Genomic DNA, 55364 nt, shown 5'->3' with positions numbered 1-55364 from the left:
ATCCGGCGAGACCGACGGCGCTCACCAGGGAGAGGGCGGCGAGGGAGCGGGGGCCGAGGCGGATGGCCTTCGCTTGTGGCTGTGGCTGTGGCTGTGGCTGTGGCCGTGACGGGGGCTGCTTGCGGGGGCGGGCTTTGGGCGCGGTCATGAGAGTGCGTCCCTGATCTGGGCGACCGTGAGCCACGGCTGTGGCGCCAGCACCTTCGTGACTTGCGGGGCGAAGGACGGGGACGCGACGACCACCTCGGCCGTGGGACCGTCGGCGACGATCTCACCGTCCGCGAGGACGACGACGCGGTGCGCGAGCTCGGCGGCGAGTTCCACGTCGTGGGTGGCCAGGAGGATGGCGTGGCCCCCGGCGGCCAGGCCGCGCAGGATCATGATCAGGCGGGCCTTCGCCGCGTAGTCGAGGCCGCGGGTCGGCTCGTCGAGGAGCAGGAGCGGGGGGCGGGCCGTCAGGACGACGGCCAGCGCGAGCGCCAGCCGCTGGCCTTCCGAGAGGTCCCGGGGGTGGGTGCCGTCGGCGATGTCCGGCAGCAGCTCGGACACCAGGGCCCGACACGTGCCGGGCTCGGCGCCCGCGTCGACGTCGGCCGCCCCGCATTCGGCGGCCACCGTGTCGGCGTACAGGAGATCCCGTGGTTCCTGGGGTACGAGGCCCACGCGCCGTACGAGGTCGTGGGGCGGTGTCCGGCGCGGGATCACACCGCTGACCCGGACCGAGCCGGCCGCCGGTTCGACCAGCCCGACCAGCGTTCCGAGAAGGGTGGACTTCCCGGCGCCGTTGCGGCCCATCAGCGCGATGATCTCGCCGGGGGTGGCGGTGAGGTCGACGCGCCGGAGTGCTTCGACGTGGCCGTGGCGGACGGCGAGGGCGTCGACCGCGGCCGGTTGCGCGGGGGGTGCCGGGCGCGTCGCTGCGGCGGTGCGCTTGCGGAGGAGACGGGGGCGGCGGGGGAGGGACGACGGGGGAGGCAGGGGAGGCAGGGGAGGCAGGGGAGGCAGGGGTGGCTGGGGAGGCGGGGGAGGTTCGACGCCGGGCGCCGGGGGCGTCCTCTCCGGTACGAGGTTCGCGAGTCGCTCCCGCAGGGTCCCCGCCCTGCGTCGTGCGTCGCGCACCGTGAGGGGGAGCGGGGACCAGTCGGCCAGCCGGCCCAGGTCCACCACCGGCGGGTACACCGGGGAGACGGCCATGATCTCGGACGGGGTGCCGAGGAGCGGGGCGGCGCCCGGGGAGGGGAGGAGGGCGACCTGGTCGGCGTACTGGATGACGCGTTCGAGGCGGTGCTCGGCCATCAGGACGGTGGTGCCGAGGTCGTGGACGAGTCGTTGCAGGACGGCGAGGACCTCTTCGGCGGCGGCAGGGTCCAGGGCAGACGTGGGCTCGTCGAGGACCAGGACCCTCGGGTGCGGGGTGAGGACCGAGCCGATGGCCACGCGTTGCTGCTGGCCGCCGGAGAGCGTGGCGATCGGGCGCTCGCGCAGGTCCGCCAGGCCCAGCAGGTCCAGAGTCTCCTCGACGCGACGGCGCATCACGGCCGGGGCCAGACCCAACGACTCCATGCCGTACGCGAGTTCGTCCTCGACCGTGTCCGTCACGAAGTGGGACAGCGGGTCCTGGCCCACCGTTCCGACGACGTCCGCGAGTTCGCGGGGCTTGTGGGTACGGGTGTCCCGTCCCGCGACCGTGACCCGGCCGCGCAGGGTGCCGCCCGTGAAGTGGGGGACGAGGCCGCTGACCGCGCCGAGAACGGTGGACTTGCCGACGCCGGAGGGCCCGACGAGCAGGACCAGTTCGCCTTCGGGGACCTCGAAGTCCACGCCCCGGACGGTGGGTTCGGCTGCTCCGTCGTACGTCACGGAGACATCCTCGAAGCGGATCATGAGGGTTCCTGGGGAGTGGAGGGGTCTTTGGGGAGCGGGGCTGTGAAGGCGGGGAGGAGGCCGAGCAGGATCGCCGCCGCCGGCCAGAGGGGGAGAGCGGGGGCCACGAGGGGGACGACGCCGGGGCGCAGGGCCGTGGGATCGTACGCGGCGGAGACGATCAGCCCGGCCGCGACGGTGGCGCCGGAACCCGCCACCAGCCAGGCCCGTACGCCCCACACCTCCGGGCGGTAGCGCGTGCGGGGTGAGCGGCGGCCGCCCAGCCGGAGGCCACCGAGCGTCGCGGTCAGTCCGGCGAGCAGCACGGGCAGGCCGTAGCTGCCGCCCTCGGCGGTCAGTACTCCGTACGTGCCCGCGCAGACGCCCAGCAGGCCGCCCAGCGTCAGGACGGTGTTCGCACGGCGGACCATGGGCGCAACCTCGGCGGTCCGCCCGTAGCCGCGGGCGTCCATCGCCGCCGCGAGGGCGACCGAGCGCTCCAACGCGCCCTCCAGGACCGGGAGTCCCACGTGCAGCAGACCGCGCAGGCCCCGGTCGGGGCGGCCCCGCAGGCGGCGGGCGGCGCGGAGCCGTTGTACGTCCGCGATCAGATTCGGCGCGAACGTCAGCGCGACGACCACCGCCACGCCCGCCTCGTACAGGGCGCCGGGGAGTGACTTCAGCAGCCGCGCGGGGTTGGCCAGGGCGTTCGCCGCGCCTACGCAGATGAGGAGCGTGGCCAGTTTCAGGCCGTCGTACAGCGCGAAGAGCAGGCCCTCGGCGGTGACCCGGCCGCCGATGCGGATGCCTTGGGCCCAGTGGGGGAGGGGGACCTCGGGGAGCGTGACGAGGAGGTGGCTGCCGGGGATGGGGGAGCCGAGGAGGACGGCGAAGGCGAGGCGGATGGTGAGGACGGCGAGCCCGAGCTTGATGAACGCGGTGTAGGAGTGGGCCCAGGGCGCGTCGGTTCGGTGGGTGGCCACCACGTAGCCGGCTACGCCTATGAGGAGGGTGAGGAGGAGGGGGTTGGTGGTGCGGGAGGCGGCTGTTCCCAGGCCAAGGGCCCAGATCCACCAGGTGGCTGGGGGGAGGGTGTTGGCGCGGGTCGCTCTGGGGGCGCGGGTACGACGGTGCGGTGGGCGCCGGCTTTGAACGGCAGCGGCAGCGGCAGCCTGTGCGGTGGGCGTAGTCGCCCCTGTTGGGGTCGCGTCCTCTGTTGTCATTGGCTTCACCCCCGATGTCATTGCTTTCACCCCCGCTTCAGGACCGGCGGCGGCGTGTCTGCCAGATGGCCGCACCGCCCAGCACGGCCACCGTGGCGATTCCTGCCAGGAGGCCCACCGACGGACCGTGAGGGGTGGGTTCGGCCTTGGCCGGCTCGGAACTCGGGGTGTGTGAGGTCGTGACCTGGTCGCCGCAGCCCGTTCGGGGGTAGCCCGCGATGGCGCACAGGAGGGCGTTGGTGTCGTAGCGGAGGGGCGTGGCGACCGTGGCGAGGGCCTCGGCGGTTGTCGCGTCGGTGGGGACGCGGGCGCAGGCCGTGCGCGGCGTCGGCGGAATCTCGCCGGACGGCGCGTCCGCGGTGGTGCCGGAGTCGATGACCAGGGCCACCCGCTTCCGGCCGGACCGGGCGGGCGTCTTGGCGCAGATGGACGCGAAGTCGGCGTTTCCGCGCGGCTTCGAGGCGTCCTGCGAGTCCGCGCTCACCGCGAAACGGAACCCCTCGACGTCGCCGTCGGACGGCCGTGCGGTCGACGGCCCTTGCGTCGCGTACGTCCACTTCCCGCCGGTCAGGTCCCAGAAGGACCAGTAGCGGTAGCCGACGGCCTGGGCCTGCCCCGCCGCCGTGCCGAGCACGAGGAGGAGCAGGGCCAGGACCCACGCCGCCCTGCCGCGCCGCCTCACGGCTGCGGCTGCTTCTTGCGGGCGCTGATCAGGAAGCCGATGCCGATACCGGCGACGAGACAGACGCCGACGGTCCACCAGACGCCGAATCCCTTGCCGTCTCCCTTGCCGTCTCCCTTGTCGTCTGCCTTGTCGTCGTTCTTGTGCCGCTCGGGCGTGGTGGCCGTGTAGGTGTACGACCGCACCGCCGGGCCCGTCGCGTTGAGCTGCTTGACCAGGTCCGCGCCGCCGAAGTCACGCGGGTCCGTGCCGGTGGCGCGGGCGGCGAAGATGAGCTGGGCGTATGCGGCCGGGCCGGCCTGCGCCGCCCAGGCGCCGGAGTTCTTCTCCAGCCAGGCCAGGGGCCTCTTCGTGTACTTGCCGTAGCCCCCGGCGGCGAGCGCGACGACCGCGTCCGCGGTGTTGCCGTAGTCGGGCTGGTCCTTGGCGCCGGGCATCGCCGACTTCAGGTAGGGCACCTTGAGCAGGGCGTTGTAGAGATAGGACGCGCCATTGCGCGCCGCCAGGTCCGGGGTGAGTTTCCCCTCGTTCGCGCAGATGTGGCCGTACGACTGCGGCTTCGCGGCCGTCGTCACGAACCCCTTGCCGAGGGAGCCCAGCACCGCCGCGGCCGTCGCGTCCGCGTTCGCCGCGAGTTTCCCCCGCTTGTCGGGCTGGTAGGCGAAGCCGCCCGCGTCGTCGGTCTTGGTGTCGCACGCGATCGACAGCTTCACCAGCACGTCGTACGGGGACTTGCCCTCGCCGGACTTCACGTTCCCGGACTTCACGTTCCCGGGCTTCTCGCCCGCCGCGGCCAGCGCCCCGATCACCACGGACGTGGAGTTCGCGTCGCTCGCCCCGCCCGCCGTGTAGCCCCAGCCGCCGTCCTTGTTCTGCACGGACTTCAGCCAGCTGACGGCCCTGCCCGTCGCGTCGTCGTGCCCGCCGAGCGCGGTGAGGGCCTGTACGGCCGCCGCGGTGTTGTTGGTGTCGACCATCGTCTTGGCGTCGCACTTCGCCGTCGCGTCGGCGCGGTACGCGGGGAAGGCGCCGGTCGCGCACTGCTGCCCGGCCAGCCAGTCGACGGCCTTGGCCGCGGGCTTCACGCCGACGGTGTGCTGGGCGAGCAGCGCGAGGGACTGCCGCCAGACGCCGTCGTAGGTGGGGTCGGTGGTGCCGTAGAGGCCGGAGGGTATTGATGGGGAGGGTGAAGGCGAGACGCCTTCGGCGACGGCGGCCGGGGCCAGGGCCGTACCGATCGCTACGGTGGCGGCCAGTACCGCGGCGCTGCGGCGAACAATCATGACTCTCCCTGCGGGGAGCCGGGCAGCACCGGGCACGGCTTGGCCCGAGCGGCTCCGGCCCCGTATACCTCGACGGTGCCGGCCACCGACGGGCTGCCGATGGCACGAGCCGGTCACGTCCCGGACGAGGCGATCCGGCTTACCACCCGACAGGGCGTGGGCGGTTCACGGTTGCGGGTCAGCGCCGGAATCGCACCGGCTTCTCCGCGTACGGGGGCGATGACGACCTGCTTACTGTACTCGCCCGTAGGAATCGCCTGAGGGGTCGGCAACCGCTCGCCGAGGTCGGCGCACGGGATGGCGTACGAGGAGGGGCTCGACTACGCGGCCGGGGGTGACTGACGGGGTTCGACGACGGGGGTGGGTCCGCCGAACGGCAGGAACAGGGTGCGGGACGCGAGCAGCCAGGTGTCGCCGACCTTGCGGAAGGTGTCTTCGATGGGGGTCCCCCCGCTCGAGCGAAGCCGAGAGTGGGGGAGGCCGATCTGAACGGGAGGTCCGGCCGGGACCATGCCGCCGGTGTGGCCGTCGACGCGGTAGGTGGTGAAGTACGAGGTGGCACTTGCCTGGGTCGGTGAGGCCACGGTGACCAGGATGTTCGTCATGACGCGCCGCGAGAGCCGGTCGGCGGGGCGGGAGGCGAAGTACGCGCGCAGGGCCGCACGCCCCTCGACGAGCCGGTCGCCCTCCGGCCACTGCCAGACGCCGTCCTCGGTGAACAGCTCGGCGACCGTGCTCGGTTCACCCAGGTCCAGTCGGCGCACGAGGTCGAGGACGAGCCGCTCGCAGGCGCGCTCGGCGAGAAGTTCTTCCATGGGGATCATGGGACCGTTGCTATCAGCTCGGGGCCGCCGCCACCAACGGATTACCAGCCCACGTACGTCCACGTGCTACAGCGCCACGTACGTCACCGGATCGCTGCCCGCCACCGACTCCGCGCGCCCCATCTTCACCAGGCGGCGCACATGGGCCTCGGCCTCCGAGACCGCGATGTTCCTTGAGATGAAGGGGATCTGCTCCCAGGGGCGGTTCCACTCCATGCGCTCGGCGAGCTGCCAGGCGGTGAGAGGGGTGGAGAGGAGGGAGAGGAGATCGGCGAGGCGCTCCTCGTGGTGCGCGAGCAACTCCCGTACGCGGCCCGGCGCGTCGGTGAAGGCGTGCTGGTGGGCCGGGAGCACCTCGGCCGGGTTCAGCCGGCCGACGCGCTCCAGGGCGTCGAGGTAGTCGCCGAGGGGGTCGGCGACGGTGGCGTCGTCCGGATCCTCGTACAGACCGATGTGCGGAGTGATCCGCGGAAGCAGATGGTCGCCGGAGAAGAGGCGGCCGTGGCCGGGGAGCCCGGCCGGGTGGGTCTCCTCCAGGTGGAGGCAGACGTGGCCCGGCGTGTGGCCGGGGGTCCAGATCGCGCGCAGGCGCCGGCCCGCCAGGTCGAGGAGTTCGCCGGGGACGATCTCGCGGTCGGGGAGCGCGGGGGCGAAGGCGGGCAGGCCGGTGGAGAGCCGTGTCGTGCGCGCCTCGCGCAGGAGCGCCACGTGCTCCTCGGGTGCGCCCGAGGCCACCAGCTTGTCCATCATGAAGGCGAACCAGCGCTCGGGCCGGTTCTCCCGCGTCCGCCGTACGATCGCGGTGTCCAGCGCGTGCATCGCGATCCACGCCCCGGAGGCCTCCCGCACCTTGCCCGACAGACCGTGGTGGTCGGGGTGGTGGTGGGTGATGACCACGCCGTGCACCTCGGCGACGGCGATGCCGCAGGCGGTGAGCCCGGCGGTGAGGGTGTCCCAGGAGGTCGGGTCGTCCCAGCCGGTGTCGATCAGCACAGGGCCCCGGTCGGTGTCGACGAGGTGGACCAGCGTGGTTCCCAGGGGGTTGTCGGGGATGGGGACCTTGATGGACCGTACGCCCCCGCCGTGATCGGTCACCTGCGTCATCGGTTCCCACCTATCGCCGTGTACCGGCCACTATAACTAGAACCCATTCCAATGGGTGCCCAAAACAACCGTTGGGGCTCACCTCGCACCCGTGGACTCCGTCGGCGGGACCTGGTATCAGTTCTCCTATCTGATGAAGCGTCAGATGAAGCGGCGGATGACGTGTCGGGGAAGCCCGTCGGGGAGGCGGTCGGTCATGACCGAGCTCGTGGAACACGGACAGCTGTTCATCGGCGGGGAGTTGACGGACCCCCTGGGCAAGGACGTCATCGAGGTGATCTCGCCGCACACCGAAGAGGTCATCGGACGCGTCCCGCACGCCTCCACCGGCGACGTCGACCGGGCGGTCGCCGCCGCGCGCAAGGCCTTCGACGAGGGGCCCTGGCCGCGGATGAGCCTCGACGAGCGGATCGAGGTCGTCGCCCGGATCAAGGACGCGATCGCCGTCCGGCACGAGGAGATCGCCCGTGTCATCTCCTCCGAGAACGGCTCCCCGTACTCCTGGAGCGTCCTCGCGCAGGCCCTGGGCGCGATGATGGTGTGGGACGCGGCGCTCACGGTCGCCCGCGGCTTCACATACGAGGAGGCACGCGACGGAGTGCTCGGGCGCATCCTCGTCCGGCGCGAGCCGGTGGGCGTGGTCGCGGCCGTGGTCCCCTGGAACGTGCCGCAGTTCGTGGCGGCCGCCAAGCTCGCGCCCGCGCTGCTGACCGGCTGCACCGTCGTACTGAAGCCGTCGCCCGAATCCCCCCTGGACGCTTACCTCTTGGGTGAGATCGCCAAGGAGGCCGGGCTGCCGGAGGGCGTCCTGTCGATCCTTCCGGCGGACCGCGAGGTGAGCGAGTACCTGGTCGGGCATCCCGGCGTCGACAAGGTCTCCTTCACCGGGTCGGTCGCGGCCGGCAAGCGCGTGATGGAGGTGGCCTCGCGCAACCTCACGCGCGTGACGCTGGAGCTGGGCGGGAAGTCGGCGGCCGTGGTGCTGCCCGACGCGGACCTCGCCACCGCCGTCCCCGGGATCGTCTCGGCGGCCTGGATGAACAACGGCCAGGCGTGCGTCGCGCAGACCCGCATCCTGCTGCCGCGCTCGCGCTACGACGAGTTCGCGGACGCCTTCGCCGCCGCGGCGAGCGCCCTGGTGGTCGGCGACCCGCTGGACCCGGCGACCCAGGTCGGCCCGCTGGTCGCGAGGCGGCAGCAGCAGCGCAGTCTCGACTACATCCGCATCGGCCAGGAGGAAGGCGCCAAGATCCTCACCGGCGGCGGCCGCCCGCCCGGCCTCGACCGCGGCTGGTACGTGGAGCCGACCCTCTTCGGCGACGTCGACAACTCCATGCGGATCGCCCGCGAGGAGATCTTCGGACCGGTGATCTGTCTGCTCCCCTATGGAGACGAGAGCGAGGCCGTGAAGATCGCCAACGACTCCGACTACGGGCTGAGCGGAAGCGTCTGGACGGCGGACGTCGCGCACGGCATCGAGGTCGCGCGCCAGGTCCGTACCGGCACGTACTCCGTGAACACCTTCAGCCTCGACATGCTCGGGCCCTTCGGCGGCTACAAGAACTCCGGGCTGGGGCGGGAATTCGGGCCCGAGGGGTACGGCGAGTTCCTGGAGCACAAGATGATCCACCTGCCGGCCGGCTGGGAGGCCTGAGAATGGGCGACCGCTGGGGGGTCGAGGTCGACCGCTCCGTCTGTATCGGCTCCGCCCAGTGCGTCCACCGGGCCCCGGACGCCTTCCGCCTCGACTCCGCCATGCAGTCCCACCCGGCCGAGGCGGAGACCGACGCCAACGAGAAGATCCTCGCGGCGGCGGAGGGCTGTCCGGTGGAGGCCATCATGATCACGCTGCTGGGGAGCGGGGAGCCGGTGTTCCCGCCGGAGGACTGATGCCGGGCGTGGCCTTCGGTCGGGTGGCGGGCGGGGCCCTCAGCCGGGCGTCGCCCTCTGCCGGGAGAATCCGGAGAATCCGGAGAATCGAAAAAATCCGGAGAATCGAAAAAAAGTCCCTCTTTGGGGGGTTCCATCCGGCGGTGGGCGTTCTATCCTAGAAGTGGCCTACGGGGCGAGTGAGGGAGTCCAACCGGAGTAGCCGACTTTGGCGAGAGGCAGCAACTTCCGCCGGGGCCGACGTCGACGGTCGGGCTGAGAGGCCGGAAGGTAGCGGTTGGACCGGATGGCGACCCCCATTACCTGATCCGGATCATACCGGCGAAGGGAACCCGTCTCGTAGGTTCTTCGTGTGCGCGGGGGTCTTTCGTGTGCGCGGGCGTGGCCCAGGGCCTGCCTTCCGGGCAGGCCCTGGCGCTGTTTCCCTAGCGCTGTTCGCCCGGGTCCGTCAGGTCGATCAGACGGCACACCGTCTCGATGTCGATCTTGACCTGGGCGATGGAGGCGCGGCCCGAGAGCCAGGTGATCAGGGCCGAGTGCCAGGTGTGCTCGATGACGCGGACCGCGGACAACTGGGCGGGGCTCGGGTCGTCCAGGCCCATCGCGTCCAGGATGATCACGGTGGTCTGCCGGGACACCTGGTCGACCTCGGGGCTCACGCTGCGGTCCGCGAAGGTCAGCGCGCGGACCATGGCGTCGGCGAGGTGCGGCTCGCGCTGCAGGGCGCGGAACGCCCGCATCAGCGTCTCCGCCACCCGCTCCGCAGCCGTGTCCCCGGTCGGCGGCTTCTTGCGCAGGGTGCCGTGCATGTGCTCCAGCTGGTCCTGCATGGTGGCGACCAGCAGATGGACCTTCGAGGGGAAGTAGCGGTAGAGCGTGCCGAGGGCGACCTGCGACGACTCCGCGACCTCGCGCATCTGCACCGCGTCGAAACCGCCCCGGCTGGCCAGCTGCGCGCTCGCGCGCAGAATCCGGCGGCGGCGGGCCTCCTGACGCTCGGTGAGCGGGGGAGAGGCGGGCTGCGCGGCGGGCCGAGCGGGCTTGGGTTCCACCTTGACTTCCGCAGGCATGGGTCCCGTTCCGTGGGTTCAGCTGGAGGAGCGACGAGACAGCATGGCAGACACTTCCGTAGGTCAGAACACATCCGTCCCGACGCTTCCGTCGTGGCGCGGATCACCTGATCCACTGCTCACGGAGGCGCTACCTGCCGGTAGATTCAGTGCTCCTCGAACGATCAAGTCTGAAACTTGTTCTAGATTAGCGTCCCGGCGTAATCTCGCGGGAAAGTGCAGGGAGAAGGGGGCCGTAAGTGACCGCTGAGGCCATGGAGGCGGGCCCCTGGGCGGGCGCGGCCACCAACGGTGACGGACCGTTGCGCATCGCGCTCCTGACGTACAAGGGGAACCCGTTCTGCGGCGGTCAGGGCGTGTACGTACGGCATCTCTCGCGCGAGCTCGCCCGCCTCGGCCACCGGGTCGAGGTCATCGGATCCCAGCCGTACCCCGTGCTGGACGAAGACCTCCCCGAGCTCAGCCACCACCTCAGCCTCACCGAGCTGTCCAGCCTCGACCTGTACCGCCAGCCGGACCCCTTTCGCACCCCGAAGCGCGAGGAGTTCCGCGACTGGATCGACGCGCTCGAGGTCGGCACGATGTGGACCGGCGGCTTCCCCGAACCCCTGACCTTCTCCCTCCGCGCCCGCCGCCATCTGCGCGCCCGGCGCGGGGACTTCGACGTCGTGCACGACAACCAGACCCTCGGCTACGGGCTGCTGGGTGACGTGGGCGCGCCGCTGGTCACCACCATCCATCACCCCATCACCGTCGACCGGCAGTTGGAGCTGGACGCCGCCGAGGGGCGCCGCCGGCGTGCGTCCGTGCGCCGCTGGTACGCCTTCACGCGCATGCAGAAGCGCGTCGCGCGCCGCCTGCCGTCCGTGCTCACCGTCTCCGGCACCTCGCAGCAGGAGATCGTCGACCACCTGGGCGTCGCCCGGGACCGTATCCACGTGGTGCACATCGGCGCGGACACCGACCTCTTCTCGCCCGACCCGTCCGTGCCGCAGGTACCGGGCCGGATCGTCACCACCTCCAGCGCTGACGTCCCGCTCAAGGGGCTCATCCACCTCGTCGAGGCGCTCGCCAAGGTGCGCACCGAGCACCCCGGCGCCCACCTCGTCGTCGTCGGCAGGCGAGCCGAGGACGGGCCGGTCGCCCAGGCCATCGAGCGGTACGGCCTCGAGCGCGCCGTCGAGTTCGTCAAGGGCATCTCGGACGCCGAACTCGTCGACCTCGTACGGTCCGCCGAAGTCGCCTGCGTGCCCTCGCTGTACGAGGGGTTCTCGCTGCCCGCCGCCGAGGCGATGGCCACGGGGACGCCGCTCGTCGCCACCACCGGCGGGGCGATCCCGGAGGTCGCCGGACCCGACGGCGAGACCTGCCTGGCCGTACCGCCCGGCGACTCGGGAGCGCTGGCCACCGCGCTGAGCCGGGTGCTGGGCGACCCGGAGCTGCGGGTGCGGCTCGGCTCCGCCGGACGCGCGCGGGTACTGGACCGCTTCACCTGGGCCCGCGCCGCCGAGGGCACGGTGGCCCACTACCGCGAGGCCATGGCCCGCTCCACAGCAACAGCAACAGCAACAGCAGCAACAACTCCAGCAACTCCAGCAACTTCAGCGGCAGCTGTCGGCGGCGGAGCCGATGACGTCGCCGAAGAAATAGTCGTACCCGACCGCGAAAGCAGGGCCACGTGCTGACCGTCGACTTCTCCCGGTTCCCGCTCGCCCCGGGCGACCGCGTACTGGACCTCGGATGCGGTGCCGGCCGGCACGCGTTCGAGTGCTACCGGCGCGGCGCCCAGGTCGTCGCGCTGGACCAGAACGGCGAGGAGATCCGCGAGGTCGCCAAGTGGTTCGCGGCGATGAAGGAGGCGGGCGAGGCCCCGGCCGGCGCCACCGCGACCGCGATGGAGGGCGACGCACTGGCACTGCCCTTCCCCGACGCGTCCTTCGACGTCGTGATCATCTCCGAGGTCATGGAGCACATCCCCGACGACAAGGGCGTCCTCGCCGAGATGGTCCGGGTGCTCAAGCCGGGCGGCCGTATCGCGATCACCGTGCCGCGTTACGGACCGGAGAAGGTCTGCTGGACGCTGTCCGACGCGTACCACGAGGTCGAGGGCGGCCACATCCGCATCTACAAGGCGGACGAACTGCTGGGCAAGATGAAGGAGGCCGGGCTCAAGCCGTACGGCACCCATCACGCCCACGCCCTGCACAGCCCCTACTGGTGGCTGAAGTGCGCCTTCGGCGTCGACAACGACAAGGCGCTGCCCGTGCGGGCGTACCACAAGCTGCTGGTCTGGGACATCATGAAGAAGCCGCTGGCCACCCGGGTCGCCGAGAACGCGCTGAACCCGCTGATGGGCAAGAGCTTCGTGGCGTACGCGACCAAGCCCCACCTGCCCGTCGACACCGCCGCGGTGAACGCTTCGTGACCACGCCCCGGACAGAACACCTCGTCCTGCCCGGGGTCCTCACCGCCGAGGAGGCCGCCGCCACGGTGCGGGCCATCCTCGGGGTGCAGCGACCCGACGGCGCCATACCGTGGTTCCGCGGGCACCACCTGGACCCGTGGGACCACACCGAGGCGGCCATGGCGCTGGACGCGGCGGGGGAGCACGAGGCGGCCGAGCGGGCGTACGAGTGGCTGGCCCGGCACCAGAACCCGGACGGGTCCTGGTACGCCGCCTACGCGGACGGGGACTTCGAGGACGTCACCGACCGCGGCCGCGAGACCAACTTCTGCGCGTACATCGCGGTCGGCGTCTGGCACCACTACCTGGCCACCGGCGACGACACCTTCCTGGACCGGATGTGGCCGGCCGTCTACGCGGCCGTGGAGTTCGTGCTGCAACTCCAGCAGCCCGGCGGGCAGATCGGCTGGAAGCGCGAGGACGACGGCACGGCGGTCGAGGACGGCCTCCTGACCGGGAGTTCGTCCATCCACCACGCACTGCGCTGCGCACTCGCCATCGCCGAGCAGCGCGAGGAGCCGCAGCCGGACTGGGAGTTGGCGGTCGGCGCGCTGCGGCACGCGATCCGTCGGCACCCCGAGCGGTTCCTCGACAAGGACCGCTACTCGATGGACTGGTACTACCCGGTACTGGGCGGCGCGCTGTCCGAACCCGAGGCCAAGGACCGGATAGCGGAGGGCTGGGACCGTTTCGTGGTCCCCGGGCTCGGCGTGCGCTGTGTGGTCCCCAACCCGTGGGTGACCGGCGGTGAGTCGGCCGAACTCGCCCTGGCGCTGTGGGCCGTGGGCGAGTCCGACCGTGCCCTGGAGATCCTCCAGTCCATCCAGCACCTGCGCGATGCGAAGACCGGCCTGTACTGGACGGGCTATGTCTTCGACGCCCGCACCGTCTGGCCCGAGGAGCTCACCAGCTGGACGGCCGGCTCCCTCCTCCTCGCCGTCGCCGCGCTCGGCGGCGACGAGCCGACCTGCGCGGTCTTCGGCGGCGAGCGCCTGCCGCTGGGGCTCGACGCGGAGTGCTGCTGAGAACCTGTCCGGACGCGGACGCGCCCTGTCCGGACGCGTCCGCGACGACCCGTTCGGGTCGCTCAAGTGGCGCAGTCACCGCACTCGGGTGAGGCTGCCGGGAGAGCCGTGTCTCCCGGAAACCGGGAGAACCGTTCCCTTCCCCGGAGGACCCCGTGCCTGTACCGATACGGCGCCTCATCGTGGCGCTGACCCTCTCCTGCGCTCTGCTCGCCGGTGCCACCGCCTGTGGCGGTGACGGCGGCACCCAGGACACGGCCGCCGTCGTGGCGACCGCCACCACCCCGTCCAGCACCAGTTCCATGGAGAAACAGAAGCTCTCCAAGACCCGCTTCGTCGCGAACGCGGGCCTCGCCGCCGGAGCCACCTACCAGTGGATCGTGAAGCCCTGGAAAGCCGGCAAGTTCAAGAAGGGCGCCCAGGGCCGCAAGCGCGCCCTGGTCAAGGCGGGTGTCGCCGGCGCGTTCGCCTACAACCGGCTCAAGGCCGCGGGCAGGAACGCCCAGGGCGACCCGGCGCTCTCCAAGGCCATCGCTCCGCTCACCGCGGGCATCGAGGCCCTCAAGAACCTGCCGTCCAAGCTCCGCAAGGGCGACGCGACGGACGCGACCGTGGGCTCCTATGACGACATCATCAACAAGGTGAAGGACGCCGGCAAGAGCGCGGGCGCCCCGGTCAAGGACCAGGTGCCGTCGGCCGGACAGCTGGCGGGCGGCTAGGAGCCATCCGGCGTACAGGCCTAGGAGTTGAGGTCCGCGAGTACGCGGAGCGAGTGAGGGTCCGGGGACAGTGCCAGCAGGTCGGTCACCGGGCCCTTGCGCCACAACTCCAGCCGTTCGGCGATGCGTTCGCGCGGGCCGACGAGTGAGATCTCGTCGGCGAAGGCGTCGGGGACGGCGAGTACCGCTTCCTGCCGGCGCCCGGCGAGGAAGAGCTCCTGAATCCTGCGCGCCTCCTCCTCGAACCCCATCCGCGCCATCAGATCGGCGTGGAAATTGCGCGCCGCGTGTCCCATCCCGCCGATGTAGAAGCCGAGCATCGCCTTGACGGGCAGCAGCCCCTCGGCGACGTCGTCGCAGACGCGGACGTGGGCCATGGGCGCGATGAGGAAGCCTTCGCGCAGATCGGTGAGCGCGGCCTCGTACGCCTGGGGGCGGGTCGGCGACCAGTACAGCGGCAGCCAGCCGTCCGCGATACGGGTCGTCTGCGCCACGTTCTTCGGACCTTCGGCGCCGAGCAGAATGGGCAGTTCGGCACGGAGAGGATGCGTGATCGGCTTCAGTGCCTTGCCGAGTCCCATGCCATCGGCGCCCTGGTACGGGTGGGAGTGGAAGCGTCCGTCGAGTTCAACGGGCCCTTCGCGCCTGAGGACTTGGCGTACGACATCGACGTACTCCCGGGTCGCGGTCAGCGGCGACTTCGGGAACGGGCGCCCGTACCAGCCCTCCACGACCTGCGGCCCCGACAGCCCGAGGCCGAGCATCACGCGCCCGCCCGAGAGATGGTCGAGGGTGAGCGCGTGCATCGCGGTGGTGGTGGGGGAGCGGGCGGCCATCTGTGCGACGGCGGTGCCCAGTTGGATACGGGTCGTCCGCGCCGCGATCCAGGTGAGGGGGGTGAAGGCGTCCGAGCCCCAGGACTCGGCGGTCCACACCGAGTGGTAGCCGAGCCGTTCCGCCTCCTGGGCGAGCGGCAGGTGGTCCGCGGAGGGGCCACGCCCCCAGTAGCCGAGTGCGAGCCCGAGCCGCATGTCGTCCCCTCCAGGCACCAGTCAGTCAGGTTCTGACGTTCCGTCAACTGTCGTCCCGCCAGGCGACTGTACGACAACGGCCCCCCGCCCGGAAGGACGAGAGGCCGTACAGCGGTGGTACGGGGGAGCGGGTGCCGGCGTCAGCCGCGCTGGATTCCCGAGGTGTCCTGCAGCACGCCGCGGCGGCCGTCCTGCGTCTGCGCCACCAGGCTCGGACCGTGCTGCTCGACGGCCAGGTACCAAGTGCCCGGCGCGAGTTCGGCGATCGGTGCCTGGGAACCGTCCTCCGCGAACAGCGGACGCGGCACCGGCACAGCGAACCAGAACGGCGAGAAGTCCCCCGCGGGCTGCTGAGCCTGCGCCTGCTGCGGCTGCGGCTGCGGCTGCGGCTGGCTGGGCTGAGCACCGAACGGCTGCGGCTGAGCGCCGAAGGGCTGCGCCTGCTGCGGCTGAGCGCCGAAGGACTGCGCCTGCTGCGGGGCCTGGGCGCCGGGGTAGCCGTAACCGCCGGGCGGCTGGGCGCTGTAGGGCTGCGGGGCGGCGGGCTTGGGAGCCGGGATGAGGGCGGCCTGGAGGGCGGGGACGAGGGGGGTGGCGATGGCGGCGGCGGCGAGGACCAGAGCGCCGATCAGGCCCAGGATCAGGCCGGAGCCCGCACCGACGTTCGAAAGTCCGGTGCTGTCGCTGAACGCGCCCAGTGGATCGACGATGGTCCAGAACGAGGTCCAGGCCGCGAAGATCGCGAGTGCGACGCCGACGGGACCGAGCTCGAGGCCGAGGACCTTGCGGGGCTGCGGGAGCGCGCGGGAGACAACGATCAGAGCCGCACCGATGATGCCGCCGACATACATGCTCATCACAAGGCCCAGGTTGTCCCAGGCGTTGGGGATGTCGCTGCCGGAGCTGTCGTACGTGTCGAGAAACGACGCGATGAACAGCAATACCGCTGCTCCGATCACCACGCCGTCGCCTCGAGTGAGGGAGCGGATATTCACTTCAGGGTCCTTCGTCAGTCGTCTCGTCATCGGTGGAGGCGTCGCTGACACCATGTCGCCGTCAGGCTGTGGTGTGAAGCGTGGGGGTGACCCCTCATCGTAGAGACGACACTATCGCCCGTCCGATCAGGGTGTCCGTCGGGTTCGCCCCGGCGATCACTACCCGCGCAGGAAACTCACGATTCCCTCAGAGATCCCACTCGCCGCCTTCTGCCGCCACGCGCCGTTGGTCAGCAACGCCGCGTCCTTGCTATCGCGCATGTTGCCGCACTCGATGAACACCTTCGGAACCGTTGACAGATTGAGACCGCCCAGGTCACTGCGGACGACGAGTCCGGTACCGCCGCCGACGTAGTTGGAGGGCGCACTGCCGGTGTCGCGGACGAAGTTGCCCGCGATGCGCTCGCCCAGATCGCGGGACGGGGCGACGATCGGACGGGTGTCGGCGGCGCCCGCGTGGACGGACGCGGGAAGGATGACGTGGAAGCCGCGGTTGCCGGCCGCGGAGCCGTCCGCGTGGATGGAGACGACCGCGTCGGCGTGCGCCTGGTTGCCGATCCGGGCCCGTTCGTCGACGCACGGACCCCAGGAGCGGTCGCCGTCCTGGGTGAACTTCACGGTGGCGCCCTGCTGTTGCAGGATCGTACGCAGCCTGCGCGCGACGTCGAGCGTGAACCGGGCCTCCGTGTAACCCGCGTTGGTCGACGTGCCGGTGGTGTCGCACTCCTTCCAGTTCGTGCCGATGTTCACCTTGCGGTTGATGTCGGCGGTGTGCTGGAAGTTGCCGGGGTTGTGGCCCGGGTCGATGACGACGACCTTGCCCTTGAGGGGGCCGGAGGCGGCGGGCAGGTCCGACGCGGAAGGAGTGGCGGGAGTGGCGGGAGTGGACGGGTCGGAGAGCGTCGAGCTCGGCGGCTTCCCGTCGTTCGTCCCGGACGCGGTCGGTGTCCGTGCACCGGCGGCGGACGAGGACTCCGGCGCACTGGACGAGGACGCCGCCTTGTCGGACGCACCGCGCCCGCCGCCCGAGTCCCCCACCGCCTGCCACACCAGCCATCCCGCCAGCGCGGTCGGCACCAGCGCGGCGACCGCCACGGTCGTCGGGCCGCGCCGGGAGCGGCGCGGCTGGGGAGGATCGAAGTCAGGGCCTACGTACGACACGACTGCCACCCTAGCGGTCGTCCGTGGTGTCCACACGGTCCATGGAGAGTGCGGAACGGGCGAGCCGGAGCCTCTGAAGTCGACTCCGGCCGCCAGTTCTGTGAGATGTGTGTGAGACGTCGGCCGATCTGTTCAGGAGTTCTGGTCTGTCTTCGGCGTCGCGCTCTTTGCGGATGCGGGCGATGTACTCCCGCGACCAATCCACCGAGCGAGCGATGCGAGCGTTCGACTCGCCTTGGTCGAGGTGTTTATGGATGGCCGCCTCCAACCTGCTGGTCGGAGGCATCCCCGGCTCCGGAAAGACGTCCTGCGCGCTCGCCATCGTCCTCGGTGTCGCCCTCGACGCCACCGCCGAGCTGTGGATCTATGAACTCAAGGGGTCGGGCGACCTCGACGCGGTCAAGCCCGTCTGCCACCGGTACGTGTCCGGCGACGAGGACGAGGACCTGGAGGCCGCTCTCGGCGGGATGCGCTCGGGGATCGCCGAGTACCAGCGCCGCGCCAAGTTCATCAAGTCCCTGCCCGCCAGCGAGGTCCCCGACGGGCGCCGTGTCACCCGTGCTCTCGCCGAGAAGTACCCGGAGCAGCAGCTCGGCCCGCGCGTCATCGTCATCGACGAGGTGCAGGAGCTGTTCACGCACGCCGATTACAAGGAAGAGGCTGCGGCCCTGGCAACCCGCCTGATCAAGAAGGGCCGCGCCTACGGGATCATCCTCATCCTGCTCACCCGGAACCCCGACGCCCCGTCCCTGCCGTCCTCCGTGTCCAGCTCCGTCGGCACCCGCCTGTGCCTCGCCGTCATGGACTGGCGCGCCAACAACAACGTCCTCGGGACCGGCGCCTACGACCGCGGCCTGCGCGCCACCGACATCTCCATCGACGAGCAGGGAACCGGCATCCTCGCCCGCTGCCGCGAAGGCATCACCGTGCGCGCCGCGTTCATCAAGCAGACCGAAGCCGAGGAGATCGGCAAGCGCGCCCTCGCGCTGCGCACCGCGGCCGGCACCCTTACCGGGCAGGCCGTCGGCGCGCAGGTCGAAGAGCAGGACGTCGAGACGGTCGTCGACCACGTCCGCGCGATCTGGCCGGACGGGGTCGACTCGGTGCACTCCCATCGGCTCGTCGAGGCGCTCGCCGCGTACCGGCCGGATCTGTACAAGCCGTGGCTGGAGATGGACGCGGCAGGCGCGTCGACAGCCCTCAGCGCGGCGCTGAAGCCGTTCAAGGTGGCCACCCGGCAGCTCACCATCCGCGAGTGCTGCGGCGGCGCCAAGGGCGTCCGGTACGCCGATCTGCCCGCCGCCGAGGACGGCGAGTAGGGCCTTCAGACCGGTTTCGGATCAAGCCTGTGGTTTCACCTTGATCCGAAACCGGTTTCGCCCCCGATATCGGTCGTGAGCTGGGAAGTTTCGAGTTTCGGGCCCACCCCCACGAGGCCGGAAAGCCCACTGAAACGCCCCCGGAGACACGCCCCGCAGTCGATATCGCTGCCGCATCAGCGACCAGCCGTTCGGCCCAGCCCACCTGGCGGTCAATCAGATGATCACTACCGTTGATCGAGGAGGATTCCTCCCGCTTCACCCCATTCAGTCGACCGCAAGAGGAGACATAGATGTCCACTCGTGGACTGCTCACCGGCACATTCCTGACCGGAACGCTGATCGCCGCGACGATCGCAGCGCCGGCCGCCATCGCAGCCCCCGCGCCCGCCGACCCCGCCGCCAAGGCTCCGGCCGCCGCTGTACCGGGGGCCGCTGCTCCGGTGCCGGTGACGTCCATCACGTGTGACGGCGACACCTACAAATGCACCGCCAAGCTCCAGTACGGCGACGGCCGATGGGTCGCTACGTGGAACGTCAGCGTCGTCCGCCAGTGACATAGCGACGGCCCTCGGACGGGAGACGCGAAACCGTCACGGGGGCCGTCTGCTGCCCACCCCCGCCGTCAGCCGGCTGCGGGTCGGCCGGCGGGCGCACAACGCGTGGCGCCGCACTCACGACGCTGGCACCCGGTGAGCAAGCTGGTAACGCCAGAGGTCGGGCCCCGACGGCGACCCGCAGACCGCTCAGGTCAGCGCGAACCGCCGGGCCCGATCCTCCGTGTAGACGCTGTACTCGTCAGAACTCAGGATGCGGACAGGAAGCCTCTTGACGATCGGCGTGATGCCATCGGCCACGATCGTTACGACAAGCGCGGTCGCGCCGGGCAACAACTCCTGGACATCGCCGAGGTCCAGGCGCGGCAGGGTGCGGGACCACTGGCCGTGGACGATGCTGTCCGTGCCGCCGTCCCACTGGATCTGTGTCATCCCGACGGTGGTGACGAAAGCAATCTGTTCCCAGCCCGGCTGCTCTCCCCGGCCGCCGAGGCCCTCGAGTTCGATCCGCACGCCCGGGTTCTTCGCCGCGTAGGTACTCGAATTCGTCAGCGTCACGGTAGCGAGACTCTGTTTGAAGTTGGAGATCCTGCGCTGCTCGCCGCTGCTCGCTTCGTCATCGTCGCCCGACGCCGCTACGAAGACGGGTTCGTTCGGGAAGCTGAAATTGAAGGTGACCGCGACATCCAGAGAGGGGAGGCCCGTGGCCGCCCTGTAGGCCAGCAGCGCCAGGAATGCGGCCACAGCGGTCAGGATGCAGGTGTCGATCACCAGCGCGGTATTCACGATGATTGCTCGGTCGTCGGTGTGCAGTCCCAGCTTCCAGCCGCCGAGAGTGGCTCCGAGGACAATGACCGTGCCGACTGCGACTGTCGCGAGAGTCATGACAGTCGTCAACAGACGGTGGTTACGCAGGAGTTTCACGGCTGGAGTGTTCCACGTGGGGGCGTTATTCGCGCCCTGATCCACCGATCCGATCGCACACACCTCCCGCCACGCGTGACGCCCTGTTGTTCCTGTCCTGCAGGGGGTTACGGTGCGCCCCCAGTGCACCGCTGACCGCGCATCCGAAGGAGAAGTTCATGTCGTACGCCGATGACCCCGAGCGGCTCGCCCGTCTGCTGCGGGACCTGGCCCGAGCCCTCGAAGACAGCGGGGTCAACCCCGTCGGGGCGAGCAACGAGCGACACCTGATGGACGATGCGATCCGCGCAGCCAACGAGCTGGACCCCGACCGCGGCACGCCGGGACGCGGCCACCTCGCTGCCTTCTGACGGACCACCCTGGCCCGCTCCTATTGCGCGCAATCCACCGGCGCCGCTGCGTCCCCGCAATCCGGAGCAATCCGCCAGCGGCCCGGTGGAGCCCCGCGCATCCTGAGATCTCCAAACCGACCAGACGGAGGACGACATGACGCTCAGGTTCATCGGCACGACGAGCGACGATGGCGACTGCCCGACCCTGTACGCGATCCCCGAGACCGATGAGTACCTCGTCCAGGGCGAACGCGAGACCGACCCCGAGCACCTCGTCGCGCTGCGGGACGTCAAGGCGTCCGAGACCTTCGTACGGGTTCCGCGTTTGCTCCTCACCCGCTACGCCCCTCGGGCCGAGGCTTCCGAGCTGGTGCCGTTCGCCGAGGTGTCCCATCTCTTCCGGGAGTTCCGGCACACGGCATGGCGTCTTGAGACCCGCCGGGGCTACGCCTCCGACCGCAACAGCCCGAAGTGGGCACGCTTCCTGGCAGGCGAGGACATCGTCGCCGACCCGGACAACGCGTGGCGTGAGAACGTCCGCGCGCAGACGGCGCAGGGGAAGCGGTTTGAGCGCGTGCGCCTGGTCGACGCGCCGGCCACCCAGGGGCAAGAGTTCCTGCTCGCCAGCGGTCTCGGGAACGTCGCCGCGGGCGAGGACATCCGCAACCTCCCGCGCGCCGAGGCCGAGCGGCTGCGCCTGCCGGACTTCGACTTCTGGCTCTTCGACTCGAAGACCCTCGTACGGTTCGCGTTCGACGACAACGACACCACCCTCGGCGTGTACGTCACCGAGGACCCTGCCGAAGTACTCGCCGCGTGCCAGGCCAGGGACACCGCTTGGCACTTCGCGACCCGTACCGCCGAGTTCCAGCAGCAGGTACGTTCGGCCATGTGAGCACGGACTTCCAGTCGTCGCGAGAGGCCCTCGGTGCGCGGCTGCGCGAGCTGCGCACCGAGGCCGGCATGGAGGGCAAAGACCTTGCCGCGAAGCTCGGTTGGCAGGCGTCGAAGGTCTCCAGGATCCAGAACGGCAAGCAGACACCCACCGCTCCCGACATCGCCGCGTGGGCGCAGGGAGTCGGGCGCCCGGATGCCGAGGCTGAACTCCAAGGACTGCGCGCCGGACTGGAGATGAAGCACCGGTCCTGGAGGCGGCAACTCGCCGGCGGGCACCGCGGCCGCCAAGAGGTGGCCATCAAGGAGACCGAGGCCACGCAGACGATCCGCGGCCTGGAGGTCTCCCGGATCCCGGGACTGTTCCAGACTCCGGAGTACGCGCGCGCCATCTTCGACGCGAACGCGGAGTTCCGCAGCATCCCGTCGACCACCGAGGCCGCCGTCGCTGCGCGCACCCGCAGGCAAGAGGCGCTGTACGAGCCGGGCAAGAGTTTTCAGTTCCTCGTGTGCGAGGCCGCGCTCTACCACCGGTCTTGCCCTGCGGACGTGATGGCCGAGCAGCTGGATCGGCTGTACAACATCGTCGGGCTGCGGTCGGTGGAGCTCGGCATTCTCCCCTTCGGCGCGCAGTTGCGGCGTACGGCTCCGCACGCCTACTGGATCTACGACCGGCGGCTCGTCATTGTCGAGACCATCAGCGAGGAACTGTGGCTGACCGGCGAGGACGACATCAGGCTGTACGAGCGGGCATGGGATTGGCTCGCCGAGTCTGCTGAATACGGGCCCCCTGCACGGCGTCTTATCGGCCGCGCGAGGGCGTCTCTCGACCTCGCCTGAGCAAGCAGCCCCAAGCGGGGCACCTACGCGAGCAATCCGGCGCAATCGATCAACGGAAGCGCAATCGGACTGCCTACGGTCCTGGTCATGGCCACAAAGCCCGCCCAATCGCTTCGGCAGGCAGGACAAGACTGGCTCCTCTCCTGCACCGCCAGCCCGACCGCCGTGAAGCGCGCCTGGGCTTCCGAAGAACTGGCCGCATTCACCACTGGCGAGTACTGGAGGGCAGCTGAGGCGCCACTCATGCCATCCGTGGAAGCCATGAAGCGCATCGGCAACCGCCTCGGCCCCGTCCTCGCGGACGTGGAAACGGGCCTCGCGTGGTGGCTCCTGCCGACCACCGTCGGCGACGAACTCGCGGACGTCCGGCAGCTCACCGTCCGCCCCTCGGGCTGGGCCCTGAAGTGCCCACCAGCGGCTTACGCGCTGCACTGCCGCCTGTGGCTGGAGCCGCCCGACGGATCTGGCCGGCTGACCGACCCTGTCCTCCTCGGCGCCGCACTCGGCCCCGGCGGCGGGCCCCGACTCTCTGCGGAGGCATTCGGATGACCACGACCACAGCACCCGAGACCACAACCGTCGAGGAGGAGAAACCGCCCGCGATCGGGAAGCTGCTACTGAAATCGGCGACCCACCCTCGCGACAAGGCTGCCGTCCAGGCGCTCGTCGACGAGGGCAAGCTCCTCGAGCGGGGCAACGTCCGTACAGCGCTGGTCGTGGAGAACGAGAAGGGAAAGCTCGTCTGCTCCTGGGAGCGCTTCGGCAACCGCCTGTACGGCCTCGGCCTCGACAACGCCGAGCGGGCGTTCGTGGACCTCGTGCTGTCGATCGCGGGCCCGCATCAGACCGGCCTGGCCCGGGTGATGGAATTGGATGACCGGCGCCTTGCGATCATCCTGCGCGCCATGATCCAACTGTCCGGCTGCGACACGATCGCGGTCGGCACGCGGATCTGAGCTCTCGCCGTCGGCTCCCCTGTCCGGCTGCGAGAAGGGGCGGCCGCTCGATCCCAATGTCGGGCGGCCGCCGCACGAACGCCCGCCCGTCCCCGCACCCCGTAGCTCTGGGGATCGGCGGGATCAGGCCCCGGCCGGACGCCGATCCAGCCGGGGCCGCTCCCGTAGATCAGGGCTTCGACAGATACTCCAGAGCCGCAAGGCCCAATCCAAACGCGATGACGACAACGCCGGATCCAGTTGCGACAGCTTGATAGATCGACTTCCCTCCGACCGCATGCGCAAGGATTCCGGCGACTAATCCGGCGACCAGAGCGGCCAAGGCTGCGATCACCATGTACAGCTGTTTCAGATTCCGCGACTCCTCAGGATCGCTACGGCGACCACCCGAGTCGGACGAGTGCACTGACACGTTGACCCCCCAGACCGCAGCAACGACTTGCTGCCTATGCCTGGTTCTATGCCTCTGAGTAACTGTGCTGGAGTTCCACCGTGTAACGAATGCCCGGGATATAGCGGACACTATGTAATGTAGTGATCAAGGAAAACGCTTGGACAAAAATACCCATAAGAACCATTCGGCAGCATCGAGTGCACCCCGGCTATGTCACGGTAAGTTACCGAGATGTAGAGGCGTTACAAATCAAAGCTGGGGCGCCGAACCCGCGGAATTCTCGCCCCCCTGCCGTGCCGTACACATGCCGTACAGCCGCAAAAAAATGCAGGTCACGGGTGCCCAACCGCATCCCCTATGCGGTTCGGGGGTTGCCCCGAGATACGGCGCCCGCCCGTGGGGAACGGGAGATTCTTGAATCGGCTGCTCCAGGCGGAGGGTTGGCGGCAGGATCACGCCGTGATCCAGTTTCTCAGCGGTGCCGGTACGACGATCCTCAGCGCGATCCTGACCTGGTCCGTGACGACGGCCACCAGGAAGCGCGCCGACGCGAAGGCAGACCGGGCCACGGTGCGGGCGCAAGCCGACGCCCTGATCGTCGCGGTCTCCGAGGTACGCGCCATGGCCAGCACCAACAAGCTGCTGTGGGGCAGTTGGAAGGAGACTGGTCGATCGTTCCTCCTGGCCCTCCTGGCAGGCGCCGGCGGGCTCGCACGTACCGCCGCAGTCGCTCCCCGGGACGACCGCGGGGAGCGGTTGGCCATTGCTGCCGGACTCGGCGCGGCAGCGGAAGTCATCAGCCGGGACCGACGAGAGCAGAAGCGGGTGGACGGTGCACTCATGCCGGCGATGACCCGAGTCGTCGCCGCGGCTGCTCCGCTGCTGCGGCACCCTGACTCGGGGGTAGCTGCTGCCACGGAACAGTTGTTCGCGGCAGTCTTCGAGATCGAGGCCACGGAGGCACTCGATACCGCGCTGCACCAGTTCGGGCGGGCGGTGGTGCCGGTGACGACCGCGCCGTCATCTCGTTGGCGGCGATTGAGGCCCGGACGCGCCCGGCAGGCCATCGGGAGCGCCCGGGACGGCAGCACCGACGCGTAGCGCGGCCCCTGTCCCCGAGTCACTCGGAGGGCTTCGGCCCCATCCGACGAGCCATCCGTGCGGCCTGCTCCGGGGGTACCAGCTGCACCCTGCGGCGGAACATCCCCTTGACCTCGAAGAAGCAGGAGAACTTCCCATGCGGGCCGATCGCTCGGCACTCGTACAGGCCGGTGCCGGGGAGCGGCCATCCGTAAGGCTGGTCGCGGCCACGGCTGAGGAACGTGCGGGCGTACACGTACTTCTCGTTCGTGCCGCGGATCTTGGCCACCCAGCCGGCCATGGACTCACAGACGAGACGCTGCGGCGTGATGGACACCCCGGGAAACACCGCGGCAGGGTCAGCGGTAGCGAGGTCGACGGGGATATCGAGTGCCGCTGTGGATGCAGCCTTCTGCTCGGGCGTGGCGTGTGCAGACCCCTGGATGAGGGCCGATGCCGTGCCAGGCCATCAGCGGAAAACTGCAGCGGGTTCCCTTGGTCGTTGTCTTCGTGCACTGGCTCACGCGCCCCCCTATCTCCCGTGGCCCTACCTGCTTGGGAGCCGGGGCCTATCGGAGGCCCCGGCAGGTCCCGAGCACCCTCAACGGCGGGACAGCGCGAGCGTAACCGGCCTCGCCGAGGGGCTGTCAGCCGAGCCCGTCCACGGCCGTCTTGTAGGCCGCGGTCTGCGCCGGGGTCAGGTAGTGCGAGACGCGCACGACGACCGTGCCGTGGACGTAGTCGTATTCGGCGACCGCCGGCATGGCTTTCGCGATGCTCTGGATGTACGCGGCGCGCGCTTTCGCGCCTGCCGGATCGGCGAACACCTCGATGGCGCCACCTCGGTCGACGTCGCCGGGCTGCGTCCCGGACACGTCGGCTGCCGCAATCCGGCTGTCGGTGAACGTGGTCTTCGACGTGTACTGGTTCGGGCGGCCGAGGAGATGGTTCGGATCGTTGGCCGCGGTGACCGTGCCGGAGAGTTTCGCCGAGGCGACCTTGCCGGAGAGCTGTGTGAAAGCGGAGGCGGCGTCGAGCGGCTTGCTGGCCGTCGTACTGGCCTTCCCGTTATCCACGGGCTTCGGTTTGTCGGACGGCCCGCAGGCGGCGAGCCCGGCGAGCAGGACGGCGGCGATGGGCAGGACGAAGCGGCGCACGATGTCCCCCTGGTGGTGCGGAAGTTGCGTGCGGCCACCGTGGCAGTCGTGTACGGAGCGCGTGCGGTTGTTGCCGGAACGTGACGATGGGTCGGCGCCGTGGCTGCCACGGACCGCGGCACACGACGGCGCCCGGCCGCCATGAGGGTGACAACCGGGCGCAGCGTCGCGACGGTGACGGAAACACCAGCGCAGAGGTGGCCTATTCGACGATCCGGATGTGCTCCGCATGCAGGTCGTCATCGTCATCGCCTACGAGCACGTAGGTGACCCTGAGCCCTTCGGCGAGGAAGGTCCCGCCTTCGATGGCCTCGCGTTGGACGCGGGCCTCCCGGCCGTCGTCACCGTCGATGTAGCCGTCTCCGCGAACCTGGTTGAACCATCGGACTACCCCGCTGACTCGCTCGCTCATGCGTGTTGGCCTCCCCGTGCGTCATCAGCCCGTTTCCATTGGGCACTGGCGTTCACCAGATGCCCAGTCCGCACCCGTACCGAACCCTGGCTTCCCGTGCTCGCCCCCATACAGGCCGCCCCACGAGAGCTGCTACGCGACACGACTGCGCCCGGCCGCCATGGGGCACGGCCGGGCTCCACGCTCGCGACTACCTCGGCCACATGCGCCTCCAGGAGCTCACCGAGGACGACGTCGAGCGGTGGGTCGCTTGGCTCCTGGTGTCTGCTCGACGCCGCGGCGGCCCGAAGGGGACCGGACTGCGTACGCCGACCGCCGACGGCGTCCTCGGCCGCTTCCGCGCGGCCCTGCGCTACGCCGTACGCAAGCGGTACGTGGGCCGCAATGTCGCTGAGTACATCGAGGTCCCGCGCAGGGCCCGCAAGGCCGACCGGCGAGAGAACCGGCGAGCCGAGCCCTGGAACGTCGTCGAGGTCAAGGAATTCGTCGTAGGCGCCCGCGAAGACGACTGCGACTCTAACCGTGCCCTCGGATTCCCGCCGCCGTTCGTCGCAGGACGCGTAGCGAGTCGGTCGCCGAGATCTCGGTGAACGCGCCGGATTCCAGGGCCCGGAGGTAGACGCGGTAGGGGGCCTGGCCGGTGAACTCGTCGGCCGGGTCCGGGAACACGTCGTGGATCAGGAGGAGGCCGCCCTCGGCCACGTGGGGGGCCCAGCCCTCGTAGTCGCCGGACGCGTGTTCGTCCGTATGGCCACCGTCGATGAAGACGAAACCGAGGGGGGTGCGCCAGAACGCGGCGATCTGCGGTGAGCGGCCGACCATCGCGACCACCTGGTCCTCCAGGCCCGCCTGGTGGAGGGTGCGGCGGAAGGTGGGGAGGGTGTCCATCCGGCCGATCTCGGGGTCGACCGTGGCCGGGTCGTGGTACTCCCACCCGGGCTGCTGCTCCTCGCTGCCCCGGTGGTGGTCGACGGTGATCGCCGTGACCCCGGCGGCGCGCGCCGCGTCCGCGAGCAGGATGGTGGAGCGCCCGCAGTACGTGCCGACCTCCAGGAGGGGCAGCCCCAGCCGGCCCGCCTCGACGGCGGCCTCGTACAGCGCGAGCCCCTCACGGAGCGGCATGAACCCCTTCGCGGCCTCGAAGGCGGCGAGAATCTCCGGCTTGGGTGCCGCGGGCATGGGGCTCCTCCAGTGTGTGCGGGTCGTGCCTGTGCGGGTTGTGGGTGCGGGGGTGCGGGTCCGCGGGACACATGGTGGCACGGTGCCTCGCGGGCGCCTTCCGGCGCCTTGACCTCAATCATGGTTCATGTCTGAGGGTCTCCCACGCTGCCGGTCCGTCGCTTACGCGTGCACCCCCGCCGCTTGAGCGACGGGGGTGCACGGGGGATGCAAGGGGGACAAAGGATGCGGGAGCTTGGCTACGCCCGAACCGTCTCCCCCGGCAGTGCGAGGTCCACGTCGACCGGGCGGTCGTCGCCGGAGTGCGTCGCCGAGGAGGCGAGCGGGCCGTGGCCCGCGGCCTTGGCGGCGAGGACGTACGCCCCCTGAGCCGGTACGGCCAGCGCGTAGCTGCCGTCCTCCGCGGAGAGCGCGGCGCCCGCCTGGCGGCCGTGCTGGTCGATCAGGGTGACCTTGGCGCGGGCGACCGGGCCGCCGTCGGCGTCCAGGACCCGGCCGCGGAAGCCGCCGAGGATTTCCCGGGCGCGCTCCAGCGCGGCGTCCTCCTCGCTGCTGGCGCGCAGTTGCGGCTTGGTCGCCTGGGGCCGGCCCGGCAGGAGCAGGGCGAAGAGCAGGCCGACGGCGACCGCGGCGGTGGCGATCAGGAAGGAGACCCGGAAGCCGTGCATGGTCGGGATCGCGACGCCGCCGACGTTGTTCGCGGTGTTGGCGAGGACCATGCCGATGACGGCGCTGGAGACCGACGTACCGATGGAGCGCATCAAGGTGTTGAGGCCGTTGGCCGCGCCCGTCTCGGAGGCCGGGACGGAGCCGACGATCAGCGCGGGCAGCGAGGAGTAGGCGAGGCCGATGCCCGCGCCGAGGATCACCGAGATCACGATGGTCTGCCAGGCGGCGCTCATCAGGCCGAGGCCCGCGCCGTAGCCGATCGCGATGATCAGCATGCCGAGGATCAGCGTGACCTTGGGGCCGTACTTGGCGGAGATCCGGGCGTAGACCGGCGCGGTGAACATCATCGTCAGGCCGAGCGGTGCCACGCACAGGCCCGCGACCACCATCGACTGGCCGAGGCCGTAGCCGGTGGCCTTCGGCAGCTGGAGGAGCTGCGGCAGGACGAGCGAGACGACGTAGAAGGAGACGCCGACCATGATCGAGGCGAGGTTGGTGAAGAGCACCGAGCGGCGCGCGGTGGTGCGCAGGTCGACCAGCGGCGCCTTCACACGCAGCTCCATCACGCCCCACAGGAGGAGGACGACGGCCGACGCGGCGAACAGGCCGAGCGTGGTGGCCGAGCTCCAGCCCCAGTCGCTGCCCTTGGTGATCGGCAGCAGGAAGAGGACGAGGCCCGCGGAGAGGCCCGCCGCGCCCAGCGCGTCGAAGGTGCCCTCGGCGCGCATCGGGGACTCCGGTACGGCGACGAGGGTCAGGACGATCGCGACGGCGCCGAGACCGGCGGCGAGGAAGAAGAGGGCGTGCCAGTCGGCGTGCTGCGCGACCAGGGCCGCGACCGGCAGCGCGAGTCCTCCGCCGACGCCGATGGAGGAGCTCATCAGGGCCATCGCCTCGCCGAGCTTCTCGCGGGGCAGCATGTCGCGCATCAGGCCGATGCCGAGCGGGATCGCGCCCATGGCGAAGCCCTGCAGGGCGCGGCCGACGATCATCACCAGCAGTTCGCTGGTGAAACCGGCTATGAGCGAGCCGACGACCATCACGGACAGGCTCGCGAGCAGCATCCGCCGCTTGCCGTAGAGGTCACCGAGCCGGCCCATGATCGGCGTGGCCACGGCTCCCGCGAGCAGCGTCGAGGTCATCACCCAGGTGGCGTTGCTGGGTGCGGTGCCCAGCAGTTCCGGCAGGTCCTTGATGACCGGGACGAGCAGGGTCTGCATCACCGCGACAACGATGCCCGCGAAGGCCAGGACCGGCACGATCGCGCCGCTGGGCCTCCGGGTGGGCCGGTCGGTCGTCGTGTGAGTCATTACGTGAGGCCTCCAGGCCGGGAGAGATGGGGTGAACGGCGGGTGGGCCGTGCGGGACAAGTCGGTGAGCCGTGCGGGATGAGCGCCGGGTAAACCCCGTATGCCCAGGCAACTATTCCGATGCTTTGGCGTACTAACGAATTCTTGACCTTCTCGTGAGGATCTGATCTCCCGTCAGGGGCTGTCACGTTAGTGAAACGTGTTCTACTCTTGCGCGCCATGAAGGCCTACGTCGCCGGGGTCGGGATGACCAGGTTCGAGAAGCCCGAGACTCGTGAATGGCAGTACTGGGACATGGTGCGGGAGGCGGGGAGCGGCGCTCTCGCGGACGCCGGGATCACGTACGCCGATGTGGAACAGGTTTCTGTCGGCTACTGTTTCCAGCCTTCGACGGCCGGCCAGCGCGCCGCCTACGAGCTCGGCCTGACCGGCGTTCCCGTCTACAACGTCAACAACAACTGCGCCACCGGGGCGAGCGCGCTGATGCTGGCGCGGCAGTTCGTCGAGGGCGGGGGCGCGGACTGCGTACTGGCGCTGGGGTTCGAGAAGATGAAGAGGGGCGCGTTGGGGGGTGGGGCCGACGGGGGAGACTTCGCGACGTCCCCGGTGGCCCGGCACTACGGGATCATGGCCGCCCGGCACGGCTTCGAGATGTCCCCGCCCACCGCGCAGATCTTCGGCGACGCGGCACGCGAGCACATGGAGAAGTACGGGACCACCGAGGCGCAGCTGGCCGCCGTCGGCGCCAAGAACCACCGGCACTCGGCGAACAATCCGTACGCCCAGTTCCAGGACGTGTACACGGTCGACGAGATCCTCGCCGCCCCGGTCGTGCACCGGCCGCTGACGAAACTCCAGTGCTCGCCGACCTCGGACGGGGCCGCCGCGGCGGTCGTCGTGTCCGAACGGTTCGTGGAGCGGCACGGGCCGGCGGACCGGGCGGTCGAGATCGTCGCCCAGGTCATGACCACGGACACGGAGGAGTCCTTCGCGTCCGGCTCGTGCGTCGACGTGGTCGGACAGCCGATGTCGCGGGAGGCCGCGCGCCAGGTGTACGAGCGGTCTGGACTCGGCATCGACGACGTGGACGTCGTAGAGCTGCACGACTGCTTCTCCATCAACGAACTGCTGACGTACGAGGCGCTCGGGATGTGCGAGGCGGGAGCATCCGGCGAGCTCGTCGAGTCGGGGGCCACGACGTACGGCGGGCGCTGGGTGGTGAACCCGTCCGGCGGCCTGATCTCCAAGGGGCATCCCCTCGGGGCCACCGGGATCGCGCAAGTGGCCGAGCTGGTGTGGCAGTTGAGGGGAGAGGCGGGGAGCCGGCAGGTGGCGGGCGCGCGGGTCGGGCTCGCCCACAACATCGGGCTGGGCGGAGCGGCGGTGGTCACGCTGCTGCGGGCGGGGGAGGAGTAGGGGGGCCGGCCTTTGCAGGGCTGCCGGCGAAGATCTCCGCCCGTTGAGGCAACGAAATCCGGTCCTCGTGGACTCCTTTGAACATCTAGGGGGTGCCCATGGGGGATCGAAAGCAGGTTCGGGACGAGGAGTTCCAGAGCTTTGTCATCGGCCGCTGGCCGCGGTTGATGCGTACGGCATTTCTCCTTACGGGGGAGCAGCACGCCGCCGAGGACCTGGTCCAGACGACGCTGGAGCAGGTCTATGTGGCCTGGCGCAGGGTCGGCGCGGCCGACGAACCGGAGGCCTATGTACGGCGCGTGATGATCAACGCGCATGCCCGGAAGCACCGCAGAAGGCTCAAGGAGTTCCTGGCGCCGAAGGACGACTCGGGGCTCTCGCGCGAGCTGCCGGACCACGGTGACCGGATCGCCCAGGCCGACGACCGCAGCGCCTTGCTGAAGGCGCTCGCCCAGCTGCCGCCGCGCCAGTGCGAGGCGGTGGTCCTTCGGTACTGGGAGGACCTGAGCGAGAGCCAGACGGCGGAGGCGATGGGCTGTTCGGTGGGCGCGGTGAAGAGCAACGCGGCGAAGGGGATCGCGAAGCTCCGCGCCATACCGGGACTGGCCGACATGGTGACGCACGGAGGGCGGAAGTGATGAGCGCGGACCGGGAGACGAATCACGACATGGCGACGCACACGGACATCGCCCTTCTGCTGGCTGAAGCCGCGGACGAGGTGGAGATCGGTATAGCCCCCTACCAGGCGGTGGTCCGCGGCGGCCGGCGTCGCAAGGCCCGCCGCTGGGCGCTGGCGGCGGCCGCGGCGCTGGTGATCGCCGGTTCGACGGGGACGCTGGCGCTGGCCGGGGGGCTGGACGGCGACGGGCACCGGGTAGCGCCGGTGGCGACGCGGCCGCCCACGGGCGAGGAGCGGCATGTGTACGAGCCGCAGCGGACCACCTTGGCGAACTGGTCGGAGGGCGGCAAGGAGTGGCGGGTCACCATCGACGTGTGGGGGGCACCGGAGAGCGCGGAGGAGGCGCAGGTCCAGTGGACCGCGATGGGCGGTTACGGCGAGGCCACGGCGGACGTGCACACAGCCAAGGATCTGGTCGGCCTGAGCCGGTACTTCGTGCGTCTGTCGGTGGACGACCGCACGTCGACGGTTTCGTGGGGCGAGTTCGTCAAGGGCGAGTCCGTGTCGGGCACGGACATGCCGACCTCCTATGCGATGCCACTGCCGGCGGGTGACAAAGCCAAGCCCGGCGCCCCCAACCGGCTGGTGATCGGCGACGTCGCGCCGACCGCGCGGAACGTCACCTGCACCTGGAACGACGGCACGACGACCGAGGTGCCGCGTGCGCCCGAGGGCGTCGGCTTCGGCCCGGACTTCAAGCCGTACATCCGCCCTGTCCAAGGTTCCCAGCCGAGTTGGTTCGTGTGTCTGGCCCCGGAAGGCAAGAGCTACAAGTCGGTGAAGGTGACGGGCTGATGTGAGCCGACCAGGTGGGCCGGGAGAAGGGAGCTACAGCCACCCCTGCTGACGTGCCTCCCGCATCGCCTCCATCCGGTTGCGGGTGCCCGTCTTGCCGATCGCGGAGGAGAGGTAGTTGCGGACGGTCGACTCGGAGAGGTGGAGCTTCGAGGCGATGTCGGCGACGGTCGCGCCGTCCACCGAGGCCTTCAGGACGTCGCACTCGCGGGCGGTGAGCGGATTGGGCCCGGCGCTCAACGCGGCGGCGGCGAGCGCCGGATCGATGACCGTCTCCCCGGTCAGTACCCGCCGGATCGCCTCGGCCAGATCCTCCACGGGGCCGTCCTTGACCAGGAACCCGGCGGCGCCCGCCTCCATCGCGCGCCGCAGATACCCGGGCCGGCCGAAGGTGGTGAGGATCAACACCCGGCAGTCGGGCGCCTGTTCGCGCAGTTCGGCGGCGGCGTCGAGGCCGCTCATCCCGGGCAGCTCGATGTCCAGCAGCGCCACGTCCGGGCGGTGCGTCAGCGCCGTGTCCACGATGGCGTCGCCTGCCGCCACCTGGGCGACGACCTCGATGTCCGGTTCCATCCCCAGCAACAGGGCGAGTGCGCCCCGCATCATTCCCTGATCCTCGGCAAGCAGGACACGCACGGACTTCGTGGGCCGGTGGTCCCGGGGCATCTCGTTCACGGGGCCAAGCGTAAGGCGAGGAAGGGCTCATGACCCGTGGTGGTGCTCGCTTCGCCGGTCATTAAAAACTCTCCATTGTTCGACTCCGCGCGTCTTGACGGTCCTTGACTCCGGGCAAACAATCGCCTCGACATTCCGTGATCGCCTTTGCCATTCCTATGTCGGGTCGATTTTCGCAAACGTTCGACATTTCGACCGGGAATGGGTTCGGTATTTCGATCGAACGATGTCCGGTATTTCGACCGAGTACCCGCACTGTCCTACCAGGAACGGAAGAGGTGCACCGTGTTCCCAAGAATGTCGCGCCCCAGACCACGGCGGCTGAGAAGCGCGGCCCTGGCCGTGCTGTCGGTGCTGGCGGCCGTTATCGCGCTCGCCGTCGGCGCTCCGGGGGCCGCCGCCGCGGGCTCGCTCCCCTGTGACATCTACGCCGCCGCGGGCACACCCTGTGTCGCCGCGCACAGCCTCGCCAGGGCGCTCTACTCGTCGTACAGCGGCTCGCTCTACCAGGTGCAGCGCGCCTCGGACGGCGCCACCGCCAACATCGGTCTCCTGTCGGCCGGCGGATACGCGAACGCGGCGGCGCAGGACTCCTTCTGCACCGGCACGACCTGCATCATCACCCGGATCTACGACCAGTCCTCGCGCCACAACGACCTCACCGTCGAGGGGGCGGGCGGCGCCGGCAAGGCCGATGTCGGCGCGCCCGCCGACGCGCTGCCGGTGACCGTCGGCGGCCACCAGGTCTACGGCCTGGAGATCTCGGCCGGCATGGGCTACCGGAACAACGCGACGTCGGGTGTCGCCGTGGGCGGGCAGGCCGAGGGGATGTACATGGTGACCTCCGGCACCCATGTGAACGGCAGCTGCTGCTTCGACTACGGCAATGCCGAGACCAACAACCAGGACACCGGCAACGGCCACATGGACGCGATCAACTTCGGCACCGAGTGCTGGTTCTCCCCCTGCTACGGCCAGGGCCCCTGGGTGCAGGCCGACCTGGAGAACGGGCTGTTCCAGTCGGACTCCGGCTACAGCAAGAACTCCTCCAACACCGGCACGGGGCCACTGCCCTTCGTGACCGCACTGCTGAAGAACAACGGCCAGAACCATTTCGCGCTGAAATACGGCAACGCTCAATCGGGCAGTCTCACGACCACCTATTCCGGGGGTGAACCCACCACCAGTGGTTACTCGCCCATGCACCAGGAGGGCGCCATCGTCCTGGGCACCGGGGGCGACAACAGCAACGGCTCCATCGGGTCCTTCTTCGAGGGCGTCATGACCTCGGGCATCCCGACGGACGCCGCCGACGACTCCGTGCAGTCGAACATCGTCTCCGTCGGCTACGGCGGTGCGACCGGCAGCACCGGCTCGCTGACGCCCGGTTCGGAGATCTCACTGCGGGCGACGACCTCCTGCTGCACGACCGACTACATCCGCCACCAGGCCGGCGCGGGGGTCGTCTCGCAGATCACCTCCAGCAGTTCGACCCTCGACAAGAACGACGCCACCTGGATCGTCCGCCGGGGCCTGGCGAGCAGTTCCTGTGTCTCCTTCGAGTCGAGGAACTACCCCGGGGACTTCTTGCGGCACTACAACTACCGGCTCTACCGGCAGCCCATGGACGGCACCGCACAGTTCAGATCCGACGCGACGTTCTGCCCGCAAACGGGCCAGAACGGCCAGGGGAGTTCCTTCGCGTCGTACAACTACCCGAGCAAGTTCATCCGCCACTACAACTACAACGTCTACGTCGCCAGTGACGGCGGCTCCAACACCTGGGACAGCGCCACGTCCTGGACGGACGACGTGAGCTGGGTCGTCAGCCAGCCCTGGGCGCCGTAGCGGCCGCGGAATCCCGCACATCCGCCGGCTCCCGCGGGAGTTCGGACTCCAGGGAGAGTTCCGACTCCCGGGGGAGTTCGGCGGTGACGGTGAAGCCGCCGCCCGGCGCCGGTCCCGCCTTCAGCGAACCCCCGGCTGCCGCGAGGCGTTCCGTGAGGCCGATCAGTCCGGTGCCGCCGATGCCGTCGACCCGATGGGCGGGCTTCTGGAGGGAGACGCCGGTGCCGTTGTCGGTGATGTGCAGCCGGACGCGTTCGGGGGTGCCGTCGACGGTGATCTCGCAGCGGGTGGCGCCGCTGTGCCGGACGACGTTGGTGACCGCCTCGCGCAGCACCCAGCCGAGGAGGGCCTCGGTCTGGGGGACGAGGGGCGGGCCCGACTGCCGTACGACCGGGTCGACTCCCACCGCGGACAGCGCGGAGCGGGCGCGGTCCAGTTCCGTGGCGAGGCTGCCCTCGCGATAGCCGGTGACCGCCTCCCGGATCTCCGTGAGGGCCTGGCGGCCGACCGACTCGATGTCCGTGACCTGGACGAGGGCCGCCTCCAGATCGCGAGGGGCCAGCCGGCGGGCGGCCTCCGACTTCACCACGATCACGGAGAGCGTGTGGCCGAGCAGGTCGTGCAGGTCGCGGGAGAAGCGCAGGCGTTCCTTCTCCACGGCGCGGCGGGCCAGTTCCTCGCGGGCGGCTCGCAGTTCCCGTACCGCCTCGGAGAGGGAGAGGATCGCCGCCGTCACCATGGTGGACAGGAAGGTGCCGTACGCGATGTTGATCGCGTCCCAGCCCGCCCGGAAGAAGGAGACCAGCGCCGCGAGCGCGGTCAGGCCGAGGCCGAACTGACCGAGCCACGGGCCCCGCAGAACGGCTCCGGTGGCCAGGCCCAGCAGCGGAAAGAAGTACAGCCAGTTGCCGCCGTACGCGAGGGCCAGCCCGCAGGTGACCAGGCCCATCAGAACGAGCGCCACCTTCGTGGAGCGGGACTCGCGCTTCTCCTTCACGAAGGCGCGGAACGTCACGTAGATGTAGAGGGAGTTGAAGGCGAGCAGGCCCAGGGCGCCGATCCAGGGTTGCGGCGTCTTGCCCTGGAAGAGGTTGGAGAAGGCGCCCATGCCCATCAGCAGCCACGGCAGCAGTGCGAAGCCGGTGGGCGGCGGGCCCGGATTCTCCGGCATCTTCCCGCCGTTCTCGCGGGCGGCCCGCTGCTCGGCCTTGAACCGTTCCATGTCGGCCTTCCAGCGCGCCCGCGCCGCCCGCCACCCCTTCACCTGGCAGGTGACTTCTCGTATCCAGGACATGTCCCCCCCCGTTCAGACGGTCCGTGCGGACCGACGGTACGAGACCACAGCGTACGAACCGAACGCCAGTAGCCAGGCAGTCAGTACCACCACCGCGCCGAGCGCCGGTGCGTTGCCGTCGGCGACGGACGTGCCGAGCTGGGCGAAACGGTAGGTGGGTGTGTAGGCAGACAGGGACTGGAGCCAGCCCGGGAAGAGCGTGAGCGGGAACCACAGGCCGCCGACCACCGAGAGTCCCAGGTTGCACACCATGTTCGCGACCCCGGTCGTCTGGGCGGTGAGCCGGTAGCCGTTGCCGAGGCCGAGCAGGGTGAAGGGGATCGAGCCGAGCCACAGCAGCACCGCGATCGCCGCCCACTGCCAGACGTCCAGCCGTACGCCGTTGACCAGGCCGCCGGCCATCAGCACCGCGGTGATCGCGGGCAACACGGTCACCGAGCCGGTGAGCGCCCGGCCGAGCACCACCTCGCGCGGTGTCATCGGCGTCACCCGCAACTGCCGCAGCCAGCCGACCACCTTGTCCTCGGCGACTCCGCCGCCGGTGTTCAGAGCCGAGCCGACCGCGCCGTACGCGGCCATGCCGATCATCGAGCCGGTCTTCCAGCTGCCGTCACCGCCGTCACCGAGGTTGGTGAGCAGGAGGTACATCATCACGGGCATCGCGATACCGCCGATCACGAAGCCGGTGTCGCGCAGCGTCCGGCGCACTTCCAGCCGCAGATAGTCCAGCATCACACCGTCTCCAGAGCATGCGAGGTGAGCGCCATGAACGCGTCGTCCAGAGACGCGGGGACGACCTCCAGGCCGCGGATCGCACCCAGCTCCGCCAGCGCGACCACTGTCGCGTCCGAGTTGTCGGTGCCCAGCAGGGCCCGGTCCCCGCGCACCTCCACCGACACCACACCGGGCAGCAGAGTCAGCCCCTCGGTGCCCCGGCCCGCCAGGTCGAAGGAGACCAGGTTGCCGCCCACCGCCCGTTTGAGCTGCTCGCCGGTGCCGTCGGCGACGATCCGGCCGCGGTCGATGACGACGATCCGGTCGGCGCGCGCGTCGGCCTCCTCCAGGTAGTGCGTGGAGAACAGGACGGTGTGCCCGCGGCGCGCGTACGCCCGCATCGAGTCCCAGAACGCGTGTCGCGCCTCCACGTCCAGCGCGGCGGTCGGCTCGTCGAGCACGATCAGGTCGGGGTTCCCGGCGAGCGCCACCGCGAACCGCACCCTCTGTGACTGTCCGCCGGAGAGCCGGTCGACGCGCCGCCCGGCCAGCTCCGCGATCCCCGCGAGCCGTAGCGCCTCGGCGACCGGCAGCGGCGCGGGATAGCGGCCGGCCACGAAGGAGACCAGCTCCCGGACGGTGACGCGGGGCACCGGCCGGGTCTCCTGCAGCATCGCGCCGACCCGCCCGGCGCGCACCGCCGCCTCCGGGCGGCCGCCGAAGAGCGCGACCGCCCCCTCGTCCGGCTCGTTCAGCCCGAGGAGCAGGGAGATCGTGGTCGACTTCCCCGCGCCGTTGCGGCCCAGCAGCGCCACGGTCTCGCCGCGCGCGATCTCCAGGTCCACACCGTCCACGGCGCGCACCGCGCCGAACGTCCTGACCGTCCCCGTGAAGGACACGGCCGGTTCCGGTTCCGTGATCCCGGCCGTCCCCGTGGTCCCCGTCATTCCTGTCGTTCCTGCCGTCCCCGTCGTCCGTGTCATGCCTACGACGGTATGGGCCGGGAGCCGCGCCCGGCAGAGGCACTTGTGGGCAATCGGCCGGGACAAATGTCATGACCGACGCCCGACGCCCGACTCCTGGTGCTCAAGGATCTGACATGGCGTCAGTAGTCTTCACAACTACTGGGCGCTGGGCTATACAGGGGGTCGCCGTACTGGAACGCGTTCTAGAACGGGCGGGTTCCGTGGCCCAGTGTCGACCTCGGTGCGGCCGACGGTGCGGACGGCCGCACCGAGGTCTTTCGCGCGCTACTGATCAGGAGCCCCATGCCCATCGACGCCGCCAAGGCCCTCGCCGCCGAACCCCGCAGCGGTGAGATCACCTGGGACCGCAAGGACGTCCAGCTCTATCACCTCGGCCTCGGAGCGGGCATTCCGGCGACGGACCCCGACGAGCTGCGCTACACCCTCGAATCGAAGCTGCACGTCCTGCCGAGCTTCGCCACCGTCGCGGGCGCCGGTTCCCCCGGAGTGATCAGCGGCCTGTCCATGCCCGGAGTCGACGTCGACCTCGCCCGTGTCCTGCACGGCGGCCAGACCATCGAGCTGCACCGCCCGATCCCGGTCGAGGGCAAGGCCGTGGCCACCGGGCGGATCGCCGCCGTCTACGACAAGGGCAAGGCGGCCGTCCTCGTCATGCGCACCGAAGTCGCCGACGCCGAGGGCCCGTTGTGGACGAACGACGCCCAGATCTTCGTACGGGGAGAGGGCGGCTGGGGCGGCGACCGCGGCCCCTCGACCCGCCTCGAGGAGCCGACGGGTCCGCCGGACCGGACCGTCGAGCGCCCGGTCCGCGAGGAGCAGGCGCTGCTCTACCGGCTCTCCGGCGACTGGAACCCGCTGCACGCCGACCCCGAGTTCGCCAAGCTCGCCGGGTTCGACCGGCCGATCCTGCACGGGCTGTGCACGTACGGGATGACGCTCAAGGCGGTCGTCGACACGCTGCTCGGCGGGGACGTGGCGCGCGTCCGCTCGTACACCACGCGCTTCGCCGGGGTCGTGTACCCGGGGGAGACCCTGCGCATCCGTATGTGGCGGCAGGACGGCAGCGTCCGGGTGGCCGTGAGCGCCGTCGAACAGGGCGACGCGCCCGTCCTCGCCGACACCGTCGTCGCACACTCCTGAGCCCAGCCCACCCGTTGACCAGCCCACTCGTTGAACCGCCCATCGTTGACCCGCCCCACCGTTCGACCAGCCCGTTTCGAGGGGAGCCGCACCATGCGCGCAGCCGTACAGCACGAGATAGGCCAGGACAAGCTGGAAGTCCTCGACGACATCGAGGCGGTGGGCTTCGGGCCGGGCAGGGTGCGGATCCGGGTGCGGGCCACCGGGCTGTGCCACTCGGACCTGTCCGCGATGAGCGGCGTACTGCCGCAGCCCGCGCCGTTCGTACCCGGCCACGAGGGTGCCGGGGAGATCGTCGAGGTCGGCGAGGGCGTCACCCACCTCAAGCCGGGCGACCGGGTCGTCGTCTGCTGGCTGCCGGCCTGTGGTGTCTGTCCCGCCTGCAAGCGCGGCCAGACCCAGTTGTGCCTGGCCGGGTTCATGAACGCGGGCACGCCCAACTTCAGGCGCCCCGGCGGAGATGTCTTCGGCTTCGCCGGTACCGGCACCTTCACTGAGGAGGTCGTGGTCGACGCCGGTTCCGCCGTGCCGATCCCGGACGACGTGCCCTTCGACATCGCGGCCCTCATCGGCTGCGGGGTGACGACAGGCCTGGGCGCCGCGCTCAACACCGCGGACGTGGAAGCCGGTTCGTCGGTCGCCGTCATCGGCTGCGGCGGCGTCGGCATCTCCGCGATCCAGGGCGCCCGGCTCAAGGGTGCCGCCGAGATCGTCGCCGTGGACCCGGTCGCCTCGCGCCGGGAGGCCGCGCTGAGGTTCGGCGCCACCAGGGCCGTAGCACCGGACGAACTCCCGGGCGCGAAGCAGGAGATCACCGCGGGCGAGGGCTTCGACTACGTCTTCGAGGTCGTCGGCCGCTCCGCCACCGCCCGCACCGCGTACGAGAACACCCGCCGCGGCGGCACCCTCGTCATCGTCGGCGCGGGCGCCATGGACGACTTCCTGCAGCTCAACATGTTCGAGCTGTTCTTCGACGAGAAGCGGATCCTGCCGTCCATGTACGGCGGCGGAGACGTCCTGCGGTCGTACGAGCGGACGGTCGCCCTGTGGCGCGCGGGCCGTATCGACCTGGAGAGCCTGATCACCCACCGGGTGCCGCTGTCCGGGATCAACGAGGCGCTGGACCAGATGCGGACGGGCACCGCGCTGCGTACGTGCATCGAAATCTGACCCCCACGATTGCCCACGATTGCTGAGGACTTCGATGTCACTGCCGCTTGAAGGGCTGACCGCGATCGTCACCGGCGCCGGGCGCGGGCTCGGCCGGGCCGAGGCACTGGAACTGGCCCGGCTGGGCGCGGCCGTCGTCGTCAACGACTACGGGCAGCCCGGGCGGGACGGTTCAGGCGCGGCCTCCGCCACCCCCGCCGAGCAGGTCGCCGCCGGGATCCGCGCCGCGGGCGGCCGCGCCCTCGCCCACACCGGGGACGTCGCCGACCGTGAACAGGCCTGCGCACTGGTGGAGTTGGCGATCACCGAATTCGGGAAGCTGGACATCCTGGTCAACAACGCGGGCATCCTGCGCGACCGGATGGTCTTCTCGATGTCCGAGGACGAGTGGGACTCCGTCGTCCGGGTGCATCTGAAGGGGCACTTCAACACGACCCACTTCGCGTCCGCGCACTGGCGGGCGCGAGCCAAGGCGGCGGACGGGCCGGTGTACGGGCGGATCGTGAACACCTCGTCGGAGGCGTTCCTCGCGGGCTCGGCGGGCCAGCCCAACTACGCTGCCGCGAAAGGCGGGATCGTCGGGCTGACGACCTCGACCGCGCTGGCACTCGCGAAGTACGGCGTGACGGCGAACGTCATCTGCCCGCGTGCCCGGACCCGTATGACCGAGGACGTGTTCGGCGGCTTCGAGGTGCCCGAGCAGGGGCTCGATCCCCTTGCCCCGGAGCATGTCGCGCCCCTCGTCGGCTACTTGGCCGCGCCCGCCGCCGCGCACGTCAACGGCCAGCTGCTCGTCGTGCACGGCGGCATGGTCGCGGTCGTCGAGCGGCCGCGGGTGGCCGCCAAGTTCGACACCAAGCAGGACGTCTTCACGTACGACGAACTCGACGCGCTGCTCGGCCCGTACTACGCGCAGCGGCCCAAGGGGGAGACGTTCGCGGCGGCGGAGGTACTGGGGCTCAAGCACGCCTAGCCGTCACGTGGGGGCCCTGGAGCCCCGCAGCGCACGGCCCCGCAGCGATACGCCCCCGCAGCGATACGCCCCCGCAGCGATACGGCCCCGCTCGCGTCGTGCGCGAGCGGGGCCGTATCGCTGGACCGACGTGCTGTCAGGCCGATGTGTTCTGCTGGTCGGACGGCTTGCGGTGGCGGCCGTGTGGGGTCGCCTCGTCGTCCTGGCCGGAGACCGGTCCACGGTGCTTGCCGTGACCTTCGGCCTCCTGGGCCCCGGCCTCCCAGGCTTCGGTGGCCGGTGGTTCCATGGTGCTGGTTTCGCTCATGTGGAAGTGTTCACCCCGTCGACAAGATCCTTCTTTGCAGCCGGAGGATTCTAACCGGTCGCTCCCGCGGGGACGGTGGCGGGTGACGGGCTCGCGGGGGAGCCGCTCCCCTCGGCCCGAACGGCCTCGTACGCGAACGCCGGACGGGCCAGCAGGTGCACCACCCGTCCCTCCAGCGGTGCTTGCTGGAGCGGGACCGGGCGGGCCGCCGCTCGTTCCGGTGGACGCGGGAGCTCCGTGTCCACCGAAACCATGGGGGCCGTCACCCGTGTCACCCCGCAGGGCACCGCCCCCGTCGCGTACGGCAGATGCAGCACCCCTTCCCTGGTCCACAGGCCGGTGCCCGCCAGCCACCCCTCGGGCGCCGGGAGATGGTGGACCTGGCGTTCGACGGGCCGCCACACCCCCACCCAGCTGCCGGCCGGGCCGTCGATACGCAGGGCCACCGCGCAGCGCTCCGGCGTCAGGACCTGGCCCGGCTGGATCGCGAACGGCGTCACCGCGCAGTCGGTGGTGCGCAGGCAGTCCGGGAAGCGGACCGGCAGGGTGCTGCCGAGGACGCCCCAGCCGAGGCGGTCGTGGCCCGGGGACGGCGCGTCCGAGCGGATCAGCAGCAGGCCGCTGTCGGCGTCCGCGAGCAGCAGCCGGTCGTTGCTGTCCTCGGCGATCTGCAGCAGTGGCGACACCTCGCCGCCGCGCTCCAGGTCGACGACCACCGTTTTGGTCCGGCCGTCCTGGAAGCGGTCCAGGGCCAGCAGCCGCCCCGTTCCGTCCAGCCAGACACCGCCCGAACAAATGCCCGGCACCTCGGCCAGGTGTTCGGGGCCGAAGGTGCCGCCCGCCACCAGCCACACCGCCGTGGACCCCCGGCCTACGGTGAGGGCGTAGGCGTGCTCCCCGTCCGGCGCGGGCGGCAGCAGCCACAGCCGGGTGCCCTCGTCCGGGCACTCCACCGCGCCGAGGGGCAGCTCCCCGGTGCCGGGCCCGGTCGGGTACAGCAGCGAGAACGCGTGCCGGCCGTCCGCCACGCGGTGGATCAGCACCCGCCCGTCGGTCATCGGCAGCACCTCGGTGCCGGGCTCCTCCGGCTGGCGGGACGGCAGCGGCACGGCGTACGGCTCGGGGCCGTCCAGCGTCCAGCGCTCCGGGAACCAGCACCCGCCGTCGAGGGCGAGGCGTGCCGCGTAGGTTCCGTCCGCGGCGATCACGCATGCGGGGCGGTTGGCCCGCTCGTTCCAGGGTTCCGCCGCGGGTTCGGTCGCACAGGCCGTCATCGTTCGGTCACCTCCGGTGACGAAGGTAGTTTTCGTACGCACAGACGTGAGACCGGCGGGCGGGCGCTTCACACATAAGGGTGGCCGTGCCGCGATTCGCCTGAGGGAACGGGGGCGCGTGTGCTGAGCGGGGTGGGACGACCGGATTTCCGCGGGCGCCCGATCTTCTGCGAAGATCACCGCAACCGTCGATCGAAGATCACCGCAACCCATCGACCGAGGAACCACGACGGCGAGAACCCGGTCCGCGAGAGCGGCGCCGGTTTGGGCGCAAGGAGGGGCCAGGTAGCCTTTTCCCCGTGCCCCGTCTGTCTGAAGTCATCGCCGCGCTCGACGCTCTCTGGCCCCCCGAGAGGGCCGAAGGGTGGGACGCGGTCGGCACCGTCTGCGGCGACCCCGACCAGGAGGTCGCAGGCGTCCTGTTCGCCGTCGACCCTGTCCAGGACATCGTCGACGAAGCGGTGAAGCTGGGCGTGAACCTGCTGGTCACCCACCATCCGCTCTATCTGCGCGGTACGACGACGGTCGCGGCCGGCACCTTCAAGGGCCGGGTCGTGCACACCCTCATCAAGAACGACATCGCGCTGCACGTCGCCCACACCAACGCCGACCGCGCCGATCCGGGCGTCAGTGACGCCCTCGCCGGGGCGCTCGACCTGCGCGTCGTACGGCCACTCGTGCCGGACACCACCGACCCCGACGGCCGCCGCGGCCTCGGCCGCGTCTGTGAGCTGGACCACCCGCTGACCCTTCGCGCGTTCGCCGCGCGCGCCGCCGAGCGGCTGCCCGCCACCGCGCAGGGCATCCGCGTCGCCGGTGACCCCGAGGCACTCCTGCGGACCGTCGCGGTCAGCGGCGGCTCCGGCGACAGCCTCTTCGACGACGTGCGCGCATCGGGCGTCGACGCCTTCCTCACTGCGGACCTGCGCCACCACCCGGCGTCGGAGTTCATGGCGGATCGCGCCCACAGTCCTCTCGCGCTGCTCGACGCGGCACACTGGGCCACCGAGTGGCCCTGGTGCGAGCTGGCCGCCGCCCAGCTCGACGAGATCTCCGACCGCCACGGATGGGGCCTGAGGGTCCACGTCTCGAAGACGGTCACCGACCCCTGGACCGCCCACGCGGCGTCCACCGAAACCTCTAACGCAATGGGAGCCCCCAACTGAACGCCGCGCCCGCTGATCAGATCCGACTTCTCGACGTCCAGGGCCTCGACGTACGCCTGCAGCAGCTCGCGCACAAGCGGAGGTCCCTTCCCGAGCACGCCGAGATCGAGTCGCTGAACAAGGACCTCACGCAGCTGCGCGACCTGCTCGTCGCCGCGCAGACCGAGGAGAGCGACTGCGCCCGCGAGCAGACCAAGGCCGAGCAGGACGTGGACCAGGTGCGCCAGCGCGCCGCCCGCGACCAGCAGCGCCTGGACTCCGGTGCCGTCACCTCCCCCAAGGACCTGGAGAACCTCCAGCGCGAGATCACTTCCCTCGCCAAGCGGCAGGGCGACCTGGAGGACGTCGTCCTCGAGGTCATGGAGCGCCGCGAGTCCGCGCAGGAGCGGGTCGCCGAGCTCACCGAGCGGACCTCCTCCGTGCAGTCGAAGATCGACGACGCGACCGGCCGCCGGGACGCGGCCTTCGAGTCCCTCGACGGCGAGGCGGCCTCCGTGACGAAGGAGCGCGAGGTCATCGCGGGCTCCGTCCCCGCCGACCTGCTCAAGCTCTACGACAAGCTGCGCCAGCAGCAGGGCGGCGTCGGCGCCGCGCGGCTCTACCAGCGCCGCTGCGAGGGCTGCCGCCTGGAGCTCAACATCACCGAGGTCAACGACGTGAAGGCGGCCTCCCCGGACACCGTGCTGCGCTGCGAGAACTGCCGTCGCATCCTGGTGCGCACCTCCGAGTCCGGCCTGTAAGGGGTTCGGGGCGTGCGGGAGTTCATCGTCGAGGCCGACGGCGGTTCCCGGGGCAACCCGGGGCCCGCGGGGTACGGCTCCGTGGTCATCGACGCGGTCACGGGGGAGACGCTGGCGGAGCGTGCCGAGTACATCGGCATCGCCACCAACAACGTCGCCGAGTACCGGGGCCTGGTGGCGGGCCTGCGCGCCGCCCACGAACTGGACCCGACCGCACGCGTCCGGGTCCGCATGGACTCCAAGCTCGTCGTCGAGCAGATGTCCGGCCGCTGGAAGATCAAGCACCCGGACATGAAGCCCCTGGCCGCCGAGGCGTCCCGCGTCTTCCCGCCCTCCCAGGTCACCTACGAGTGGATGCCGCGCGAACAGAACAAGCACGCGGACCGGCTGGCCAACGAGGCGATGGACGCCGGGCGGCGGGGCGAACAGTGGTCTCCGTCGGTGTCGACGGCGGAGCTGGACGCGCGCGCGGCGAGATCCGCGGTACCTGAGCCGTCGGGCCCGCCCGGGGACGCGACAGCGGGCGCGGCAAAGGCCCGCGCGGCCCTGAAAGCACCGGGTTCGGGAGCGCCTCTCAAGGGGCGCGGGGCCGTGACATCTGCGGCTCCGCCGCGCGGGCGCGACCAGCCCTCACCGTCCCGCACCCCGACGGCTCCCGTCTCCACCCCGTCACCGGCCCCTCTGCCACCCGGCGGCGAAGCCGCGAAGGCCGAAGACGACGCGCGGGCCGCGCGCAACGTGGCCACGCCGGCGCCGTCAACCGGCTGGGGCGCGGCCCCCGACATGAGCGCCCCCGCCACCTTCGTCCTACTCCGCCACGGCGAGACCCCCCTCACCCCCCAGAAGCGCTTCTCGGGCAGCGGCGGCACCGATCCGTCGCTGTCGGACGTGGGCCGCGAGCAGGCCGAGCGGGTCGCGGCCGCGCTGGCCGCACGCGGGACCATCCAGGCGATCGTGGCATCGCCACTCACCCGCACCCGGCAGACCGCGGCCGCCGTCGCCGACCGCCTCGGACTGGACGTCGTCATCGAGGACGGTCTGCGCGAGACGGACTTCGGCGCCTGGGAGGGCCTCACCTTCGCCGAGGTGCAGGAGCGCCACCCCGACGACCTGAAGGCCTGGCTCACCTCGCCGAAGGCCGAACCGACCGGCGGCGGCGAGAGCTTCGCGGCGACCGCCCGCCGTATGGCCGTCACCCGCGACAAGCTCATCGCCTCGTACGCGGGCCGCACGGTCCTCCTCGTCACCCATGTCACCCCGATCAAGACCCTCGTACGCCTGGCCCTCGGCGCCCCGCCGGAGTCCCTGTTCCGTATGGAACTGTCCGCGGCGTCCCTCTCGGCGGTGGCGTACTACGCGGATGGCAACGCGAGCGTCCGGCTGTTCAACGACACCTCTCACCTCCGCTGAGACTGCCGCCCGGCGGCGCGCTCGCGCAGGATCTCGGCGGTCTCCCGGTCCGCAGGCAGGAACGCCTCCAGATGGAGTTCCGCGAGCGTCACGTCCACGGCGGTCGCGAACGAGGTCAGCGTCGTGAGCAGTCTCAACTCGCCCTCCGCACACCGCAGTCGCAGCGGCACGGCGAAGCCGAGATAGTCGGCGCCGGGCTCGCCCGCCGGTACGTACCCCGCCAACTCCTCGGCCAGCGCGTCGAGGAACGGGTCGGGGCTGCGTACGGCCCGGGCCCGCAGGTTCTCCACGATGTGCTGCCCCCACGCGTCGAGGTTCACCACCCGCGACCCCATCCCGCGCGGATGCAGCGCGAGCCGCAGCACATTGACGGGCGGTGCGAGCAGCGCGGGGTCCGCGCCCTCCGTGAGCACGTCGAACGCCCCGTTCGCCGCGACGAGTTCACCCCGCGGCCCCGCCACCACCGCCGGATACGGCAGATGCCCTTGGAGAATGCTGTCCAGCGCCTCCCGTACGGGTTTCAGCGCGACCGCGTCGAGCGGTGACTCCGCGAACGCGGGCGCGTAACCGGCCGCCAGCAGCAGTGAGTTGCGCTCCCGCAGCGTCAGGCCGAGCGACTCGGCGAGCCGGATCACGATCTCCCTGCCGGGCACCGAACGCCCGCGCTCGATAAAACTGACGTACCGCTGGGTCGTCCCCGCGCGCGAGGCGAGCTCCAGCTGACTGACCCGGCGGACGGTGCGCCAGCGCAGCAACTCCCGGGCAAAGGGCGGGGTTTCGGTCACGGAGGCGCCGGTGGTGCTGGTGGTCATGGCTCAGTTGTACGTCATGGGTACGACATCGACGTCCCGGTGACGTCCCGGCGATCAGCCGTCAGCCGTCAGCCGTCAGCCGTCAGCCGTCAGCCATCCGCCCTCTGTCATACCTTGCCGGGAATTTGAGCGGCGTACCGGCGTTCCGCCACTACGAGACCGGCGCGGTCTTCGGCAAGGTCGTCATCCGCGTGGCCTGAGCGCGGCCGCCGCACGCGCCAGGCTCTCCACACGCTCCCAGTCCTTCGCCGCGATCGCGTCCTCGGGCAGCATCCATGTCCCGCCCACGCACCCGACGTTGGGGAGTGCGAGGTACTCCGGCGCGTAGGTGGGGCCGATGCCTCCCGTCGGGCAGAACCGTGCCTGCGGCAGTGGTCCGGCCAGCGACTTGAGGTATGCCGTGCCGCCCGCCGCCTGCGCCGGGAAGAACTTCATCTCACGCACCCCGCGCTCCAGCAGCGCCACCACCTCCGACGTCGTGGACACCCCCGGCAGGAACGGCACCCCGGACGCCTTCATGGCATCGAGCAGTACGTCGGTCCAGCCGGGGCTGACCAGGAAGCGGGCGCCCGCGGCCACACACTGCGTCACCTGCGCCGGCGAGATGACGGTGCCCCCACCGACCACCGCGTCCGGCACCTGGGCGGCGATCGCCCGGATGGCGTCGAGTGCGACGGGCGTCCGCAGGGTCACCTCGATCGCGGGCAGCCCGCCCGCGACCAGCGCCCGCGCCAGGGGGACGGCGTCCTCGACCTCGTTCACCACGACGACGGGGACCACGGGGGCGAGGTCCAGCAGGGAGGCGGCCGGAACGGAGGGCAGCGGTGAGGTCATGGCCTCATCGTGCCCTCGTCGTTCAACATGCGCAAAGAGCGTTGCGCATGTTGCAACAGCCGTGAGTGTTGCTCAGTTTGCAACAACCGCCTTTAGTGCACCTCGTTCACCAGCACATCCAGCGCCCAGGCCGTCCCCGCCCGCGCGGGCGCCTGCGCCTCCACCTCGTACCCGAGGTCCCGCAAGGCCTCCACCAGCTCCGCCGGATCCGCGGGCGCCGTGCCCGCTGCCAGCAGACTCCGTACGATCCGTCCCTTCGTCGCCTTGTTGAAGTGGCTGACCACCTTCCGAGTGGGCGCGTGCAGCACCCGTACCGTCGCCGTCCGCCCGGCGACCTCGCCCTTCGGCTTCCACGCGCCCGCGTACGCCGAGGACCGCAGGTCGAGCACCAGCCCGTCCCCGGCCGCCTCGGGGAGCGCGGTGGCCATCGGGGTACGCCAGTGCGCGCCCAGCGCCCCGAGCCCCGGCAGCTTCACCCCCATCGAGCAGCGGTACGACGGGATCCGGTCCGTCACCCGGACCGCGCCCCACAGCCCGGAGAAGACGAGCAGCGAGCGGCCCGCGCGCCGCTTGGCCGCCGTGTCCAGCGAGGCCAGGTCCAGGGCGTCGTACAGCACCCCCGTATAGATCTCCCCGGCCGGGCGCGCACCCGCCGTCCGCAGCTCCGTGTTCTTGGCGATCTCGCCGCGCAGGCCCTCACTCAGCCCGAGCACCTCGCGGGCCTTCTCCTCGTCGCCGGCGCACAGCTCGACCAGCTCGTCGAGGACCGCCCGACGCGCCTCGGTGAGCCCGGGCAGGGACAGCGACTCCAGCTTCAGCGCGGTTCCCCGCCCGGAGGGCGCCTTCCCTTCGGAGGGCGGCAGCAGCACGAGCACGGTGGTGTTCTCCTAACGGTGGGTGTGGCCCGCCGCCAGCCTAAAGGGTCCTCCCGGGCCTCGAAGGCGCTCGGGACGCCGCCCCGACATCCGGACATCCCGACATCCTTACATCGGGACGCTCGGGGTGCCGCCCGCATGCGCGCGACCTACGCTCGACCCATGCCCCGCCGCCACATCCGCGCCACCTGCGTACCGGGGGCTCCCCTGCAGGCCGCCCTGTGCGCCCTGCGGACCGAGCTCGGTGTGCCCGAGAGCTTCTCGCCCGGCGTACTCGAGGAGGCCGCCCGGCCACCCCGCCTGCCCTCCTACGACGCGACGGACATCCCCCTCTTCACCATCGACCCGCCGACGTCCACCGACCTCGACCAGGCGATGCACCTGTCCCGTCGGGAGAAGGGCGGCGGCTACCGCGTCCGGTACGCGATCGCCGACGTCGCCGCCTTCGTGGCCCCCGGCGGCGCCCTGGACGCCGAGGCGCACCGCCGCGTGACGACCCTCTACTTCCCGGACGAGAAGGTCCCCCTCCACCCGACCCGGCTCTCCGAAGGCACCGCCAGCCTCCTCCCCGGCCAGACCTGCCCGGCCGTGCTCTGGACGATCGACCTGGACACGGACGGCCGCACGGAGGCGGTCGACGTACGCCGGGCCGTCGTCCGTAGCCGCGCCAAGCTCGACTACGCGCACGTGCAGAAGCGGATCGACGACGGGACGGCGGAGGAGCCGCTCGCCCTCCTCAAGGACATCGGGGTGCTGCGCGAGCGCCTGGAAGTGGAGCGCGGCGGCATCTCTCTCAACGTCCCCGAGCAGGAGATCGTCGAGAAGGACGGGACGTACGAACTCGTCTGCCGTGCCCCGCTCCCCGCCGACGCCTGGAACGCACAGATCTCCCTGCTCACCGGGATGGCGGCGGCCGAGCTGATGCTCGCGCACGGCACGGGCGTCCTGCGCACGCTGCCCGCCGCCCCCGACGGCGCGGTCGGCCGCCTTCGCCGTACGGCCAAGGCCCTGCGCATCGAGTGGCCGCACCACGTCTCCTACGCCCAGCTCATCCGCTCCCTCGACCCGCACCGGCCGCACCACGCGGCCTTCCTCCAGGAGTGCACGACGCTGCTGCGCGGCGCGGGCTACACGGTGTTCCGGGACGGCGCCCTCCCGGACGTCACCTCCCACGCCGCCGTGGCCGCGCCCTATGCCCACTGCACGGCCCCCCTGCGCCGCCTCGCCGACCGCTACGCCACGGAGATCTGCCTGGCCGCCGCCGCGGACGAACCACCCCCCGACTGGGTCCTCACCGCCCTCGACCTCCTCCCCAAGGAGATGGCCGAGGGCTCCCGGCGCGCGGGCACGGTGGAACGCGGGTGCGTCGACATCGTCGAGGCCGCGCTGCTCAAGGACCGGGTCGGTGAGCTCTTCGAGGGCTGCGTGGTGGACGTACAGGAACGTGAACCGACCGTCGGCACCGTCCAGTTGGAGTCCCCGGCGGTCTTCGCCCGGATCGCGGGCGGCACGGTGGCGCTGCCGCTGGGGGAGCGGTTGCGGGTACGGCTCACCCAGGCGGACCTGGGGGCGGCGAAGGTGCGGTTCGCCCCCGCGTGAGTCGTTCCTCTGCTGCGGGTGGGTGGGGGCCGGTCGCGCCCACGCGGCGGAGCCGCACGCACCCCACAGCGCGAGAGCGGCCTGCGCCCCGCCAAGGTCGCCTCGCTCGTGGGCTTCGCGGACCAGGCACATCTGACGCGCTGGTTCCGCAGGGTGCTGGGGGTCACCCCGGCGGCGTACCGGGCGAGCGTGTCGGCGACGGCGTAGCGCAACACCGTTCAAGACGGGGGCGCCGAGGCGGCCGAGACTGCCCCTATGACTGCACGCGGCTGGTTCCTGTTCTCCCTGATGGGAGTGGTCTGGGGCATCCCCTACCTGATGATCAAAGTGGCGGTGGACGGCGTGTCCCCGTCGATGGTGGTGTTCACACGCTGCGCGGTGGGTGCCGTGCTGCTGCTCCCCTTCGCGATCCGCCAAGGGGGTGTCACCGGCCTCACCCGGAGCGTACGGACCCACTGGCGCCCCATGCTGGCCTTCGCGTGCATCGAGATCATGGTCCCCTGGTGGACCCTGACGGACGCCGAGCGTCATCTGTCCAGCTCCACGGCGGGCCTGCTGATCGCGGGGGTACCGATCGTCGGCGTGGCCGTGGCCCGGCTCTTCGGCGACACGGAACGCCTCGGCGCCCGCCGTATGACGGGCCTGGCCCTCGGTCTGTCCGGCGTCGCGGTCCTCACCGTCCCGCATCTGACCGGCGGCGACGCCCGCTCGCTCGCCGAGGTGCTGCTGACGGTCGTCGGCTACGCGACCGCGCCCGTGATAGCCGCCCGCCACCTCAAGGACGTCCCCTCGCTCCACCTCACGGCCCCCTGCCTGACCCTGGCGGCGCTGGTCTACGCCCCCGCGGCGGCCGCCACCTGGCCCACCTCGACCCCGTCTCCCCAGGTCCTGGCCTCCCTTGCCGGCCTCGGCGTCATCTGCACCGCGATCGCCTTCGTGGCCTTCCTGGAACTGATCAAGGAGGCGGGTCCGACGCGGGCGACGGTCATCACGTACGTCAACCCGGCGATCGCGGTGGCGGCGGGCGCCGTCTTCCTGGACGAGAGCCTGACCCCCGGCGTCCTCGCAGCCTTCGCCCTCATCCTGGCGGGCTCGGTCCTTGCGACGGCGACGGCGACGGCCGGACCGAGGCGGGCCGCGCGCCCGGTACCATGGTCCACACGGCAGACGAGCCGGGCGGACGGCCGCGTGGAGGTTCTTGTGGACCTTCCCGAGGAACGTCCGGGCTCCACAGGGCAGGGTGGTGGCTAACGGCCACCCGGGGTGACCCGCGGGACAGTGCCACAGAAAACAGACCGCCGAGAGCTCCGGTTCTCGGTAAGGGTGAAACGGTGGTGTAAGAGACCACCAGCGCCTGAGGTGACTCAGGCGGCTAGGTAAACCCCACCCGGAGCAAGGTCAAAAGGAGCGCCGTAACAAGCGCTCTGCGCGGACGTTCGAGGGCTGCCCGCCCGAGTCCGCGGGTAGACCGCACGAGACCGGCGGCAACGCCGGTCCTAGATGGATGGCCGTCTCCCCGGCCGCCGCGAGGCGCCCGGGCGACAGAACCCGGCGTACAGCCCGACTCGTCTGCCGCCACCTGCGGCTTTGCCTCGGAAAGGGCCTCTGACCTGTGTCGGAGGCCCTTTCCGATCTTTCGGGGGCTTGCCGTGTCAGGCGGCCAATGCCGAGGCCCCGCGACGAGCTGGCGCAACCGAGTCCGTGGAAGCGGGGACCGCCCACGTGGTGGGCTCCGTCGTGCCGCGGTGGCACGACGGAGTGAGCGCGCAGGTGCTTGCGGTGGACTACCGGCGGATCGTCGGGCTAGTGGAGGACCAACAGGCCGACGGCGAGGGCGTGTCGCTAAGTACGGTCAGCGCCGGGAGCTTCCCTAGGCCTACACGACGTGCCCGCCCCGCCGCAGGTAGCCTCATCATGTGCTCCCGGAGAGGCCGGCAAAGTGGCGCGGCACTTCGCTTGGCTCGGCCAGGTCGAGGGCGCGTAGTGCGAGCCACTGGTCATGGATGGCGCTGGGGGACCGTAGAAGCGAGCGTTTGAGCAGTGCTTCGCTACGTGTCAGGCGCTTGCGTACGGCGGATGTCGAGATGGACAGTGCGGTCGCGGTGGGGCCGATGCGTGCGTCGAGGCGCAGCCAGGTGGTGAGGGTTTCCGCGATGCATGCTGGGACGTCGGGCGCGGTGACGGGACGGAACTGTTGTTGGGCCCACGCCCCGACGCGGGGCAGCGACAGGAGCTCGTCCAAGGTGGGCAACATTTCCCCCGCCCATGTGGCATCGCCCTCTGGCGGGGGCGGGATCTCTGCGGCGATGGTGCGCAGAGCGAGTGCCAGTGCGGCTTGGTCGGCGAGCCGATGCAGGTCTAAGCCGAGCAGTTCTTGGATGCATGTCAGGCGCGCGCTCAGGGTGTTGCGGTGAATATTCAGGTGGGCCGTCGCACGGGAGTAGAAGCTGAGCCATGACGCGGCGGTGGCCAGCAATTCCGCGCTGTCGGGGTCCTGGGCCCGCCTGGCGCGGTGGGTACGGATCGGTGAGAGGAAGGCCTCGGCCCAGGTCGCTGCAGCGGGCCCGATGGTCGGTGCCAGGTCGGGGTTGGCCGCGAACGAGGCCTGCCGTTCGGGGCGGCCGCGTGCGGCGGCGAGAGCATGGAAGGCCTGAGCGTAGCCGGTGGCGGTTTCCCGCAGGGGCACGGCACTGCTCTCTCCGATCCAGCAGGAGGCCGCCAGCTCAGGGGGCCAGACCGGTGCCGGGGCGCCGTCACCGGGCGCAAGCATGAAGAGGTGGTCGGCGTACACCGGGCACGGCACGATCCATGCGCCTTCGGCCACATCGGTCAGTTCCCCGACCAGTTGGCCGCGAACCCTCGGCGGACCTTCGATGACGTACACCCGCACCATCGCGGGCAGAGCCGGGCGCAGCGCCTTAGCGATCTGGCGCGCGGCGGACGTATGGCCGTTCAGCAGCAAATGCAGGACTGCTTCGCGGGTCCCGGCTTCGGCGATCCTCAGTCGGCGCTGCTGCCGCCGGGTGTGTTCCGCCAGCCAGCTCAGACTCAGCACGGATGTGGCATCCGCAAGCAGGAGCGGCAGTTCAGGTGGTGCCGGCCGGGGCACAACGGCAGCGAGAAGGGGCGCGGCGGCACCCCGCGATCCGTCGAGGGGAAGGACGATGCAGGTGAGTCCGTCCTGGTCGATGGCAACGGACCCCAGCCGCCGCTCGGCTAACTCTCGCGCACCGCGCAGCGCGAGACCACGCTCGGCGTCGCCGAGGGGAGCGTGGGGCGGGTGGGCCGGAGTACCCGCAGAGTTCATCAGAAAGACGGTGGCGCCGGTACGGCCCGCCAGCCAGCGAAGCACAGGCCCGGTGCCGCCCTTGCGGGCGGCACGCTGCATATCCAGCACGTCGTCGGCCCGTCGAATCCGTCCGACAGCCGCCGTGTCCGCACGCAGATCACCGTGCATGTCGCCCCCCGAGAATGAGGCACCATTCAGCGGCCGGTCAGCAGCGTCTTCAGCTCGCCCGCGAGCGGCCCGTCTGCGAGCAGGCCGCGCGTCGGCCGCTCGATAACCGGTGGGCCGTGGTCCACGCCGGCGACCGTGTGCGCGTACGGCGCGATCCGGGCTGCGATCTGCTCTGCCCGAAATGTCCCCATGCTGCGCAGTAGCTTCTCGCCTTCCGCGATCGTCGTGACGCACGAGGGTTCCCGGCAGGGCGAATACCAGGGAACCCTCGTCTATCCCGTTACAAGCCGTCCGCGGTCACCACACCGAGGCGACCGGCGACTCCACGTCGCCGTAATAGCCGTACTTGCCGTTGATAGTGGCCCAGAAGCCCACCCGCACCACGTACGCGCCGGTGCCAGGGTTGAAGTTCTGACCGTCGTCGCTGATCCAGATGGCGTCGTTGGTGCCAGGCCCGTACCAGCCCATGCAGTGGTAGTCGTGCACATAGGACCAGCCACCGAGGCCGTCCGACTTCCACAACTGCGCGCATGGGAAGACGGCCGGGTGGTCGGGGCCGCTGCCAGGGTCGAGCGTGACAGCGATGCGGGCGTAGAAGCCACTCCCGTTGTTGCCCAACTGGTCCTCGATGCAGGAGTCCAGGTGGATACCGTAGCCCTCGTAGGCGAAGCTGTCGTCTTTGGTGTGTTCGGAGCGGCAGCCCCAGTTGCTGGTCGCCGCCGAAGCGTTGCTCGTGCCTGCCACGACGCCGCCCAGCGCCAGCGTCCCCACCATGGCCGCGCGCGCTATCCGGCTGATCTTCTTCACAGAATCCCCCATTTCCCCAGGCCGCCTTGTGACAGCCGGTGACAATCTTCGGTGGTCGTCATTGCGTGCCGGTGCCGACCCCGATGCCAGTGAGCACCGTGGCGGCGACGAGGCCGACGCGGGCTATGTGGCTCATCTTCAAGGTGCGTTCCCTCCCCGTCAGTCTCCGGCGCTGTGCCGGAGGTCTCTTCGTCTGTGTATGAGTCTGCGGATGTTGACATCAACGCGACAATGTTCTCGGTCAGGTCCGGACGGATCCGGTTGCCCCGGCTGGGCAGCGGGTCTTACAGGGGGGAACGGCATGACGGAGGCACAGCCACGCCCAGGAGCGTGTGAGCCAGCGGAAAGTGTGGCCGGCTACATTCACGACCTGCGGGCGCTGAAGGTGCGGGCGGGTCAGCCGTCCCTGCAGGAACTGCAGCGGCGCAGCGGCGTCGCGCGCAGCACTTTGTCCGACGCACTCAACCCGCGTCGCCGTGAACTCCCGCGGTTGGAGGTCTGCCTCGCCCTCGTCCGCGCCTGCGGCGTGACACCGGCGGAGGAGGCGCAATGGCGGGCGCGGTGGCAGCACATCGCTCAGGCCCGCGAGGCGTTGCGCGCTATGCCGTCGGCCGGCGTGCCCGACCTGGCTGTCCCTGCGGGGTCGGCCGTACCGCAGCAACTGCCTGCAGCGATACGGCACTTCACCGGGCGCGCCCGCGAGCTCAAAGAGCTCGACGCGCTGCTGGGCAATCAGATGCCCGGTTGCGGCACGGTCGTGATCTCGGCGATCGCCGGCACCGCCGGGGTGGGCAAGACCTCGTTGGCCCTGCACTTCGCGCACCGCGTGGCCCACCGCTTCCCCGACGGCCAGCTCTTCGCTAACCTGCGCGGCTTCGACCCCGCTGCCGCCCCGGTCGACGCCGCCGGCGTGGCGCGCGGCTTCCTGGACGCGCTCGGCGTACCGGCCCCTCGCATCCCGCCCGACTCGGAGGGACAACTCGCGCTCTACCGCAGCCGACTGGCCGGCACCCGTACCCTGATCGTTCTCGACAAC

Annotated in this window: 56 protein-coding genes, 1 other RNA gene, 2 pseudogenes and 2 riboswitches (2 of these 61 only partly in view); of the genes and pseudogenes, 30 read left to right on the top strand and 29 right to left on the bottom strand. The window is 70.7% G+C overall.

What is annotated here, in order from left to right; translation table 11 throughout:
* The 7 genes from OG747_RS12955 to OG747_RS12925 all read right to left on the bottom strand — a co-directional run.
* A protein-coding gene (locus tag OG747_RS12955; protein ID WP_405879473.1) for an ECF transporter S component crosses the window boundary here: on the bottom strand, positions 1-148 show its 5' end (the start). 728 nt of this gene lie to the left of the window's left edge; 148 of the gene's 876 nt are visible here — the first part of the coding sequence; its start codon is at positions 146-148; its stop codon lies beyond the left edge, outside the window.
* Entirely contained in the window at positions 145-1884 is a 1740-nt protein-coding gene (locus OG747_RS12950) for an ABC transporter ATP-binding protein (protein ID WP_405879472.1), read from the bottom strand. Before OG747_RS12950 ends, OG747_RS12955 begins: the two co-directional genes overlap by 4 nt.
* Positions 1881-3086, bottom strand: coding sequence for an energy-coupling factor transporter transmembrane component T (locus OG747_RS12945; RefSeq protein ID WP_405879471.1), 1206 nt, complete (start codon positions 3084-3086; stop codon positions 1881-1883). The genes OG747_RS12950 and OG747_RS12945 overlap by 4 nt, the downstream gene beginning before the upstream one ends.
* A gap of 37 nt (positions 3087-3123) precedes the next feature.
* Positions 3124-3768, bottom strand: coding sequence for an SCO2322 family protein (locus OG747_RS12940; protein WP_405879470.1), 645 nt, complete (start codon positions 3766-3768; stop codon positions 3124-3126).
* Positions 3765-5051, bottom strand: coding sequence for a prenyltransferase/squalene oxidase repeat-containing protein (locus OG747_RS12935; protein ID WP_405879469.1), 1287 nt, complete (start codon positions 5049-5051; stop codon positions 3765-3767). The genes OG747_RS12940 and OG747_RS12935 overlap by 4 nt, the downstream gene beginning before the upstream one ends.
* Before the next feature lie 110 nt (positions 5052-5161).
* A riboswitch (cobalamin riboswitch) is annotated at positions 5162-5297 on the bottom strand.
* Between the two features lie 74 nt (positions 5298-5371).
* Positions 5372-5875: a nuclear transport factor 2 family protein gene (locus OG747_RS12930; protein WP_405879468.1), complete on the bottom strand. Its 504-nt coding sequence runs from the start codon at positions 5873-5875 to the stop codon at positions 5372-5374.
* Between the two features lie 66 nt (positions 5876-5941).
* Entirely contained in the window at positions 5942-6979 is a 1038-nt protein-coding gene (locus OG747_RS12925) for an MBL fold metallo-hydrolase (RefSeq protein WP_405879466.1), read from the bottom strand.
* Positions 6980-7175: 196 nt separating this feature from the next.
* Between OG747_RS12925 and OG747_RS12920 the strand changes: the two genes are divergently transcribed.
* Positions 7176-8633, top strand: coding sequence for an aldehyde dehydrogenase (locus OG747_RS12920; protein ID WP_405879465.1), 1458 nt, complete (start codon positions 7176-7178; stop codon positions 8631-8633).
* A gap of 2 nt (positions 8634-8635) precedes the next feature.
* Positions 8636-8869, top strand: a complete 234-nt coding sequence (locus OG747_RS12915) for a ferredoxin (RefSeq protein ID WP_405879464.1) — start codon at positions 8636-8638, stop codon at positions 8867-8869.
* A 171-nt stretch (positions 8870-9040) separates the two neighbouring features.
* Positions 9041-9216: riboswitch (TPP riboswitch) on the top strand.
* 78 nt (positions 9217-9294) lie between these two features.
* Here the strand turns inward: OG747_RS12915 and OG747_RS12910 are convergent.
* A complete protein-coding gene (locus tag OG747_RS12910) occupies positions 9295-9939 on the bottom strand; it encodes a TetR family transcriptional regulator (protein ID WP_405879463.1) in 645 nt (214 codons plus the stop codon).
* A gap of 239 nt (positions 9940-10178) precedes the next feature.
* Between OG747_RS12910 and OG747_RS12905 the strand changes: the two genes are divergently transcribed.
* The 4 genes from OG747_RS12905 (at position 10179) to OG747_RS12890 (ending at position 14147) form a co-directional block, all read left to right on the top strand.
* Positions 10179-11624 carry a glycosyltransferase family 4 protein gene (locus tag OG747_RS12905; RefSeq protein ID WP_405879462.1) on the top strand — a complete coding sequence of 482 codons (1446 nt, stop codon included), beginning with the start codon at positions 10179-10181 and terminating at the stop codon, positions 11622-11624.
* Positions 11618-12364, top strand: a complete 747-nt coding sequence (locus OG747_RS12900) for a class I SAM-dependent methyltransferase (protein ID WP_405879461.1) — start codon at positions 11618-11620, stop codon at positions 12362-12364. The genes OG747_RS12905 and OG747_RS12900 overlap by 7 nt, the downstream gene beginning before the upstream one ends.
* On the top strand, positions 12361-13428 hold the full coding sequence (locus tag OG747_RS12895) for a prenyltransferase/squalene oxidase repeat-containing protein (RefSeq protein WP_405879460.1): 1068 nt from the start codon (positions 12361-12363) through the stop codon (positions 13426-13428). Before OG747_RS12900 ends, OG747_RS12895 begins: the two co-directional genes overlap by 4 nt.
* A gap of 155 nt (positions 13429-13583) precedes the next feature.
* Positions 13584-14147, top strand: coding sequence for a hypothetical protein (locus tag OG747_RS12890; protein ID WP_405879459.1), 564 nt, complete (start codon positions 13584-13586; stop codon positions 14145-14147).
* A 20-nt stretch (positions 14148-14167) separates the two neighbouring features.
* Here the strand turns inward: OG747_RS12890 and OG747_RS12885 are convergent, their stop codons facing one another.
* From OG747_RS12885 to OG747_RS12875, 3 genes are all read right to left on the bottom strand, one after another.
* Positions 14168-15178: an LLM class F420-dependent oxidoreductase gene (locus OG747_RS12885; RefSeq protein ID WP_405879458.1), complete on the bottom strand. Its 1011-nt coding sequence runs from the start codon at positions 15176-15178 to the stop codon at positions 14168-14170.
* A 140-nt stretch (positions 15179-15318) separates the two neighbouring features.
* The gene (locus tag OG747_RS12880) at positions 15319-16173 is read right to left on the bottom strand and encodes a hypothetical protein (protein ID WP_405879457.1); all 855 of its coding nucleotides are present in this window, start codon (positions 16171-16173) and stop codon (positions 15319-15321) included.
* A gap of 159 nt (positions 16174-16332) precedes the next feature.
* On the bottom strand, positions 16333-17334 hold the full coding sequence (locus tag OG747_RS12875) for an N-acetylmuramoyl-L-alanine amidase (RefSeq protein ID WP_405879456.1): 1002 nt from the start codon (positions 17332-17334) through the stop codon (positions 16333-16335).
* Positions 17335-17588: 254 nt separating this feature from the next.
* Between OG747_RS12875 and OG747_RS12870 the strand changes: the two genes are divergently transcribed.
* Together OG747_RS12870 and OG747_RS12865 are read left to right on the top strand one after the other, a co-directional pair.
* A complete protein-coding gene (locus tag OG747_RS12870; RefSeq protein ID WP_405879455.1) occupies positions 17589-18653 on the top strand; it encodes an FtsK/SpoIIIE domain-containing protein in 1065 nt (354 codons plus the stop codon).
* Positions 18654-18946: 293 nt separating this feature from the next.
* Positions 18947-19210 (top strand): hypothetical protein, encoded by a 264-nt coding sequence (locus OG747_RS12865; RefSeq protein WP_405879454.1) that lies wholly within the window; start codon positions 18947-18949, stop codon positions 19208-19210.
* 189 nt (positions 19211-19399) lie between these two features.
* On the opposite strand, the gene OG747_RS12860 is transcribed toward OG747_RS12865, so the two are convergent.
* Entirely contained in the window at positions 19400-20134 is a 735-nt protein-coding gene (locus tag OG747_RS12860) for a hypothetical protein (protein ID WP_405879453.1), read from the bottom strand.
* A 158-nt stretch (positions 20135-20292) separates the two neighbouring features.
* Here OG747_RS12860 and OG747_RS12855 point away from each other — a divergent pair, with 158 nt between their 5' ends.
* The 6 genes from OG747_RS12855 to OG747_RS12830 all read left to right on the top strand — a co-directional run bounded on the left by OG747_RS12855 (position 20293) and on the right by OG747_RS12830 (position 24651).
* Positions 20293-20484 (top strand): hypothetical protein, encoded by a 192-nt coding sequence (locus OG747_RS12855; protein ID WP_405879452.1) that lies wholly within the window; start codon positions 20293-20295, stop codon positions 20482-20484.
* A 136-nt stretch (positions 20485-20620) separates the two neighbouring features.
* Complete coding sequence (locus OG747_RS12850; RefSeq protein ID WP_405879451.1) at positions 20621-21361, top strand: DUF6879 family protein; 741 nt, start codon at positions 20621-20623, stop codon at positions 21359-21361.
* Positions 21358-22200 carry a helix-turn-helix domain-containing protein gene (locus tag OG747_RS12845; protein ID WP_405879450.1) on the top strand — a complete coding sequence of 281 codons (843 nt, stop codon included), beginning with the start codon at positions 21358-21360 and terminating at the stop codon, positions 22198-22200. Before OG747_RS12850 ends, OG747_RS12845 begins: the two co-directional genes overlap by 4 nt.
* A 243-nt stretch (positions 22201-22443) precedes the next feature.
* The gene (locus OG747_RS12840) at positions 22444-22749 is read left to right on the top strand and encodes a hypothetical protein (RefSeq protein ID WP_405879449.1); all 306 of its coding nucleotides are present in this window, start codon (positions 22444-22446) and stop codon (positions 22747-22749) included.
* Positions 22746-23156, top strand: coding sequence for a hypothetical protein (locus OG747_RS12835; RefSeq protein ID WP_405879448.1), 411 nt, complete (start codon positions 22746-22748; stop codon positions 23154-23156). The genes OG747_RS12840 and OG747_RS12835 overlap by 4 nt, the downstream gene beginning before the upstream one ends.
* A gap of 853 nt (positions 23157-24009) precedes the next feature.
* Positions 24010-24651: a hypothetical protein gene (locus OG747_RS12830; protein WP_405879447.1), complete on the top strand. Its 642-nt coding sequence runs from the start codon at positions 24010-24012 to the stop codon at positions 24649-24651.
* A gap of 19 nt (positions 24652-24670) precedes the next feature.
* On the opposite strand, the gene OG747_RS12825 is transcribed toward OG747_RS12830, so the two are convergent.
* From OG747_RS12825 to OG747_RS12815, 3 genes are all read right to left on the bottom strand, one after another.
* The gene (locus OG747_RS12825) at positions 24671-24967 is read right to left on the bottom strand and encodes a hypothetical protein (protein WP_405879446.1); all 297 of its coding nucleotides are present in this window, start codon (positions 24965-24967) and stop codon (positions 24671-24673) included.
* Positions 24968-25277: 310 nt separating this feature from the next.
* Positions 25278-25787, bottom strand: a complete 510-nt coding sequence (locus OG747_RS12820; protein WP_405879445.1) for a hypothetical protein — start codon at positions 25785-25787, stop codon at positions 25278-25280.
* Positions 25788-25989: 202 nt separating this feature from the next.
* Entirely contained in the window at positions 25990-26199 is a 210-nt protein-coding gene (locus OG747_RS12815; RefSeq protein ID WP_405879444.1) for a cold-shock protein, read from the bottom strand.
* Positions 26200-26258: 59 nt separating this feature from the next.
* On the opposite strand from OG747_RS12815, the gene OG747_RS12810 reads away from it, so the two are divergent.
* Positions 26259-26789 (top strand): phage integrase SAM-like domain-containing protein, encoded by a 531-nt coding sequence (locus OG747_RS12810; protein ID WP_405879443.1) that lies wholly within the window; start codon positions 26259-26261, stop codon positions 26787-26789.
* Here OG747_RS12810 and OG747_RS12805 read toward each other — a convergent pair.
* Together OG747_RS12805 and OG747_RS12800 are read right to left on the bottom strand one after the other, a co-directional pair.
* Positions 26716-27378, bottom strand: coding sequence for a class I SAM-dependent methyltransferase (locus OG747_RS12805; protein ID WP_405879442.1), 663 nt, complete (start codon positions 27376-27378; stop codon positions 26716-26718). The genes OG747_RS12810 and OG747_RS12805 overlap by 74 nt on opposite strands.
* Before the next feature lie 239 nt (positions 27379-27617).
* On the bottom strand, positions 27618-29357 hold the full coding sequence (locus OG747_RS12800) for an MFS transporter (protein WP_405879441.1): 1740 nt from the start codon (positions 29355-29357) through the stop codon (positions 27618-27620).
* Between the two features lie 219 nt (positions 29358-29576).
* Between OG747_RS12800 and OG747_RS12795 the strand changes: the two genes are divergently transcribed.
* The 3 genes from OG747_RS12795 to OG747_RS12785 all read left to right on the top strand — a co-directional run bounded on the left by OG747_RS12795 (position 29577) and on the right by OG747_RS12785 (position 32247).
* The gene (locus OG747_RS12795) at positions 29577-30773 is read left to right on the top strand and encodes a lipid-transfer protein (protein ID WP_405879440.1); all 1197 of its coding nucleotides are present in this window, start codon (positions 29577-29579) and stop codon (positions 30771-30773) included.
* A 98-nt stretch (positions 30774-30871) separates the two neighbouring features.
* Positions 30872-31411: a SigE family RNA polymerase sigma factor gene (locus OG747_RS12790; RefSeq protein ID WP_405879439.1), complete on the top strand. Its 540-nt coding sequence runs from the start codon at positions 30872-30874 to the stop codon at positions 31409-31411.
* Positions 31411-32247 carry a hypothetical protein gene (locus tag OG747_RS12785; RefSeq protein WP_405879438.1) on the top strand — a complete coding sequence of 279 codons (837 nt, stop codon included), beginning with the start codon at positions 31411-31413 and terminating at the stop codon, positions 32245-32247. The genes OG747_RS12790 and OG747_RS12785 overlap by 1 nt, the downstream gene beginning before the upstream one ends.
* Before the next feature lie 33 nt (positions 32248-32280).
* Here OG747_RS12785 and OG747_RS12780 read toward each other — a convergent pair whose 3' ends face one another.
* A complete protein-coding gene (locus OG747_RS12780) occupies positions 32281-32913 on the bottom strand; it encodes a response regulator (protein ID WP_405885523.1) in 633 nt (210 codons plus the stop codon).
* Positions 32914-33219: 306 nt separating this feature from the next.
* Between OG747_RS12780 and OG747_RS12775 the strand changes: the two genes are divergently transcribed.
* Positions 33220-34770, top strand: a complete 1551-nt coding sequence (locus OG747_RS12775; RefSeq protein ID WP_405879437.1) for an alpha-L-arabinofuranosidase B — start codon at positions 33220-33222, stop codon at positions 34768-34770.
* Here the strand turns inward: OG747_RS12775 and OG747_RS12770 are convergent.
* Genes OG747_RS12770 through OG747_RS12760 form a run of 3 tightly spaced genes read right to left on the bottom strand, consistent with a single transcriptional unit; the run spans position 34748 to position 37725 of the window.
* A complete protein-coding gene (locus OG747_RS12770; RefSeq protein ID WP_405879436.1) occupies positions 34748-36064 on the bottom strand; it encodes a sensor histidine kinase in 1317 nt (438 codons plus the stop codon). The two genes, OG747_RS12775 and OG747_RS12770, sit on opposite strands and share 23 nt — an antisense overlap.
* A 12-nt stretch (positions 36065-36076) precedes the next feature.
* A complete protein-coding gene (locus OG747_RS12765; protein WP_405879435.1) occupies positions 36077-36796 on the bottom strand; it encodes an ABC transporter permease in 720 nt (239 codons plus the stop codon).
* A complete protein-coding gene (locus OG747_RS12760; protein WP_405879434.1) occupies positions 36796-37725 on the bottom strand; it encodes an ATP-binding cassette domain-containing protein in 930 nt (309 codons plus the stop codon). The genes OG747_RS12765 and OG747_RS12760 overlap by 1 nt, the downstream gene beginning before the upstream one ends.
* A 321-nt stretch (positions 37726-38046) precedes the next feature.
* On the opposite strand from OG747_RS12760, the gene OG747_RS12755 reads away from it, so the two are divergent.
* From OG747_RS12755 to OG747_RS12745, 3 genes are all read left to right on the top strand, one after another.
* Positions 38047-38904 (top strand): MaoC/PaaZ C-terminal domain-containing protein, encoded by an 858-nt coding sequence (locus OG747_RS12755; protein WP_405879433.1) that lies wholly within the window; start codon positions 38047-38049, stop codon positions 38902-38904.
* A gap of 93 nt (positions 38905-38997) precedes the next feature.
* Complete coding sequence (locus OG747_RS12750; RefSeq protein WP_405879432.1) at positions 38998-40074, top strand: Zn-dependent alcohol dehydrogenase; 1077 nt, start codon at positions 38998-39000, stop codon at positions 40072-40074.
* Positions 40075-40108: 34 nt separating this feature from the next.
* Positions 40109-41047 (top strand): 3-oxoacyl-ACP reductase, encoded by a 939-nt coding sequence (locus OG747_RS12745; RefSeq protein WP_405879431.1) that lies wholly within the window; start codon positions 40109-40111, stop codon positions 41045-41047.
* A gap of 136 nt (positions 41048-41183) precedes the next feature.
* On the opposite strand, the gene OG747_RS12740 is transcribed toward OG747_RS12745, so the two are convergent.
* Positions 41184-41354, bottom strand: a complete 171-nt coding sequence (locus OG747_RS12740; protein ID WP_405879430.1) for a hypothetical protein — start codon at positions 41352-41354, stop codon at positions 41184-41186.
* A 50-nt stretch (positions 41355-41404) separates the two neighbouring features.
* Entirely contained in the window at positions 41405-42628 is a 1224-nt protein-coding gene (locus tag OG747_RS12735; protein ID WP_405879429.1) for a hypothetical protein, read from the bottom strand.
* A 299-nt stretch (positions 42629-42927) separates the two neighbouring features.
* On the opposite strand from OG747_RS12735, the gene OG747_RS12730 reads away from it, so the two are divergent.
* Genes OG747_RS12730 through OG747_RS12720 form a run of 3 tightly spaced genes read left to right on the top strand, consistent with a single transcriptional unit; the run spans position 42928 to position 45944 of the window.
* Positions 42928-43794 (top strand): Nif3-like dinuclear metal center hexameric protein, encoded by an 867-nt coding sequence (locus OG747_RS12730; RefSeq protein ID WP_405879428.1) that lies wholly within the window; start codon positions 42928-42930, stop codon positions 43792-43794.
* Positions 43791-44534, top strand: coding sequence for a zinc ribbon domain-containing protein (locus OG747_RS12725; RefSeq protein WP_405885522.1), 744 nt, complete (start codon positions 43791-43793; stop codon positions 44532-44534). The genes OG747_RS12730 and OG747_RS12725 overlap by 4 nt, the downstream gene beginning before the upstream one ends.
* Before the next feature lie 12 nt (positions 44535-44546).
* Positions 44547-45944 carry a bifunctional RNase H/acid phosphatase gene (locus tag OG747_RS12720; protein WP_405879427.1) on the top strand — a complete coding sequence of 466 codons (1398 nt, stop codon included), beginning with the start codon at positions 44547-44549 and terminating at the stop codon, positions 45942-45944.
* Here OG747_RS12720 and OG747_RS12715 read toward each other — a convergent pair.
* The 3 genes from OG747_RS12715 to yaaA form a co-directional block, all read right to left on the bottom strand.
* Positions 45932-46756: a helix-turn-helix domain-containing protein gene (locus tag OG747_RS12715; protein WP_405879426.1), complete on the bottom strand. Its 825-nt coding sequence runs from the start codon at positions 46754-46756 to the stop codon at positions 45932-45934. The genes OG747_RS12720 and OG747_RS12715 overlap by 13 nt on opposite strands.
* A 183-nt stretch (positions 46757-46939) precedes the next feature.
* On the bottom strand, positions 46940-47590 hold the full coding sequence (gene eda / locus OG747_RS12710; RefSeq protein WP_405879425.1) for a bifunctional 4-hydroxy-2-oxoglutarate aldolase/2-dehydro-3-deoxy-phosphogluconate aldolase: 651 nt from the start codon (positions 47588-47590) through the stop codon (positions 46940-46942).
* 92 nt (positions 47591-47682) lie between these two features.
* A complete protein-coding gene (gene yaaA / locus OG747_RS12705) occupies positions 47683-48465 on the bottom strand; it encodes a peroxide stress protein YaaA (RefSeq protein ID WP_405879424.1) in 783 nt (260 codons plus the stop codon).
* A 162-nt stretch (positions 48466-48627) separates the two neighbouring features.
* Here yaaA and OG747_RS12700 point away from each other — a divergent pair, with 162 nt between their 5' ends.
* The 4 genes and pseudogenes from OG747_RS12700 to rnpB all read left to right on the top strand — a co-directional run bounded on the left by OG747_RS12700 (position 48628) and on the right by rnpB (position 51636).
* The gene (locus tag OG747_RS12700; protein ID WP_405879423.1) at positions 48628-50064 is read left to right on the top strand and encodes an RNB domain-containing ribonuclease; all 1437 of its coding nucleotides are present in this window, start codon (positions 48628-48630) and stop codon (positions 50062-50064) included.
* A gap of 72 nt (positions 50065-50136) precedes the next feature.
* Positions 50137-50271 (top strand): annotated as a pseudogene (locus OG747_RS12695) (helix-turn-helix domain-containing protein); the annotation flags it as partial.
* 48 nt (positions 50272-50319) lie between these two features.
* A pseudogene (locus OG747_RS12690) lies at positions 50320-51108 on the top strand (DMT family transporter); the annotation flags it as partial.
* Positions 51109-51232: 124 nt separating this feature from the next.
* An RNA gene (gene rnpB / locus OG747_RS12685) (RNase P RNA component class A) lies at positions 51233-51636 on the top strand.
* Positions 51637-51976: 340 nt separating this feature from the next.
* On the opposite strand, the gene OG747_RS12680 is transcribed toward rnpB, so the two are convergent.
* The 3 genes from OG747_RS12680 to OG747_RS12670 form a co-directional block, all read right to left on the bottom strand.
* Positions 51977-53521, bottom strand: coding sequence for a helix-turn-helix domain-containing protein (locus OG747_RS12680; protein ID WP_405879422.1), 1545 nt, complete (start codon positions 53519-53521; stop codon positions 51977-51979).
* Between the two features lie 26 nt (positions 53522-53547).
* Positions 53548-53712 (bottom strand): hypothetical protein, encoded by a 165-nt coding sequence (locus OG747_RS12675; RefSeq protein ID WP_405879421.1) that lies wholly within the window; start codon positions 53710-53712, stop codon positions 53548-53550.
* Positions 53713-53818: 106 nt separating this feature from the next.
* The gene (locus OG747_RS12670; RefSeq protein ID WP_405879420.1) at positions 53819-54340 is read right to left on the bottom strand and encodes a hypothetical protein; all 522 of its coding nucleotides are present in this window, start codon (positions 54338-54340) and stop codon (positions 53819-53821) included.
* Between the two features lie 337 nt (positions 54341-54677).
* Between OG747_RS12670 and OG747_RS12665 the strand changes: the two genes are divergently transcribed.
* On the top strand, positions 54678-55364 hold the beginning of the coding sequence (locus tag OG747_RS12665; RefSeq protein ID WP_405879419.1) for an ATP-binding protein. 1644 nt of this gene lie beyond the right edge of the window; 687 of the gene's 2331 nt are visible here — the first part of the coding sequence; it begins with the start codon at positions 54678-54680; its stop codon lies off the right edge, out of view.

It is taken from the genome of Streptomyces sp. NBC_01384, assembly GCF_045040035.1.
Classification (GTDB): Bacteria; Actinomycetota; Actinomycetes; order Streptomycetales; family Streptomycetaceae; genus Streptomyces.
The sequence above is the reverse complement of the archived record's forward strand: the minus strand, read 5'-3'. Positions and strand labels throughout refer to the sequence as shown.

Coding starts and splice junctions, on each gene's coding strand:
- OG747_RS12950 (WP_405879472.1), bottom strand. CDS start 1,884: ATGATCCGCTTCGAGGATGTCTCCGTGACGTACGACGGAGCAGCCGAA.
- OG747_RS12675 (WP_405879421.1), bottom strand. CDS start 53,712: ATGGGGACATTTCGGGCAGAGCAGATCGCAGCCCGGATCGCGCCGTAC.
- OG747_RS12715 (WP_405879426.1), bottom strand. CDS start 46,756: ATGACCACCAGCACCACCGGCGCCTCCGTGACCGAAACCCCGCCCTTT.
- OG747_RS12765 (WP_405879435.1), bottom strand. CDS start 36,796: ATGCTGGACTATCTGCGGCTGGAAGTGCGCCGGACGCTGCGCGACACC.
- OG747_RS12850 (WP_405879451.1), top strand. CDS start 20,621: ATGACGCTCAGGTTCATCGGCACGACGAGCGACGATGGCGACTGCCCG.
- OG747_RS12700 (WP_405879423.1), top strand. CDS start 48,628: ATGCCCCGCCGCCACATCCGCGCCACCTGCGTACCGGGGGCTCCCCTG.
- OG747_RS12790 (WP_405879439.1), top strand. CDS start 30,872: ATGGGGGATCGAAAGCAGGTTCGGGACGAGGAGTTCCAGAGCTTTGTC.
- OG747_RS12835 (WP_405879448.1), top strand. CDS start 22,746: ATGACCACGACCACAGCACCCGAGACCACAACCGTCGAGGAGGAGAAA.
- OG747_RS12910 (WP_405879463.1), bottom strand. CDS start 9,939: ATGCCTGCGGAAGTCAAGGTGGAACCCAAGCCCGCTCGGCCCGCCGCG.
- OG747_RS12925 (WP_405879466.1), bottom strand. CDS start 6,979: ATGACGCAGGTGACCGATCACGGCGGGGGCGTACGGTCCATCAAGGTC.
- OG747_RS12670 (WP_405879420.1), bottom strand. CDS start 54,340: ATGGGGGATTCTGTGAAGAAGATCAGCCGGATAGCGCGCGCGGCCATG.
- OG747_RS12920 (WP_405879465.1), top strand. CDS start 7,176: ATGACCGAGCTCGTGGAACACGGACAGCTGTTCATCGGCGGGGAGTTG.
- OG747_RS12800 (WP_405879441.1), bottom strand. CDS start 29,357: ATGACTCACACGACGACCGACCGGCCCACCCGGAGGCCCAGCGGCGCG.
- OG747_RS12775 (WP_405879437.1), top strand. CDS start 33,220: ATGTCGCGCCCCAGACCACGGCGGCTGAGAAGCGCGGCCCTGGCCGTG.
- OG747_RS12680 (WP_405879422.1), bottom strand. CDS start 53,521: ATGCACGGTGATCTGCGTGCGGACACGGCGGCTGTCGGACGGATTCGA.
- OG747_RS12760 (WP_405879434.1), bottom strand. CDS start 37,725: ATGACGGGGACCACGGGGACGGCCGGGATCACGGAACCGGAACCGGCC.
- eda (WP_405879425.1), bottom strand. CDS start 47,590: ATGACCTCACCGCTGCCCTCCGTTCCGGCCGCCTCCCTGCTGGACCTC.
- OG747_RS12870 (WP_405879455.1), top strand. CDS start 17,589: ATGGCCGCCTCCAACCTGCTGGTCGGAGGCATCCCCGGCTCCGGAAAG.
- OG747_RS12805 (WP_405879442.1), bottom strand. CDS start 27,378: ATGCCCGCGGCACCCAAGCCGGAGATTCTCGCCGCCTTCGAGGCCGCG.
- OG747_RS12815 (WP_405879444.1), bottom strand. CDS start 26,199: ATGAGCGAGCGAGTCAGCGGGGTAGTCCGATGGTTCAACCAGGTTCGC.
- OG747_RS12785 (WP_405879438.1), top strand. CDS start 31,411: ATGAGCGCGGACCGGGAGACGAATCACGACATGGCGACGCACACGGAC.
- OG747_RS12755 (WP_405879433.1), top strand. CDS start 38,047: ATGCCCATCGACGCCGCCAAGGCCCTCGCCGCCGAACCCCGCAGCGGT.
- OG747_RS12945 (WP_405879471.1), bottom strand. CDS start 3,086: ATGACAACAGAGGACGCGACCCCAACAGGGGCGACTACGCCCACCGCA.
- OG747_RS12780 (WP_405885523.1), bottom strand. CDS start 32,913: ATGCCCCGGGACCACCGGCCCACGAAGTCCGTGCGTGTCCTGCTTGCC.
- OG747_RS12750 (WP_405879432.1), top strand. CDS start 38,998: ATGCGCGCAGCCGTACAGCACGAGATAGGCCAGGACAAGCTGGAAGTC.
- OG747_RS12840 (WP_405879449.1), top strand. CDS start 22,444: ATGCCATCCGTGGAAGCCATGAAGCGCATCGGCAACCGCCTCGGCCCC.
- OG747_RS12885 (WP_405879458.1), bottom strand. CDS start 15,178: ATGCGGCTCGGGCTCGCACTCGGCTACTGGGGGCGTGGCCCCTCCGCG.
- OG747_RS12745 (WP_405879431.1), top strand. CDS start 40,109: ATGTCACTGCCGCTTGAAGGGCTGACCGCGATCGTCACCGGCGCCGGG.
- OG747_RS12770 (WP_405879436.1), bottom strand. CDS start 36,064: ATGTCCTGGATACGAGAAGTCACCTGCCAGGTGAAGGGGTGGCGGGCG.
- OG747_RS12915 (WP_405879464.1), top strand. CDS start 8,636: ATGGGCGACCGCTGGGGGGTCGAGGTCGACCGCTCCGTCTGTATCGGC.
- OG747_RS12930 (WP_405879468.1), bottom strand. CDS start 5,875: ATGATCCCCATGGAAGAACTTCTCGCCGAGCGCGCCTGCGAGCGGCTC.
- OG747_RS12810 (WP_405879443.1), top strand. CDS start 26,259: ATGCCCAGTCCGCACCCGTACCGAACCCTGGCTTCCCGTGCTCGCCCC.
- OG747_RS12935 (WP_405879469.1), bottom strand. CDS start 5,051: ATGATTGTTCGCCGCAGCGCCGCGGTACTGGCCGCCACCGTAGCGATC.
- OG747_RS12855 (WP_405879452.1), top strand. CDS start 20,293: ATGTCGTACGCCGATGACCCCGAGCGGCTCGCCCGTCTGCTGCGGGAC.
- OG747_RS12795 (WP_405879440.1), top strand. CDS start 29,577: ATGAAGGCCTACGTCGCCGGGGTCGGGATGACCAGGTTCGAGAAGCCC.
- OG747_RS12865 (WP_405879454.1), top strand. CDS start 18,947: ATGTCCACTCGTGGACTGCTCACCGGCACATTCCTGACCGGAACGCTG.
- OG747_RS12735 (WP_405879429.1), bottom strand. CDS start 42,628: ATGACGGCCTGTGCGACCGAACCCGCGGCGGAACCCTGGAACGAGCGG.
- OG747_RS12740 (WP_405879430.1), bottom strand. CDS start 41,354: ATGAGCGAAACCAGCACCATGGAACCACCGGCCACCGAAGCCTGGGAG.